Genomic DNA, 57,671 nt, shown 5'->3' with positions numbered 1-57,671 from the left:
CCTAGCCCTTGGATTTCAACATGCTCAGGCACAAGCCGATGTGCGGGGCGTGGTGCAAAGCGCAACCAACAGCCCCATTGAATTTGCCACCGTGACGCTGCACCAGGCCGCCGATTCTTCGGTGGTGAAAACGGAATTCAGCGACGTGAAGGGGCTGTTTGTGTTTGAGCGGGCGGCTACGGGGCGTTACCTCGTTTCAGCCGCGCAAGTGGGTTTTGTGCGGCAGTGGTCGCGGCCGTTTGAAGTGGCGGGGCAAAGCGTGGAGCTGCCGGCAATGGCATTGGCTACCAGCGCGGCCACGGCCCTCAAGGAAGTAACGGTGGTGGGCCAAAAACCGCTTTATGAGCGGGAAGCCGACCGCATTGTGGTAAACGTGGAAGGCTCGACGCTGGCGGCGGGCAATACGTCGCTGGATGTGTTGCGCCGCTCGCCGGGCGTGACCGTGGACGGCAGCGACAACCTGGCGCTGCGCGGCCGGCAGGGCGTGCTGGTCCTCATCGACGGCAAGCGCCAGCCAATGACCGGCACCGAACTGGCCGAGTACCTGCGGGCCCTGCCTGCGGAGCAACTCAAAAGCATTGAACTTATCACCAACCCGCCGGCCAAATACGACGCCCAGGGCGGCGCGGGTATCATCGCCATCAATCTCAAAAAGGACCAGCGCCTGGGCACCAACGGCTCGGTGAACCTGGGATACGGCCGCAGCCAGTACAACAAGTACACGGGCGGGCTGAGCCTGAACCACCGCCGGAAGGACTTGAACCTGTTCGGCACCTACAACCACGCCGACCGGTCGGGCTTGGCCCAGCTGACCATTCACCGCGACTTTTACACGCTGGGCAACGCCGATGGGCGGCAGCTGAGCGGTACCTCGGACCAGGACAACCGGCTGCCGAACCAGCAACGCTCGCACAGCTGGCGGGCGGGCGCCGACTACAACCTGTCGGAGCGCACCACACTGGGCGCGGTGGTGAGCGGCGTGGACAACCGCAACATGGCCGATGGCACCAACCAGACCATTCTGCGCGACCTGGTGGGGGGCGTGCAGACCTACAATTCGACCAACTACCGCAACGGACACTCGGCGAATGGCGCGGGCAATGTGAACTTCCGGCACACGTACGAAAACCCGTTGGGGACGCACGAATTGACGGCCGATGCTGACTACGCCCAATACCGCACCGACCGCAACCAGCTGCTGCAAACCTTCAGCGCGGATGAGCCCACCCAGGCCAACAGCAGCGACCAGCAGGCCCGGCTAACTATCCAGTCGGCCAAGGTGGACTACGTGCAGGCACTCAGCAAGCAGCTGCGCCTGGAGCTGGGGGCCAAAGCCAGCTTGGTAACGGCCGATAATGACCTGAAATTTTATACCGACGAGCAGCTGGACCTGAACCGCTCCAACCGCTTCCGCTACGATGAGAACATCAACGCAGGGTACTTCAACCTGAACTACAGCCAGCCCAAGCTGACGTTGCAATTTGGCCTGCGCGGCGAGCAGACGCGGGCTGTGGGCAAGCAGGACCGCGAAGTGGAATTTCAGGACTTCACGCGCAACTACTTCCAGTTGTTTCCGAGCGCGGCCATCAAGCGCACGCTGAGTGAAAACCACGAGTTGGCCATGTCCTTGAGCCGGCGCATCGACCGACCCTCGTATGGGCAGCTGAACCCGTTCCGTGAAATCATTGACAAAACCACGTTTGGCAGCGGCAACCCCGAGCTGCTGCCCCAAACCAGCTACAACCTGGAGCTGACCCACACCTTCCGGCAGAAGTACAGCGCGGGCCTCACCTACAGCCTCACCAGCGACCCACTGATTGGGGTGGTGCAGCCGGCGGCGAATAACACGGTGCTCTCGACCACGCGCAACCTCGACCAACAGCATTATTACGCCCTCACCCTCACGGCCCCGGTGGAGGTGAACAAATGGTGGAAGACCTTCAACAACGTGGTGCTGTATTACAACCGCTTCACGGGCGAGCTGGCCGGCACCAACCTCAACCGGGGCGGGGTGACGATGAGCCTGAGCTCGAACCACACGTTTACGTTCGGCAAGGGCTGGAGCACGGAGCTGAACGGTACGTATGAGTCGCGCCAGGTGTACGGCTTTTTGGTGCAGCGGCCGAACGGGGAAGTGACCGCCGGTATTCAGAAAAGCCTATGGGACCGCAAGGGCAACCTGAAACTCAACGTTTCTGACATCTTTTACACGCTGCCGGCCCGGGTGGTGTCGAGCTACGACAACTACGTGGAGCGCTTCTATCAGCGCCGCGACTCGCGGGTGGTGACGCTAGCTTTTAGCTACCGCTTTGGCAACGACAAGCTGGCGCCCACACGCCGCCGCAGTGGCGGAGCCGAGGAAGAAAAGCGCCGGGCTGGCTAACATTGGCCTGGGCGGAGTAGGCGCCGGCAGAGAAATTTTGCCGGCGCCTACTTTTCCAATCGCACGAAAAGCACAGGGCCGGCCGGCGTACCTTTGCCCTCGCTTATGCTGAAAAACGACCTTTTCCTCCGTGCCGCTCGCGGCGAAGCCACCGAACGCACACCCGTGTGGCTGATGCGCCAGGCCGGCCGCATCCTTCCCGAATACCGCGCCCTGCGCGCTCGCCTCTCCGGTTTCAAAGAGCTGGTGGAAACGCCCGCCCTGGCGGCTGAAGTGACCATTCAGCCCGTTGATGCGCTGGATGTGGACGCGGCCATTATCTTCTCCGACATTCTGGTGGTGCCCGACGCCATGGGCCTGCCCTACGAAATGGTGGAAGCCCGCGGCCCGTTGTTCCCCAACGTCATCAAATCGGCCGCCGACGTGGAGAAGCTTCGCATTGCCGACCCGGAAGAGGGACTGGGCTACGTGCTCGAAGCGCTGCGCATTACCAAGCGCGCCCTGAATGGCCGCGTGCCGCTTATCGGCTTTGCCGGCGCGCCCTGGACTATTCTGGCCTATATGGTGGAAGGCCACGGCTCCAAAACCTTCTCGAAAGCCCGCGGCATGCTCTACCGCGAGCCCGCGCTGGCCCACCAGCTGCTGGCCAAAATCACGGCCACCACCATTGCCTACCTCAAGGCGCAGGTGGCCGCGGGCGCGCAGGTGGTGCAGGTGTTTGACTCTTGGGCCGGCATCTTGCCGCCCGACCATTACCGCGAGTTTTCGACCCGCTATATCAAAGAAATCACCGAAGCACTGGCGCCGCTGGTGCCCGTCACGGTGTTTGCCAAAGGTGCTTGGTGGGCCGTGGAGGACTTCGCCGCCACTTCCTGCCGCACGATAGGACTTGACTGGAACCAGGACCCCGCCCAGGTACGCCTGCAAGCCGGCGACAAAACCCTGCAAGGCAACCTCGACCCCTGCGCTCTCTACGGCACCCGCGAGCAGGTGAAAACTGCTACCGAGGCCATGCTCCGGCGTTTCGGCACGGGCCGTCACATCGCCAACCTCGGCCACGGCGTGTACCCGGATACTGACCCCGACAATGTGCGCGTATTTGTGAACACGGTGAAGGCGTGGCGCGGGTAACTCCAATAATCGTTGAGTATGATTTCCCAATTCGGCCCCGTCTTTTACCTCACCTTGGCCTTACTACTGGGCCTGTTGCTTTTCATGTGGCGCTGGTTTCTGAAGAAACCGGAACGCACGGGCGTGGAAACTTTCATGGTGGTTTTGATTTCAATTGGCAGCTTGTCGCCGGTATTTTTTCTGGCGTATTTGATACTCACGCGCCGCTAAGCTGGAAACGTACTGTTTCCCGAATTATCAAATTCCCCTCCCCTGCTCATGGATGTTAAAGACAGCAACGGCACGCTGCTCGCCGAAGGCGACTCGGTTACCCTCATCAAAGACCTCAAGGTGAAGGGCTCGTCGCTGACGCTCAAGCGCGGCACGGTGGTCAAAAACATTCGCCTCACCAACAGCCCTGCCGAAATTGAAGGACGAGCCGGCGGCAGCACCATGGTGCTCAAAACCGAGTTTTTGAAGAAGGCCTAATTGTTACTCAAAATGGGCTCAGGCAAGCGCTCCACTTCTTCCTCGCAAATATGGCAGTGGCTGGGCGCGCTGCTCCTTATAGTGCCGCTCTTGGTGATTGGCCTATTTGCTCCAGAAGGACTTGACTTGCTGGGCGCCTCGTCCAATTCTTCTGAACGCCGAAAGCCTTGGTCCGCTGAAGCAAAATTCTTTCTGGTTGTTTTCCTTTTGCTGCTTGCTATCGGCACAATAAGTTGGCTCGTTTGGCACTAGGTGCTAACCCAATGTTGCGCTAGATTTTCCCAATCCATAATGATTGAGAAGACATGCTTGCGGCTACTTCAGCCCCGCTTCTTGCGCTTCCTGCAGCAGCAGCAGCTTCTCCACTGGTACCACGCCCACTTGCTCGCACACCAGCCCGCCGCCCAGGTTGGCCAGCGCTGCGGTGAAAGCGGCCGACTGGCCCAACGCCACGCACAGCGCAGCAATGCTAATGACGGTATCGCCGGCGCCCGACACGTCGGAAATGGTGCGCAGGTGGGCAGGCAAGTATGTTTTCGTGCCGTTTTGCTGGGCAAATACGCCATATTCCGAGAGGGTGACAAGTACCGTTTCGGGTTCCAGTACCTCGTGTAGTCGCGTCACGGCCGCTTCAAAACCAGGTCGGTCGGAGTTTGGGTCGCCGAATTCTAATTTCAGTCCCTCGCGCAACTCTTTTAGGTTGGGCTTGAAGAGCGTGCAATAGCGGTAGGCTAGAAAGTTCTTCTTTTTGGGGTCGACCACGGTCGGAATGCCGCGCTGCCGGGCCCGCGCAATGCACTCGGCAATAATGGCCTCGTTCAGCACGCCTTTGTCGTAATCCTCGAAAATCACCACATCGGCCCGGGTGAGCAGGTCGTCGTAAGCGGCTAGCAATTGGGTGCGCTCTTCGGCGTTTATATCCGTTTCAATCTCCGAATCGATGCGCAGCAGCTGCTGGCCGTGGGCCAGAATGCGCTGCTTGACCGTGGTGGGCCGGTGTGCGCTGCGGATAATACCCGCCGACGACAACTGCCGCTCCTGCAGCAACTGCAGCAACTGGTCGCCCCCGGCGTCGGTGCCAATCACGGCGCAGAGCAGCGGCGTAGCGCCGAGGGCCTGCACGTTCAGGGCCACGTTGGCGGCCCCGCCGAGGCGCTGCTCGGTGCGGGCCACGTGCACGATGGGCACCGGGGCTTCGGGCGAGAGCCGCGTCGAGCGGCCCCACACGTAGGCATCCACCATTACATCCCCAATGATGAGGACGCGCAGGTTATTAAAGTTTTCGAACAGCGTTTGCAGGGAATCGACAGGCATTGGGCAGCGTAAAGAGGCCGCAAAGGTAAAACGGTGCAGCTTGTAGCGTGGACTATTCGAATCCGCGCGTGGCGAGAGTGGTTCAGGCGCGGGCTCGCAGCGTTTACGCTACAGCTTGGCCAGACTGACTTTCACGCGCCGGAAAGCTTCTACCAGCTTGTCATCGGCCGCGGCGGTGCTGAAGCGCATGCAGTCCGGCGCGCCAAAAGCCTCGCCGGACACGGCCGACACCAGCGCGTCGTTGAGCAGGTACATGGCCAGGTCCATGGAAGTATTGATGGTGCTGCCATCAGGGGTCGTACGGCCAAAATAGGCCGATACTTCCGGAAAAATGTAGAACGCGCCGCTCGGCGTAGGCGTCTTAAAGCCCGGGATATCGCGCACAATCTCCAGCACCAAGTCGCGGCGGCGGCGGTAAGCCTCTACCATTTCATCGGCCGAACTGCGCCCCCCGCGCAGCGCTGCCAGGCCCGCCCGCTGGGTAATGGAGCAAGTGCCCGACGTAATCTGGCTCTGCATTTTCTCACAGGCCGAGGCAATATCCTGGCGGGCAGCTAGGTAGCCCAGGCGCCAGCCCGTCATGGCGTAGCCTTTCGAGAAGCCGTTCACGGTAATCACCCGGTCCTTCACTTCCGGAAATTGGGCCAGGCTCACGTGCTCCCCCACAAAATTGATATACTCGTAAATCTCATCGGCCAGTGCGTACACCTGCGGGTGCCTCGCCAGCACGGCGGCAATGGCACCTAGCTCCTCGCGGGTGAAAACCGAGCCCGTGGGGTTGCAGGGCGAAGAATACATGATGAGCTTAGTGCGCTCCGTAATGGCGGCTTCTAGTTGCGCGGCCGTCACTTTGTAGTCGTTTTCGAGGCTGCCGGCCAGCGTCACGGTGGTGCCCTCGGCCAGCTTCACCATCTCTTCGTAGCTCACCCAATACGGCGAAAACACGATGACTTCATCGCCGGGATTCACTAGGCTCATCACGGCATTGGCCAGGGCCTGCTTGGCGCCGGTGCTCACCACAATCTGGTTGGGCAAGTACTCCAGTTGGTTATCGCGCTTGAACTTGTCGCAGATGGCCTGCCGCAGCTCCGGAATACCGGGTACGGGCGTGTAGAACGTGTAGCCGTCGTCGAGCGCCTGCTTGGCAGCGTCCTTGATGTACTGCGGGGTTTGAAAGTCGGGCTCGCCAAAGCTCAGGTTGATGACGTCGAAGCCCTTGGCCATGAGCTCCCGGCTCTTTTTGGCCATGGCAATGGTGGCCGACTCGTTCATGGCCAGCAAGCGGTTGGAGAGCGGCGAAACGGGGGCGATGGTGCCGGAATCAGGCATAAGTTGCAGAGGTGGGAATGGGGTGCAAAGCTACGGGAGTCGTGCGAACAGGCGCGTGGGCTTGCGCTATTCCCCCAGCCGCCGCCAGCAGCGCCAAAGTACGTTCAAATCCATGCCGGGCTCGTAGTCTTTGGCATAAAGGAGTTCCAAGCGGCGCCGGGTCACTTCGTTCAGGGGGGCGGCCGTTTGGGCGGCATCGGCTGGCGACAGCACGGCGGGCACGGCCCGGGCGGTATCGGCCGTGTGCCGCAACCCGACCCAGGTACGGTTTCCGACCAGCACCGCCAAACAATTGCTCAGAAAGCCGGCTTTTCGGGTTTGAAACCAGCCGATGAAAGGCGAAAGCAGCAGCAGCGCAACACTGCTCAGCACGTCCAACAGCCGCTTGGCCCGGGCCTGCCGGGGCTGGTAGAGGTTCAGGGCGATGTCGAGGGTATAATAGTCGCCGGGCGTGTCCTTGCTGCTGCTGCCGATGATGTACTGGCTGTCTTCGGGCAGGATTTTATACGCCACCGGTGGGGCCGCGGGCAAGCTGAGCATGAGGGCGATGATTTGGCTGGCGGGCAGGTCTTTGCCGCAAAAAATCAGCTCGTCCAGCGCATACAGGCGGATGATGTCGGCTAGTTGATGCAGCTCGCCGAGTGGTTCCATTTGTGAATCCGTTACGGCCTGGCTGAGGGAGGCAGAAGCCGAAACCTCCGCTGGGGCGGAAAGTTCGGTGTCCGTCGCCGTTTCTACGTAGCCAATTACCCGCGCCTTCACGCCCGCGGCTTCCAGCAGGCGGTGCACCCGGCGGCTTTCGGTGCCGGAACCCACGATGGCAATGTTTTTCTGGCGGTGCTCGCTCAGGCGAAAGTCGCGGTACTTGATGAAGTGCGCCAGCAACTGCCGCCCCACCACGGCGGCCACGGCCCAGGCGCCGCCCAGAATAATCAGGGCTTTGGAAAAGCGCCAGGCGTCCAGAAAATTGGAAGCTGCCGAAATCAGCAGCGTGCCCACGAAGATGCCGCGCACCACCCGCGAGGTTTTCACGGGCGGGTCGTAGGCTCCGCTTAGGTAAGCGGAAGTGAGCCAGACGAGGATATAGGCCGGCACCGCCACCATCATGTACTGCGGCGGGTAAGCGCCCGGCACAAACTTGTGGTTGTTCTCCCAATACGATTTCAGGAAATACATGCCCACCCAAATCAAGCCGGCATCGAGCAGCAGCGGCGCGGCCCGCACGGCCAGCCGCTCTAGCACCGCCGCGCCGGCCCGCAGCCAGATGGCGGCATTTATGAGCAACGAAAACAGGCCCGCCCGGCCCGGCGCAAAATGCTTCCGGGCAAAAATCACCATGGCCCGGTAGAACACGAACACGAAGTTCACGCTCGTGCGCTTGGTGCTCTCGCCCTTGTAGTGAATGATGCGGGTGCCGGGGAAATAGTAGTTTTTCCAGCCGCCTTGCGTGAGGCGATACGAGAGGTCAATGTCCTCGCCGTACATGAAGTAGTCTTCGTCAAGCAAGCCCACTTTGTCGAGCGCGGCCTTGCGCAGCAGCATAAAAGCGCCGCTGAGCACTTCAATTTCGTGGGTTTCGTCGGGGCTCAGAAAGCCAAGGTGGTAGCGGCCGAACGTGCGCGACCTGGGCATAAGCTTTGCCAGGCCGAACATTTTGTAGAAAGCCACCGCCGGCGTGGGCAGCCCCCGCTTGCTTTCGGGCAGAAACTGGCCCTGGCCGTCGAGCATTTTCACGCCCAGGCCGCCGCAGTCGGGGTGCGCGTCCATGAACTCGCAGCAGGCCCGGAAGGTGTCCTCTTCCACCACGGTGTCGGGGTTCAGCAGGAGCTGATACTGGCCGGTGGCGCGCCGCAGGGCCTGGTTGTTGGCTTTGGAGAAGCCGGGGTTGTCGCGGTTGGCAATCAGTACCGCCTCGGGGAAACGGGCTTTTACCATGGCCACGGAGCCATCAACCGAATTGTTGTCGACCACAAACACTTCCACCGGCTGCCCCAGTTTCTCTACCGCCCGCCGAACGGAAAGCAGCGTCTGCTCTAGAAAATAGCAGACGTTGTAATTGACAATAACGACGGAGAGCTTCACCACAGCGGGCGAAATTACGGGCTTCGCCGCCATTGCGAGCGCTAAGCCGCCATCTTTTCCGGCAACCCCCGTTGGCTAGCAGGAAGACCATCCGGTTGAACGCAAAAAAGCCCCGGCGCTATCGGCACCGAGGCTTTTATCGTATCAGAAAAAATATATGCAAGCAGCTAACGGGCTACTACCGGGCCTGCCGCAAGCGGTCTACAATGCTGCGGCCCAGGGTAATTTCATCGGCGTATTCCAATTCGCCGCCCATCGGAATGCCGCGGGCGATGGTGCTGATGTGCACGTTGGGCAAGTCGCGCAGCCGGCGCGAGAGGTAGAAAGCGGTGGTATCGCCTTCCATGGTGGGGCTGATGGCCAGGATGACTTCGCGGATTTCCGAGTCCTCGGTGCCCGTGCGGGACACCAACGAATCGATGTGCAAATCGGAAGGACCAACGCCTTCGATGGGCGAAATAACGCCGCCAAGGACGTGGTACACGCCTTTGTACTGGCCGGTGTTTTCGATGGCAATGACGTCGCGCACGTCCGACACGACGCAAACCAGGCTGTGGTCGCGGAGCTTGTTGGCGCAGATGTCGCACTCCTCGGCATCGGAAATGCTGTGGCAGGTGCGGCAATAGGTGATTTCGAAACGCATCTTAGCCAAGGCTTCGGCGAGCGACGCGGTGGTGTCCATTTCGGCTTTGAGCAGGTGCAAGGCCAGGCGCAGCGCCGTTTTCCGACCAATGCCGGGCAGCCGGGCCAGTTCGCCCACGGCGTTTTCAATTAGTTTAGAAGGAAACTCCATTCGGGCTAATGTCATGCTGAGCGCAGCCGAAGCATCTCGCTAGCATCGGTGAACGATTTAGTTACAATTGCACGCGAGATGCTTCGGCTGCGCTCAGCATGACGTTCTTTTTATGAACGTTTTATTTAAACGACATCGGCCGAAATGCCGCGGTCGTGGATGGCGGTACAAAGCGGCTCCAATTCCTCGTAAGTCCCGATTTTAACGGCGCACTTGCCTTTGTAATGAATGAGCAGCGTGCATTGCTCGGCCTGTTCGGGCTGGTGGCCGCACACGTCAATCAGGGTTTTGATGACGTGGTCGAAGGTGTTGACCTCGTCGTTATACACGACGAGGTTGCGTAGCTCGACTTCCTCTTCGAGCAGCAGTACCTCCTCGTCATAATCAATTTGCGGGCGGGTGTTCATAAGGCAAATTTACGCAGAAATGGCCGCTTGGGTCAGCTTGTATTAACCCCTGGTCGCGCCAATTCGTTTCGCGAAAAACCGAGGTTTTGCAAATGCAGTGCTCCGCCTTCCCTCACAGGAAAGCGGAGCACTACAGAAATCCCGCCGTCACTCCAGCCCGTGGGCCAGCGTGCCGGTGGCAAGGCATTCGCGTCACTCCCGCAGCAGCCGACGGGATATCTGCCGGCCGCCTTGCACGGTACGCAGGGTGTAGCTGCCAGAGGCCAGCGCCCGCACATCGACCTGGTAGCGGCTGCTGCCCATCGGCGCGGTCACTTTCTGGCTGATGACCAAGCGGCCCGTCATGTCGAAAAGTTCGATTTGCAAGGGGCCGGCCGCGGGCATCACAACGTCCAAAGTCAGGAAGGCCTGCATGGGCACCGGGAAGGCTTCGACCGCAAAAACCAGGTTTTTGCGGAACTCAACGTGCTGCACGCCGCTGTAATTGGCGGTACCATCCCTATCGAGCTGCCGCAACCGATAATAAAAAGCCGGGGCTTGGCGGCCCGCGCCGGGGTCGGTGGCGCTGTAAGAAAGTGCGGCGCTGCTATTGCCGGCCGCGGCTTGCCGGCCCACCTCCACCCAGCTCCGGCCGTCGGGCGAGCGTTCTATTACAAACCAGGCGCTGTTGCTTTCCGAGGCGGTACTCCATTTCAGCACGGCATCCAATGCGCGGGCCGTGGCCGAAAACGAGGTGAGTACCACCGGCAGCGGCACGGCCGTGGTGCTCACCGTGTACAGTGCATCCGAAACCAGCGTGGTACTGACCGTAATGGAGCGTTCGTTTATGAGTTGAGACGAGCCCTGCCGGACCCAGCTAGCCCCTCCGTTGACGCTGCGCCAAACCTGGGCACGGGTAGTGCCATTGAAATTCAACCCGTGGTCGTTGTCGGGCAGCCACGCCAAGGTCAGCGTCACCGGGCCGGATGGGGCGTCGTCCGTGGTCAACTTCCAGATGCGGTCGATGCCGTGGTTTGAGGACAGTTGCGGGTCGGTGTTTTGGCCGTACGAAAAGTTTGGCATCAGCAGGCCCGTGCGGCGCTCCACCTCCAGGGTAAAGCTTTGGTTTTGGGGGTTAACGAGAAAGCCCATGTTGCCAAAATCAATTGCGGCACTGCCACCTGGCAATGTTTTTTTCTGCACCAGGCACCCTCTTACATAAGATTCATCTTTTTCGCCAAAAACCCGGGCGGTAGCTGAGAGGCGAAGGTGAAGCAAACCGGTCGTATACAGGTGGCCATTTGCAAAATGCACAACCCCGTCTACGCTGCCGTTAGAGCCCAGCACTACTCCGCCGGGGTCGTTGCCGACGGCGGGGTTGTCGATGCGCAGTTTGTGCAGGGTCGCAGTGCCAAGGGTCAGGTTGCGGGTCGTGCCGCTGGCGCCGTTGAAAACGACGGTGCCCATGCCTTGCACCCACGTGCCGGTATTGAGCAGGTCGCCTTCGTCAAGAAAGAGCCGGGGGCGGGCCGCTGCCGACGCCGTCTGGTCGAACTCGCCCGCATTTTCAAACGCTACGCCCGGGCCGGTGGCGCTGGGTCCGCGCACGTACAGTACCGAGTCGGTAACGGCTAGCACAGCGCCGACCCCGTTGTAAAGTGTTTGAGCCTGAACGGCCGAAGCCCATCCCAGCCCTCCTAGCCACAAGCTTGCCGCCAGGCGACCAAGTCGCAAAACATCAAAATTGACCATCTTGATAAGCGCTAAAGGGTGAGAGTTTTAACGCTGTCCTTGCACTGTGGCCTGCGCCGAATTGCCGGCTTCCAGCGCCCGCAGGCGCGCCTCGAACGACTGCACGGCGGCTTCGGCTTTCTCGGCCCGGCCGCGCATGGTGTCTAGTTGGGCTTGCTGCTCCTGCAGGGCTTTCACCAGCACCGGCACCAGTTCGGCGTAGTTAACGCCTAGGGTCTGGTTAGCATCCTTGCCCACCGCTACCACTTCGGGTACTAGCTGCTGCACCTCCTGGGCAATGAAGCCGATTTTGTTGGTTTGCGAGGGGGTTTTCTTCCAGGCGTAGCGCACCGGGCGCAGAGCCATCACCGTGTGCATGCCGTAGCCCAGGCCCGAAACGTTGGTCTTCAGGCGAGCATCGGACGTTTGCACAGTGCCGTCGGAAGTGAATACAGTGTTAGCATATACGTTATTGGCATACACGCTATTCCAACGCGCTAAATCGGTACCCAAGCCATGGGTGATGTTGGCAGAGGGCACGATGTTACCTCCGACCGTCAGCTGCTCAGCGCCCGCTGCGGTGCCGATGCCAACGTTGTCAGTTAGTGTGCTGGTGCCTGCAACGGCCAAGTTGGAATTGATGGCAGCGCTCCCAGTCACCGCTAAAGTCCCCATTTTGCCTTCGCCGTTGATGTCGAAAGCTGGGCTTGAAGACGTGCCCGAATTGCCAATGAACTCGCCATTGCTGCCCGGCAGGGCCGATGTGGCCGAGAGTGTACCATCCTGCGAGGCGACCACCACCCGGCTGCCCCCGCCCATTTCACCCAAGTTCGTCACTTTGGCCGAGGCCAGCGTGGTGGCTCCCGCCGTGAGGGCGTTGGTGACCGTGGCCGAGTTCAGCGTGGCCAGGCCCGAGGTGTTCAGCGTACTCAGCACCGAGTTACCGGCCACCGTCAACACACCGCCCACCCGGCCTGACCCACCAATATTAAAGGTAGCCACCTGCTCGGTTGCATTCTGGTTCCGAATGACAGTGTTCAGGCCCGAAATGTTCTCCGTGCTGAGGTTGCCGTCGTTGTCCGTGACCACTAATTGAGGGCCGGAGCCGCCCAAATTCGTTACCCTCGCACTACTCAGGGTAGCCAAACTAGTAGTGTTTACGGCAGCCAGATTGGTGGTGCCCGTTACAACAAGCTGATTATTGAGCGTGGTCGCCCCAGTAACGGCTAAGGTGCTTCCCAGGGTAGTAGCCCCCGCGCTAAGCGCGCCGAGGGTGGTAGTGCCGGCCGAGAGACCAGCCAGTGTGGTTTGCCCGGTCACTCCCAGCGTGCCCGACACGGTGGCCGAATTCAGCGTGGCTAGGCCTGAGGTGCTCAGCGTGCTCAGGGCCGCGTTGCCACCTACCGTCAGTGTACCGCCTACTTGGCCTGTCCCGCCCACATTGAAGTTGGCCCCCGTTTGCAGACTTGAAGAATTGCTGATGTAGTTGGCCGCGGTGGGGATAATAGGCGGGGTTATGGCATCTAGCTGCCCGGCCCCATTTACAGTCACGTACCGAGTACTTGCTCCAGTTAAACCAGAAAGGGTCGTTAAACCGGATAGGGTTGCCGGACCGGCCACTAAGGTTCCCAGCGTGGTTGCTCCGGTTACGTTCAGGGTGCCTCCTAACGTACTATTTCCAGTTATGGCTGCATCGTTATTTACAGTGAGCTTCCCGCCCACCCGGCCCGTTCCGCTCACATTAAAATTGGCGGCTTGTATGCCCGCACCGGTCTGATTCAGGATGAATTCATTGTTACTGCCCGGCAGCGCCGCCGTAGCCGAGAGCGTGCCATCGGGCGCCGCCACTACCACCCGGCTGCCTACACCACCCATGTTGGTAACTTTTGCCGAGGCCAGTGTGGTTTGCCCATTCACTCCCAGCGCACCGGTCACGGTTGTCAGGCCGGCGCCGGCAGGGCCGCCCAGCGTCGTGGTTAGGGCGGTGAGGTTGCCCGTCACGCTGGCCGAGTTCAGCGTGGCCAGGCCCGAGGTACCCAGCGTGCTCAAGGACGAGTTGCCGACGACGGTCAGGGTGCCGCCCACCCGGCCCGTGCCGCCCACGTTGAAATTGGCCCCGGTTTGCAGCCCCGTCGAATTGCTGATGAAGTCGGCAGTGGTGGGAATAACAGGCGGCGTAATAGCCCCAAGCTGGTTGGTGCCATTCACCGTCACGTACCGGATACCGGTGCCTGGTAGGCCAGGCAGCGTGGTAGTGCCCGACAATGTGGCGGGACCAGCCACCAGCGTTGCCAGCGTTGTGGTGCCCTGGGTTGCGTTCAGCGCGCCACCTACCGTCAGCGCGCCGCCCACCCGGCCCGTGCCGCTGACATTGAAATTGGCGGTTTGAATCCCGGTCTGGTTGAGAATGAATTCGTTGTTGCTGCCCGGCATCGCCGCCGTGGCCGAGAGCGTGCCATCAGACGCGGCCACTACCACTCGGTTGCCCCCGTTCGTGAGCCCCAGGCTTGTCACCTTCGCCGAAGCCAGCGTCGCGAGGCCAGTTACTCCCAAAACACCATTTAGAGTTGTGGCACCAGTAACGGTGAGGCTGCCAGGCTTAGTAACATTCCCTGTTTTTGTACCCGTTACTGTAGCATCTCCAAAAATTTGCAATAATGCGTGTGCACTTGAAAGCCCAACATCCGTATCGCGCAAGGTCGTATGGGCTTGGGCCGTCACTTTTACGTCGCCGGCCAAGGTAGTTTTCCCAGTGACTTCAAAATCAGACGTTAAGTGAGAAGTGCCATTGGGGCGTATTATAAAACGCTCAAGACTGTTGACTTTAAAAACCAAATCCGCATTATTATTAGTCCCCAGATAATTGTCGGCAGTAACTGAATTGCCCGTGGTGCCCCAAAACTCCAGGCCCACTGCAGCGGAGGTGCTCACAAACCGCACCCAGTTCGGACTGGTACCGGAACCGGAATTATAGTAAATACCCGGTGCAGGAATCAATGGGTTGGCCGGATTTGGGGAATTCGTGTTGTAAACCAGCAAGGAATTCGCCGGATTGGGAATCGTGATGGCATCACTGGTAGATTTCAGGGCCACCCGGGGAAGCAGCATGCCCTTGTTTGTACTTGTAATGTCAAGTACCGCCGAGGCATGAGGACTACGTGTCCCAATTCCGGTTTGGGCCTTCAGCGCGGGCGCAGCGGCCAATGACAAGAAAAAGGCTGCCCCAAGGGGGTGCATTAGATAGGAGATGAGCTTCATAAATATATGGCTGGAGAGTGGGAAGAAGGGGATACAAATGGCCGAGCTTTTTTAATTAAACAAATAAATTTTATCACTAAATAATATTTTATCTACCATTTTAACTAATAATGTTGATGTTTTTTTATCCACAAATCATGTATAACTCGTGTATAGCAAATCTGAAATTGATGCTTTCCAGCCACATAAATATTTAATGATATTTCTTCACTAATCACCACTAATGCCTGTTCCCTCCTCTGATTTTAAAAAAGTTCTCAAGCGCCTTCCCGAAAGCGAGAAGGAAGCTTTGCTGCTGCGGGCCGTCAGGCGTGACGCTGAATTGTATGAAACCTTTCGGTATGAGCTGCTTGCGGACGTTACGCTGGCGCAGATTCAAGAAGAAGCGGCCGACCGTATTCACGAAACGTTTAACCTGGCCGTGTCCGGCCGCTTGCTCAACCGCAGCCTTGTGAAGGCCCTGCGGGCCAGTGTGCAGGAAGCCGCGCGTGCCCGGCGCATCACTAAAAGCAAGCAGTTGGAAATCGACTTGCTTCTATACATTCTGCGGCTGTGCCTCGATAACTACTCGGGTCAATTTGACAGTGTGTACGACGGCTTTTTCAACGCCACGGCCCGGCTGGCTGCCCGGCTTCCTGCCCTGATTCTAAAAAGCCTGCACGAAGACCTGTGGGTGGAATACAAGCCGGCGCTGGACGAGGTGCTGGCCGAGCTGCACAACCGCAGCAAAAGCCGCCACCTCAAGTTCGAGCTTCCCAGAAGCTTCGCCGTGCCGGAATAAAAAAAGCCCGCCAATACTGGCGGGCTTTTTTGTTTGCATAACGCAGTGATTCACCTAGCAATAATTAGCCAGGCCGACCGGTAGCGTCATTACGACTTCTTGGCAATCACGTTGAAAGTCAGGTCGAAGTTGTCGTAGATGGCTTTGTCGCCGATGCTCTCGAAGAACGACTTCGAGCCGTACTTCAGGCCAAACTTGGTGCGGTCGATGGTCATTTTGCCGGTAGCGGCGGCCACCCCATCCTTCACACCTACTTTAGCGGGGAAGGAAAGGCGCTGCGTAACGCCTTTAATGGTCATGTCGCCGGTGATGGTGGCGTTGTTGGCATCCTTGGCGGCGCCTTTGATGGGGGCTACGCTCACGATTTTGAAGGTCGAAGTGGGGTTTTTCTCCACGCCGAAGAAGTCGTCGCTGCTCATGTGGCCGACAAACTTGCCCTGGCTCTCCGCATCGGCGATGTCAGTGGCTTTCATCGACTTCATGTCCACGGTCACGGTGCCGCCCACAATGGCGTTGCCTTTCACCAGCAGCTCGCCGTTGGAGAAGTTCATCGTGCCGTTGTGGCCGTGGGTTACGGCTTTGCCCTCCCAGCCCAGGGTGCTCAGCTGCGGCTGCAACTTGAAGGCGGGCGCGTTGGTCGCCATCTTGGTGCTATTCATTTTTTGTGCCGAAGCAGCAGGAGCAGTGCCCAATACGGCAACGGCAAACAGGGCGGGCAACAGGAATTTTTTCATCTGAAAAAGGAATTTGAAAAAAGGTAATCGGTTAATTTAAAAAAGGCGGACGGCGGGAATCGCACAGCGGCGCCCCCGGGCCACAGGAAAAATGCGGTTAGTCTTCGTCTCGAATCTTGTCGAGCAGGGTATTCAATTGGTGGGCTTCCTCCGCACTGAGGAGGCTCATGCCGTGGCACCTTGCAATGCCGGCTTCTTCAATGCGGTTTAGCAAATCCATGCCGGCTTGGGTGATGCGGATATCGACGGCACGGCGGTTGGCCGGGCACACGGTGCGCGTCACCAGCGCTTTCTCTTCCAGCCGGTCCACAATGCGCGAGGCGTTGCTGGTCTTGTCCAGCATGCGGTCGATGAGCAAGGCCACCGTGGCGGGCAGCGGGTGTTGGCCGCGCAGAATCCGCAAGATGTTAAACTGGGGCAAAGTCAGACCAAACGGCTTGAAAGCAATGGCTTGGCGCAACTGCAACCACCCGGCCGTGTACACCAGATTGATATGCGCTTTCTGGTGCTCGTCCTGAAACAGCGGCTGTTTGATTTCGTCTTCGATACGCATGGCTGATAGTGGAATCGGATGCAAATTTATGTAGGTACATTTAATGTTGCAACATTGTTCCCGGATTTTTAAATAATAATTTTGTCAGGAGACCGCAATGTTTACCTAATCAGCAAAAAGACGTATCCTCACAAACTCAACAACCATTCCATTCCCATGCCTCGTTTTCTTTTCATTCTGCTTGCCGCTGGCTGCCTAGCTTCGGCCCCTCGCTTCGCGGCTGCCCAAGACGGCGGCTTCCCCGTGCAAACCACCGCCCGCACCCAATTCGTGTTTAAAGATGGGGAGGTGGTGCGCCGCGACGGCACCAAGATTACGCCCTTGACGAAAAACGTCAAACTCGCCAGCGGCGTGAAAATCAACTACAAAAACGGCATCGTGGAGATGCCGGCTGATAAGATTAACCCGACTGGCAAAAAGCTCACCCTGCGCGAAGGCGACTACGTGCGCGCCGACGGCGGCGTCGTGTTTGCCACGCCCGGCAGCGCGGCGGCCGCTCAGGGCAAAAGGCCCATCGGTACCGACGGCAAGTTTGATACCTACATCCAACGCGGCCAAGGGTTTTCCGACCCGGCCATGCAAGTATCGCTGCTCAATCAAAAAATTGACCTTCTCACCCAGAAAGTCAACCTGCTGAGCCAGGGCCGCACCGACACGCCCGATACCAAAGCCATCGACGACCAACTGGAGCAGGTGAACATCAAACTAAACGCCCCGAAGTAAGACGGCTAGCCGTTACGCAGCGACACCTGCCCCGCTTCCTCCCCCACCAGCCCAAACGGTTCGTCTTTCACAATAAGGAAGCCGTCGAGGTCGTGCACGTCGGCCAGCGCGCTGACGTGCATGGCGGCCGCGATGCCCACGCTCGACTCCACCATGCAGCCCAGCATCGGGATGAGCCCGTGGGCCCGGGTTTGCCACAGCAGCGCAATGCCGCGGCGGAAGCCGCCGGCCTTCATCAGCTTCACGTTCACGCCGTGGAACTGCTGGGCGATGTCCGCAAAATCGGCCGCGTCCGTCACCGATTCATCGGCCAGCAACGGCACCGCGCTGCGGGGACGCAGGTAGCGGTAGTCATCGGCGTGGGCCGCGGGCAAGGGCTGCTCCAATAGTTTCAGGTGCAGGCCGGGCACGGTGGCGGCCTGTTCCAGAAACCGCAACACACTGTCCGCATCGGGCCACGCCTCGTTGCCATCCACCAGCAACGCATGGCCGGGCAGGGCCTGGGCCACGGCTTTCAGCAAGTCGAGGCCTTCGGCTTGGTTGACTTTGATTTTGAGCAATTGAAACCGTGCGGCCCGCTGCTGGCGCAGAAAGTCCGCAACTTCTCCCGGTGCCATGATGGGCAGGGTAAAGGCCGTGGGCACGCTGCGGGCGGGCGGTGGCAAGCCCAGCCACTGCCAAGCCGGCTGGTGAGCACAGGCGGCCAGCCACTGTACTAGCGCCGCCTCCAAGGCAAAGCTCAAGGCGTGCGCCACGGGCTGCGCGGCCAGCAAAGCATCCAGCTCGGGCAGGGAAACAATGGCCGACAACCCGTGGGCTTGCAAGGTGTCGAACTGGACCTGGAGCAGTTCCGGCGATTCTGCGTAGCGCACATTGGGCGCGGCCTCGCCGGTGCCGCTGTGGCCATTGCCGCTCACGCGCAGCAGCAGGTTGGTTTTGGTAGCAGACGAATTGCGGGATATTTTCCAGACGTAATTCAGGTGCAGCGTGTGCGAAGTCAGGGTCCAGCTGGGCATGGGCACGAGGGGTGAGACCGTAAAAGGCGGTATTGAAGATGCGGCCAAATGTTGAACCGCCTACGTCAGAGCCTGGGGAATGGCCGAGCAAGTCGGCCGTACTGGCCGATTTTTCAAACATCAACAGCTAACAACAAAGCCGGACAACCGCATAGCCCGCCAGGTCAGGCATTCCCAATTTCTTGTAAGAATGCCCCGTGCCGGTCGGTTTCGGGGCATTTTTTATAGTCTCTGCCGGGCAAGCCCAGCCGAGTACCGGGTTGCTGGCCGGATAATGCCGTTCTTTATGGCCTCATTCCATACCACGGCCTTTTTAGTTGCATGACGAAATCTCGTTTATTCCTCGTTGCAGTTGTCTTCGTACTGATTGCCCTCGTTCTCACCGTATTGAACGCTAAGGGTTTAGTAGCACTACCCGAATACGTTCCCGTTGCGGCCCGGTGGCTGGCCTTGGCGGTGCTGGCCGCGGTAGTGGCCCCGCGGCGCTCCCTCACGCTCTGGATTGTGTACAGCATGCTCGTGGGCATCGAGCTGGGGCACGACGCCCCCGACGTCGCCATGAACTTCAAAGTACTGAGTGATGCCTTTCTACGGTTGGTAAAAACCATCATTGCGCCCTTGGTTTTTGCCACGCTGGTGGTTGGCATTGCCGGCCATGCCAACCTGAAACAGGTCGGCCGCATGGGCCTCAAGGCCCTTATTTACTTCGAAATCGTTACCACGTTTGCGCTGTTTATTGGCCTGGCGGCCATCAATCTCACCAAAGCGGGCGTGGGCATCAGCCAAGCCGGTGTGAAGGAGGAAAAACTCGCCTCGGTGGCTCCGCAAACGGCAGCTGATATCATCCTGCACATTTTCCCCGAAAACATCGCCAAATCCGTGGCCGAAGGCCAGGTGTTGCAGGTGGTAATATTTGCTATTTTGTTTGCCATTGGCTTGGCCCTCACGCCCGAACGCCCCCGCCGCGTGATGCTGGAGTTCTGCGAAAGCCTGTCGGAGGTTATGTTCAAGTTCACCAACGTGGTGATGTTTTTTGCGCCTTTAGGAGTTGGCGGGGCCTTGGCCTATACCGTGGGTAAAATGGGCTTTGCGCCCTTGTTTAATGCCTTGCAACTGCTCCTCACACTCTACGGGGCCCTCATTGCTTTTGCCATCATCGTCCTGTTGCCCGTGGCGTTGCTTGCCCGCATTCCCCTGCGCCGCTTCCTGGCCGCCGTAGCCGAGCCGGTGAGCATTGCGTTTGCGACGACGTCCTCGGAAGCCGCCCTGCCGCGGGCCATGGAAGCTATGGAATCCATTGGCGTGCCGCGCCGCATTGTGGCCTTCGTAATGCCTACAGGCTACTCGTTCAACCTAGATGGCACCACGCTTTACCTGTCCTTGGCCGCTGTGTTTGTGGCCCAGGCGGCCGGCGTGCCCTTCACGTTTGGGCAGCAGTTGCTCATGGTTTTCACCCTGATGCTGACCAGCAAAGGAGTGGCGGGCGTGCCGCGGGCCTCGCTGGTAATCCTGCTGGCCACCGTTGCTTCGTTCAACCTCCCCTCTTGGCCGGTGTTCATTATTCTGGGCATTGATGCCCTGATGGACATGGCCCGGACGGCGGTGAATGTGCTGGGCAACTGCCTGGCTTCGGCGGTGGTGGCCCGCTGGGAAGGCGAATTTATCGACGACTACCAAGGCCCCGACCCCACGGAAGTGGAAACCGAACAGTTGGCCAGTAGCGCGCATTAAATAGCGCCTCCCCATCATTTGGTAAGCCAGTCGAAGTACCTAGACTGCTGATTCCGGGCACGGGTAATTTCATGCACTTTGCCGAAAAATAGGCTGTGTGCCAACTTGCCGGGCTAACTTAGCCCCTGCTTCTACAGAAGAATAAAGATTTTGGCATCTTTTGGACATTTTATTTTCTTTTTCCCTCATTACTATTAACTTACATCTATGAAACTTACTCGTTTACTCGCCTTTTTGGCTTTTGCCCCGGCCTTGCTGATGGCACCAGCCTGCGTGTCAGTAAAGTCCATGATGAAAGGTCCCCCTTCGGCAGCCATCTCCACTAGGTTACCGGCACTGGAAATTCTGGCCGACCAGGGCCCGTTGGCCATGAATGATGGCGCCCTGCCCGAAGACCCCCTCAAACTGTTTCAACAGGAATGCCGCGTGAACCTCACCGAGCCCACCGATACGGCGACGTTTGGCTACGCCAAACTGGTGGTGAAGAAGGTACGCACCATCCGCACGGGCCGTGGCTTGCAGGGCCTGCAGGTTTTGACGTTTCTGGTACCGGCCGTCATCGGCATCCCACTAGAATGGTATAAAACCACCCTCCAGGCTGAAGTGCAGGTGAGCGACGCCGCCGGCAACTTATTGGGTTCGTACGTGGGCAACGGCACCTCGGCAGTGAAAGTGGCCATGTACCACGGGTACTCGCAAACCACTGCCCCCCGCCTGGCCGACGTTATTGCCCTACGCGGCGCCATGGCCCAGATTCGGCCGCAGCTCGACACGGCCACGGCCCGCTTGCGGCCGTTGCTGCTCTCGGGTGGCACGGTAGAAAACCCCACGCTGCCTTCGTCCACGGTCACCGGCAGCCGGTAGGCCCAACCCGCGTTCCCAGCATCGCTTCTCCATTAAACTATTGAGGCCCGTAGCACCCTCCCCCACTCCGGTGAGGTGGGCGCTACGGGCCTTACCTTTATCCCCGTCATGACCTATCCTCTGCCTAATCGGTTCGCTACCGCCTGCTGCCTGAGCTTACTGCTGCTCAGCGGCTGCTGCGCCAATGACGTGTGCGACTGCCAGGACGAGCAAGCCGACGCCGTGCAGCTGAGTTTCTCTCCGGCTTTCGGCACGGCCGACCTCGATACCATTATTATCCTGCGTTCGCCGCTGCCTTACCTGCCCACCAACAAAGTGGAAACGGTAACGCTAATTCGAACGGCGGCCCAGCTCCGTGACAGCATTCGGCTGAACAACACAACCCCGTTTACGCAGGTGGGTTCGACCAAGCTCAACGGGTATCGGTATGCAATCCAATACCTTGTGCAAAAACCCGGCGCCAAGCCTGTTCCGATTACCGCTTTGGTAATTGACAGCGTCCGGTTGAGCGGCAGCCTGGCGGGCGACGGGTGCTGCACCTGCTACACCAACGCCGAAAAAACGGTTTACGCCACGCGCCCCAAACGAACCGGCACCGGCTCCGACAGCACGTTTGTGGTCGATTTGAAGCAAGTGCCCGCTATCCCGGTTACCAAATAGCCGGGCCGGAAGCGACTCACGTATAGTATTAGCCGTGCTGCAACTGGTCGGCCGGAAATTGTGTTTTTCTTCCCTATGCCTGCTGAACCTCTTCCTCCAATGGCGCCTGCGGTACCTGCATCGCCCAAGGCACCAACTTCTTATTTCCCGTTTCGCTCAACGCTCAGCCTGGAGCCGTTGATATCGTACTGGCACGAGCGCGAGCAAGCCAGCAATACCGGGGTGGCCTTGCTGGCCCGCGCCATTGGCGAGCAGGTGGCCGCGGAACCGTGGTGCCGCGGGCTGCTCACCGACCACAGCGTGCTGGATTCCAACTGCGACCTGATTGAGACCCTGATGCTGGCCGTGTTTCCGCCCGCCGCGTTTGCCACCGATATCAGCGGGGCGGTGGGCCCATTTCAGCGGCGCAGCTTCTACTCCACGCCGCATTTCCAAGAGGTGATGCTCAACAAGGACCGCACCATCAAGCAGCCCTTGAACATCGACATGGTGGCCATGGAAAAGCAAATGGGGCTGATGGCCTATCATTTGGTGCTCCACCGCGTGTACGGGGCCGAGCTCCCGTCGTTGGGTACCATCATTTTCACGGTTCCCGACTACCAGATTGGCCTGTATCGGCACTACGGCATCGATTTTAACTCCGACTTCGTGACGGTGCGGGTGGTGGGCGAACCGCCGGTTCTCTCGCCAGAGGCCATGGATACCCTTATTCACAACCGGCACCGTGTTGAGTTGTGGGAGGAATTGCTGCCGCCGCATCACTTTGAGTTGGAAGGCTTCAACATTATTCACTTGGTTGATGTGACGGACCAGGAGATTATGTCGGAATTGAAATACGACCTGCTGGAGCGGGACGTGTTGCAAACCCCGGCGCGTTTCGAGCAGATTCAGGAGAAGCTGCGGGTGCTATTTGCGCAGCCTTCGCTGCAGCTTGGCATTGCGGCCTACGACGAAAAAAAGCGAGCCTTTGTGGATTTTGGCCGCAAAATCAACCACAGCTTTCTTACCAAGCAGGTGCAGCACCAATCGGCCGACAGCAGCTTCCGGCTGATTTACGACCGCCTCCTGCGCGAGCGGGAGCCGCTGGTGCTGAAAAACGTGTCCACCTCCGATATCCCGGCCGACCTGCGCAATCAAATCATGGATTTGGGCATCAACTCTGCCATTCTGGCCTTGCTGCCCTATGGCAACGACACGGTGGGCTTGCTGGAGCTTGGCACGCCGCAAGTAGGCGGGCTCGACGAGTTCGAGCTCGACAAGGTGGCGCAGTTTCTGCCCCTGTTTGCCGTGGCCGTGAAACGCAACGCGGAGGACTTGCAAACCCGCGTGCACGCCATTATCCGGGAGAAATTCACGGCCATCCACCCCACCATGGAGTGGCGCTTCATGGACGCGGCCCGCAACCTGCTGGTGCAACTGGACGCGGGCAACCGCACGGCCGAAATGGAAGCCATTGTGTTCGAGGACGTGTACCCGCTGCACGGCTCCTGCGACATTCGGGGCAGCAGCACGGTGCGCAACGAAGCCATTCAGGGCGACTTGGTGGAGCACCTTACACTGGCCAACAAGGTCTTGAAGAAGGCATCTGAATACCAACAGCTGCCCATTCTTGACGAGCTAAAGTTCTACGTAACCAAAAATTTGAAGCGGTTGCGCGAAGGCCTACTCTCTGGCGACGAGGCGAATATCTACGACTCGTTGAGCCGCGAGGTGGAACCCCTGTTTGAATACCTTGCCACCCACACGCCGGAATTGCGCCCAATTACCGCCAAGTATTGGGACAGCATTGACCCCAAACTCGGCATTCTGTACAAGCGCCGGAAAGATTTCGAAACCAGCGTCACCATGCTCAATGACGCAGTTAGTGACTTTTTGGATGAGGAAGAAGACAAGGCGCAGCACATGTTTCCGCACTACTTCGAGCGCTACAAAACCGATGGCGTGGAGTACAATATTTTCGTGGGCGGCGCACTGGTCGAGGACAAGCCATTTGACTTGGTTTTCCTGAAAAACCTGCGCCTGTGGCAATTACTGACCATGGTGGAAATCACCCGCCGCACCGCCGCGCTCAAGGAACAGCTTCCCGTTAAGCTCGACACGACGCAGCTCATACTGATTCACGGCCAGTCGCTCAGCATCCGTTTTCGGCAGGATGAGCGGCAGTTCGACGTCGACGGCACCTACAACATTCGCTATGAAATCATTAAAAAGCGAATCGACAAAGCCACTGTCATCGGCACGGGCGAACGACTGACGCAGCCCGGCACCATTGCCTTGGTTTATGCCCAAAGCCGCGAGGCGGTGGAGTACTACGAATACATCGATTACCTTCAAGACCGGGGCTTGCTCGAAGCCGGGGTTGAGGAGCTGGAGCTGGAAGAATTGCAGGGCGTGAAAGGTCTATTAGCCCTGCGGGTGCGGGTGCAGCTTTAGGCAGAAACCCTGCTAACAGGCAGATTTACAGAATATAATAATGCCCCAGCCTCGTTGCACTAATTGTGCAACGCAGCTGGGGCATCGTGCTGCTGCGGAGTACTGACGACGTTTGGAGGAGAAGTGGCTGCTTTATTCCTCGCTCAGAATTTCTTTTTCCTCTTTCCAGAAAAGCTTGATTCCCAGCCGACAGGCTACAAGCCAAGCAGCCCCGCCAGCAAACCCGGCCAAGACGTCGGTGGCGTAATGGGCATGCAGGTACACCCGGGTCAGGCCAATCATGCCCACCCAAATGAGCAAGGGAATTGCCCAACCGGGCCGCCCGAAATGCCGAGCCAAGAGCCAGGCCAGGCAGCCGTAGAAGGTCATGCCCAACATAGCGTGCCCGCTCGGGAAGCTTAGGCCCAGCGTTTGCAGCAAGGCATTGCTGGGACGGGGCCGGTTGAAGTACATTTTCAGCAGCTGGTTCAGCAAAATGCCGCCAAACATGGCCACAACCAACTCGAACGCTTCGCGGCGGTAGCCGGCCCGCCGCAGAAGCCACGGCCCAATCAGGCTGGCGGGCAGCAAAAAAGGCAGGGCCGCGAAAAAAGTCACGAACCGCACCGGCCCGGTCAGGCCCGGTATGTCCCGCCGGAAGCCGTCCATTAGGTTCGAAGCCCAGTTGTCGAGCGCCAACGAATTATTCACGAACACCACCCGGGTCATGTAGAAAAACACAGCGAATGCCGCGATAAACAGCACTACGCCAAACACGATTTCGGCAGTCAGCAGCCCAACTAGGGTTAGCAAACGGGATGTAAAACGGTTCATAGGCATTGCTGCCGAATGGTCAGGTGAAATGCGGAGGGGAACAGCTAGGTCAATTACGCAAAACAAAAAAAGCCAGCCCACAGGGGCTGGCTTTTTTCAAAAACGTGCGCTCGGGGAGACTCGAACTCCCACACCTTGCGGAACTGCCGCCTGAAGACAGCGCGTCTACCAATTTCGCCACAAGCGCATGCAGTGGACAAAAGGCCGCTCTTCCCGTTAGAAAGTGCGGCCTTTTGATGGTGCAAAGATACAGTTCCAATTTGCAGTGGAACAACACATGGCCCATTTTTTTCGCATTGAAAGCAACACTGATGGCACCGCTGATTGTTTTTCAGTTACTTGCCGATGCATTTTTTTTCTCCTTCCCGCTCGTTTCTGCATGTTCAACCCGTCTGTGGGCCCCAATGCCCCATCGGCGAGCCCCCAAACCACCGGTTTCGACCGGGTAGCGTGGTGCTACGATGCTTTGGCCGGATTGGTATTTGGGTCCGCCCTCAAACGTGCGCAACGGGCCGCACTGCTTGGCTTGCCCAGTGGGGCGCCGCGGATTCTAATCTTGGGCGGGGGCACCGGTTGGGTGCTGACGGAGGTGCTAAGCCACCGCCCCCATGCCACGGTGCTTTACCTGGAAGCTTCGCCCAAGATGCTGGCCCGTGCCCGCGCCCGGCTGGAGCGCGAACGGCCGCAAGCCACGGCGCAAGTCGAGTTTCGCCACGGCACACAGGCGGATTTGAAGCCCGCCGAAACGTTTGACGCAATCATCACCTTTTTTGTCCTGGACTGTATTGCCGGCGATGAACTTGAAACAGCACTCGCCCAGCTGCGCTCGGCCCAACGGCCAGGTGCGCCGTGGCTTCTGGCCGATTTTAGACCCGCCCAAGGTGGCTGGCGGCGGTTACTTCTACAGCTGATGTATGCTTTTTTCAGGCTCACGACGGGGCTGCGGGCGCGGGCATTACCGGAACTGCACATTGCGTTGGGCAATTTGGGCCTGGTGCCGCTTCGCAGCCGCACGTTCTTTGGCGGCGCCCTAGAAGCAGTGGTTTTTTCAGAAGAAACCCGGCCACTTCGACGTTGATTCGGAATTTCCAGGCTCAACGTATTGAAACATATTTTTTTCGCTACCAAAGCCTTATCCTGCTTTTAGAAGTCTGCTGGTATTGCATATTTTCCGCAACTTTGCGAGCTCGTAATCTCAGTGGTTACGGCTTCGTTTCTCGTCTTCAACTATTTCCAGCTATGACACTTTTTGTTCGCGCCACCATCTTGTGGGCTTTTACTCTTGGCACGGCCCAGGCCCAGTCCCCGGCTAAAGCCCCTGTAGGTCCAGCGGTGCAGTACGCGGTGTCGTTTCCCTACGCCATCCACCACGAGGCCCGCATCACGGCCACGTTTGCGGGGTTGCCAAAGGGCCCACTCCACGTTCGAATGGCCCGTAGCTCGCCCGGCCGCTACGCCCTGCACGAATTTGCTAAAAACGTGTACTACGTGGTGGCTACCGATGGTGCCAACCGCCCCCTGGCCCTCAACCGGCCCGACCCGTACGGCTGGGATGTGACGCCTGGCGCCGACGGTACCGTAAACTTCAGCTACACCCTGTACGGCGACCGCACCGATGGCACCTACGCGGGCATCGACCAGCAATATGCCCACCTCAATATTCCGGCGACGCTGTGCTACGCCACGGGCCTGGAAAGCCGGCCGGCCGAGGTGAAGTTTGACCTGCCCGCTACTTGGAAAGTAGCGACCCAACTGCGCCCCGGCAGCGAGAAAAACGCCTTCACAGCGCCCAATATGCAGTACCTGATGGACAGCCCGGTGTCGTTGGGCGAACAGCAGGTGCGCACCTGGCCCGAAGGAGACCAGACCATTGAACTGGCGGTGGTATACCAAGGCCCGGCCGCCGATGTGGACGCTTTTGCGCAAAAAGTGCAGAAGGTAGTGAAAGAGCAAAAAGCTATTTTCGGGGAGCTGCCCACGTTTGACTACGCCCGCTATACGTTCATCGCCAACTACCTGCCCCAGGCCACCAGCGACGGCATGGAGCACCGCAACTCCACTTCGCTCACCAGCCCGCGCCCCTTGAGCGAAGAAGCAGGCACGCGCAACTTGGGCACCGCATCGCACGAATTTTTCCATGCCTGGAACGTGGAACGCCTGCGGCCGCGCGACCTGGAGCCTTTTGACTTCCAGCGCGCCAACATGAGCGACGCGCTATGGTTTGCCGAAGGCTTCACGCAATACTACGGCCGCCTGGCCCTGCGCCGGGCCAACCTAATTTCGGAGCAGGAGTTTTGGGACGACATCAGCCGCTGGGTGAACTTGCGCCAGAACAGCCCGGGCGCCCGCTTCGCCTCCCCCATCGACATGAGCCGCCAGGCCGCGTTTATAGATGCCGCGACGAGCCTGTCGCCGCTCAATTCGGTGAACACCTACTTGTCCTATTACGACCAAGGCGCGGGCATTGCCTTGGCGCTCGACTTGCAGCTGCGCCAAAACCACCGCACCACCCTCGATGCCTACATGCAGGCGCTGTGGCAGCAGTTTGGGAAGAAGCAGCAGGGCAACGCCCCCACGGCCCCTTACACCGTGCCGGACCTGCAGCGCGTGCTGGGCGAAGTGAGCAAAGACACGGCTTTTGCCAATGGCTTCTTCCGGCAGTACGTGTACGGCCGCGAGCAGCCCCGCTTCAGCGAAAGCCTATTGGCAGCCGGCTTGGCGACGGTACCCAATAAAGCCTCGGGCTTAGCATTGTCCCGACAGGTTGAGTTCGACAGCGAGGGCCGGTGCCTTGTGGCCAGCAACACCCAAATCGGCTCGGGGTTGTACAAATCCGGCATCGACCGCGGCGACCAGTTGGTGATGCTCGATGGCAAGGCGCTTAAAAACCCCAGCGACCTGGAAAGCGTGCTGCGCAAGCACTCGCCCAGCGACGTCGTATTTGTGAAAGTGAAAACCCGAAACGGTGCGGAAAAGACCACGCAGCTCATCTTGTCCGAAGACGCTAATGTGCAGATAAAGCCCGTCGAAACCGTCGAAAAACTGGAATATTCGCCCAATCAAAAAGCCTTGCGGGCAGCATGGCTTGCCAGCAAAGCAGCAAACTAACGGCTTAACCGTCGGTTCTATTTCCTCGAAACGAATTGCCCGATTACAACGTGAAGTCGGGCAATTTGGTCTTTTCCCTTATGGCTTCCATCTCTTACCTGCGCAACGAGGCACTGCCTACCGTGCGGGCCGGCTACCCCGGCAACAAGCTTTTCGGCAACGAATTCGCCAACGGCGAGGCGTTGTTCGAGCCCAGCTTTGCCACAGCACTGAAGTGGCAGCTCTCCACCAATCCGCAAAAGGAAGAAAAGAAGCTGGATACCTGGGCGCCAGCTGTGATAGAGTGCAACGCCGCTTTTTCGGCTACCGAAGACATGCTGGTGTGGCTGGGGCATGCCAGTTTTCTGCTGCGCGTGGCGGGCGTCACGCTGCTGTTTGACCCCGTTTTATTCAGTTCGTTGGGGCTGCGCCATCGCCACGCCCTGCCCTGCCAGCCCGAAGCCATTCGCGGCATCGATTACCTGCTGCTTTCGCACGGGCACCGCGACCACCTCGACGAGAAGAGCATCCGACTGCTGGCCCAGCAAAATCCAGACATGCAGGTGCTGTCCTCGCTCCGGATGGGGCCGTTGCTGCGCGGCATGGCGCCCAGCCTGCCGGTACAAGAAGCCGGCTGGTGGCAGCAATACGACCTGGGCCCGGATGCGCCGCTGGAAATTACCTACCTGCCCGCCTCCCACTGGCACCGCCGCGGCCTAGCCGATATGAACCGCGTGCTCTGGGGCAGCTTCCTCATTCGGGTGGCCGATAAGCTGATTTACTTCGCCGGCGATACGTCCTACGCTGAGCATTTTGAAGCCATCGAAAAGCAATTTGGCCCCATCGATATTGTGCTGATGCCGATTGGCGCGTACAAACCCGCCTACCTGATGGCCCAAAGCCATGTAAACCCGCACGAAGCCGCCAAGGCGGCCAATGTGCTGCGAGCCGGGCACGTGGTGCCCATGCACTACGGTACGTTCAGCCTGTCGGACGAGCCCGCGTCGGAGCCCCTGCGGCAGCTAAACGACGTGGCCGCCGAGGGCCTGCTGCGCGGCGACCTACACACGCCAGCCGTGGGCGAGGTGATGCGCTGGCAGGATTGGGAGTAGTCCGCCCTATTTCTTGATTTCTGCCAGAAACTGTTGGGCTTCATCCTGATTCTCGCCCGCTTTGGCAGCAGTGGCGCTTGCCTCAGTGGCCAGAGCAGCAGCTTCCGTGTTGTTGCCGAGCTTGTGCTGCAGTTTGGCGCGGGCCATCAGATAGAAATGGCTACTGTCGGTCGCAATGGCTTGCCGGATTATCTGGTCCGCTTTGGTTAGCAGGGCTTTGTCGTTGACGAAAGCGGTTAGAAAGGAGGTGGCTTCGTACAGGGTGTAGCTGTCCTGCGCCGCAAACTGCTGGCCATAGGCTAGGGTAGCAGCAACGTAGGCCGGCCAGTTACGCTGCGGCTGGCTGAGGAGGTAGTGAATTTTGGCCAGCTGCTGCCACTGCGTAGCTTGGGCGGGCAGCAGACGAGCAATGGATTGCTGCAGCTGGCCAAGACCCGCCAAGTCGTTTTGCATACCAAAAGGACGAGCCGCCTGGCTAATGATGCGCACGGCTTTCCGGCTGACGGCTTGCTGCCCAAACTGCGGCACAAAGGCAGGCTGATGCTTCAGAAAATACTGCGACGCCGGCGACTCATACGCCATGTATTGATTGAAAACGTATTCCAGATTTTTCTGAGCAGCCATTTCCTGCATGCTCTGGGTTTTCAGGTACTCGCCCGTCACTTGGCTGTGGAGACTTTCATCTTCCTGGATGCCCGCTCCATTACTCAAGGCATACAAAAGCGCCGCGGTGCGGTCGCCAGAAAGGTAACGTGCTTTCAGCGTGAAATACGCTTTACTGGGATTGAGGGCGTCTTTGCCATCCTCGATAAATTCCGTTGCAGGTTTTCCGCCGCCGCTGCGGTGCAACGGCTGGCCTTCAGGCGTAAAGTACAGGTAGGCGGGCAGCGACCTGATGCCGTAGCGACTGGCCAGCACTTTGCCCTCGCCTTCGTCGATATTAGCCTTGTAGCTTATGAAGTTTGTATTGTAGTACTTACTCACGGCGCTATCGGGAAAGACATCGCGGGCCATGCCCACGCATGGCCCGCAGCTGGGCGACCACGCGTAGAATAAAATGGGCTTTTGGCTCTTTTTAGCCGTCGCCAGCACTTCAGCCCATGCTCCGCTTCGGAAAGCAACCCCGACCGCCTGGCCGTGCGCCACAACATGACTGAGCAGGAAAATCCAGACAAAGAAGAGGTGGCGCATAAAGTGGTAGAATTAGGCGGGAGAATTTATGGGCTACGTGTGGCCCGGGCATTGGAGGCTCGAATATAGACCGAAAGGCAGCCTAACGGCACCGCTCTGCCGCCGTCACGCAACCCGCCCAGCGGCAATGGTGCACGGCGGCGCTTACCGGCGCTACCTTTGCCGCCTATGTCGCCAACTCTCGTTTTAAGCCTCGTTGCGGGTTACTTCGCCGTTCTCATCGTCATTGCCATCCTCACCTCGCGGGGGGCTACGAGTGAAAGTTTCTTCGTTGCCAACCGCAACGCGCCGTGGTACATGGTGGCCTTCGCCATGATTGGCACCTCGCTGTCGGGCGTCACGTTTATTTCGGTGCCGGGCAACGTGTACGGCAAAAGCTGGAGCTACCTGGCCGTGGCCATGGGCTTTGTGGCCGGCTACGTCGTGATTGGCACCGTGCTGCTGCCCTTGTACTACCGGCTGCGGCTGGTGTCCATCTATACCTATCTGGAGCAGCGCTTTGGCTACTGGAGCTACAAAACGGGGGCGCTGTTCTTTTTGATTTCCCGCTCTTTGGGCTCGGCATTGCGTCTGTATCTGGTGGCGGGCGTGCTGCAGCTGGCCGTGTTCGACTCGATGGGCGTGCCCTTTGCCGTGACGGTGGTGGTCAGCATCATGTTCATCTACCTCTACACCTTCAAAGGGGGCCTGAAGACCATTCTGTGGACCGATACCTTTCAGACGCTGGCCATGCTGAGCTGCGTGGGCCTGAGCATTTATTTCATGTCGGATGCCCTGAACTACTCCTTCAAGCAGTTGGTCTCGGCCGTTGCGGACAGCCCCATGTCGCAGGTGTATTTCTCCGATTTTCGGGACGACAAATTCTTCTGGAAGCAGTTTGCCTCCGGCATGTTCATCACCATCGTAATGACCGGCCTCGACCAGGATTTGATGCAGAAAAACCTGAGCTGCCGCAGCTTGGGCGAAGCCCAGAAGAACCTATTCTGGTTTACGCCCGTCATCGTGTGCGTCAACATTTTGTTTCTGACGCTGGGCGTGCTCATGTACCAGTACGCGTCGGCCCGCGGCCTGCAGCTCGACCAGATGCCGCAGCTGCTGAACCTGCGGGGCACCCTCGACACCGACAAAGTATTCCCTTTCCTGGCCACCACGCAGTTCTCGCTGGTAGCGGGCATCATCTTCATTCTGGGCATCATTGCCGTCACCTACGCCTCGGCCGACTCCGCCCTGACGGCCCTCACCACCTCGTTTTGCGTCGATTTTCTGGGCATTAGCAAATACCCCGAAGCGCGGCAGGCGAAGCTGCGGCAGCTCACCCACCTGGGCTGGTCGGTGGTACTGATTGTTATCATCCTCATCTTTCGCGTCATCAACGAGCAAAGCCTGATTGATGCCGTTTACAAAGCCGCTGGCTTTACTTACGGGCCGCTGTTGGGCCTGTTTGCGTTTGGCATCCTCACCAAGCGGGGGCTGCGCGACGGGCTGGTGCTGCCCACCTGCATCACGGCCGTGCTGCTGACCTGGCTTATCGTGTCACACTCGGTGGAGTGGCTCAACGGCTATAAGTTCGGCTTTGAAATCCTCCTCCTCAACGGCGCCTTGGTGTTCCTGGGCTTGCTGGCCATTTCCCGCCCCGCCCGCTTGAACCCGTTGCCCCAACCCGGGGTTTAGCAAGTTGCCGTAGGGCAGAGAAAAGAAATATTTTCCCGGCTGGTGCGTCTGCGTAGACGTAGCAGTTTATCAGCTTCCTATCCATTTATTATGACCAAGATTACGCTCTCGTTATTGCTGATGCTGGCTGCTGCTCCGGTAGCCATGGCCCAGCAGCCCGCCCCCGCCCCGGCCGACCAGAAGACCATTGTGCTGAAGCCGGGCCACATGCAGGTGCAGGCCAACCCCGCCGCCAACCGCCCCGACCGCGCCCCGGTGTATCCCGGCGGCGAGCAAGCCCTGGGCCTGTTCTTCCTCCAAAACATCAATTACCCCGAGGCGGCCCGCGCCAAGCAGCTCGGCGGCATTGTGTTGGTTACGGCTACGGTGAATGCCGACGGCTCGGTGACCAACCCGGTGGTGGCGAAGTCGCTCTCGCCCGAGTGCGATGCGGAGGCCCTGCGGGTGGTGCCGCTGCTCACGGGCTGGCAGCCGGCCATGCGCCGCGGCCGGCCGCTGGCGGTGCTCATTCAGTTGCCCGTGCCCTTTGGCGGGGCCGGCGAAATGCGGGTGGAGCAATCCCGCCGCCAACCGCTGAACAAGCAGAAAAACTAGCTTGCTGAAAGGGGGGCCGTGCCAGCGCACGGCCCCGATTATTATTTGGCCCAGAATTTAGTTGTGGAATGGCCCGTAGTGGATTGAATACCAGTGGCGACGTCGCGCTCGACGCCCCCAAACCCAAGCTTACCAAAGAAGCCTTCCGGCGCAGCCTGCGGGTGTTCCGCTACGTGCTGCCCTACAAGGGCAATTTTATTGTGGGCATGGTGCTGTTGCTGCTCAGCAGCACGACCACCATGATGTTTCCGTGGATAATCGGCAAGCTCGTGGACGTAGCCAACGGCAAGCCTGTGGCCCTGCCCGGTGGCATGGTGGTGGGCATCAACCGCATTGCCATTGGCCTGTTTGCCGTGATTGTGTGCCAGGGCTTGTTCTCATTCGGGCGCATCTGGTTTTTTACGCGGGTGAGCGAGTTCACCGTACGCGACATCCGACAGGCTCTTTATGCCAAGTTTGTATCGCTGCCCATTCCGTTTTTCGAGAAAAACCGAGTCGGGGCCATTACCTCGCGCATTACTTCGGACGTAGCCCAGATTCAGGACACGTTTTCGCTGACGCTGGCCGAGCTGTTCCGGCAGGTAACCACGCTGCTGGCGGGCATTGTGTTCATCATGGTGGTATCGGTGAAGCTGTCGCTGTTTATGCTGGCCACGTTTCCGCCCATTGTTGTGCTGGCCATGGTATTCGGCCGCAAAATCCGGGTGCTGGCCAAAACCACGCAGGACGAGCTGGCCAAGGCCAACGTGGTGGTGGAAGAAACACTGCAAGGCATCAATACGGTGAAAGCCTTCACCAACGAGCAATTCGAAACGCGGCGCTACACGGCTTCGCTCACCAAGACGGTGCAAGCGGCGCTCAAGAGCAATTTGTACCGCGGGGCCTTTGTCTCCTTCGTCATTATTGGCTTGTTTGGGGGCATTATTCTGGTGTTGTGGCGGGCCGCCACGCTCACCCAATCGGGCCAGATGACCATTGGCGATTTGACGTCTTTTGCCCTGTACACCATGTTTATAGGCGCCTCGGTTGCGGGGCTGGGCGAGCTGTATGGTAAGGTGCAAAGCACGCTGGGCGCTTCGGAGCGCATCCTGGAAATTCTGGATGAAAAAAGCGAGCCCACCCACTTGCCGCTCCCGGCAGGCCAGGCACCGCTCCGGCTGCACGGCAACATTGAGTACCGCCACGTGGCGTTCACCTATCCTACCCGGCCCGATTTGCCGGTGTTGCAGGACATCAGCTTCGACATTGCAGCGGGCGAGAAAATTGCCCTCGTCGGCCCCAGCGGCGCCGGCAAAAGCACCATTGTGTCGCTGCTAATGCAGTTCTACGAGCTGAGCGGGGGCGAAATCCTGATTGACGGCCGGCCCATCACCAGCTACGACCTCACGGAACTGCGCCGCCACATCGGCATAGTGCCCCAGGAAACGCTGCTTTTCGGCGGCAGCATCCGCGAGAACATTGCCTACGGCAATACGGCGGCTACTGACGAGGAAATCATCGCGGCGGCCCGCAAGGCCAATGCCTGGCAGTTCATCGCCTCTTTCCCCGAAGCCCTCGATACAGTGGTAGGCGAGCGGGGAATAAAGCTATCGGGCGGGCAGCGCCAGCGCGTGGCCATTGCCCGCGCCATCCTGAAAAACCCCGCCATTCTGCTGCTCGACGAAGCCACCTCCGCACTCGATTCCGAGTCGGAAAAGCTGGTGCAAGGCGCCATGGACGAGCTGATGAAAGACCGCACCTCCATCATCATCGCCCACCGCCTGAGCACGATTCGCAAAGTCGATAAAATCCTGGTGATTGATGGCGGCCGCATTGTGGAGCAAGGTTCGCACGAGGAACTGGCCGACAACGACAACGGGCTGTATGCGAACCTGCTGAAACTGCAGTTTGAACTGAGTTAGAAATTGATACTATTAGAAGAGTGCGGCCGTTGATTCGCTAGCTTTAGTGAATCAACGGCCGCCCTTATTTATTATCATGAATTCCACAAGGCAGAGACTGGCGTCAGGACGTAATGGAAAAAGAGGTATCTCGTTGCCAGACATGGCTCCGTTTGCCTTTGTGGTGCTCCTCGTTGCATTTTTCTATATGTCCTCGAGTCGTTTCAGACAGAAAGAAATCGGTATTGTGACGCTTGAGCAACTTGTCGCGCACACTCCGATAACATGCACGAAAGGATTAGACAGTGATAATGTGGCAATTATCAGCTTAAACACTAAAAAACAATATTCATTTGCTGCACCAGCATTTGACAATAAAATTCAAGCGGAGATTTTCAGACGCGTAGCTTCCTTGCATCAAGTTGACTTTACAAAATCCCAAATTGGTGTCTTAGAAACACTTCCGTTTTTGGCCGTCGATGTTAAGGAGCTTCCTGCTTTCTTAAATTTATCGCTATTTAAACGTCAGGAATTGCTTCGAAATGGGATATACCAGTCACTTGACTCCTTGCAATTGTCAGAATGTATAAGAACGAGTAGAGAAGTGGCACGAGAAAACCACAGGAATGGTCCTTATGTCAATCTCATGATTGAATCAGCAGTCAAGATGCCATATGTAGACCAATTGATAGCCTTAGTGAATGCACAAGGAACAAATCGGTTTGTTCTTCTTACACAGTCCAATCATATTGATTACCCACTGGGTTTACCAGCAATTCAAGCACAATAATTTCTGAAACCCGCGCCCCTAGCGCGGGTTTCGTACTTTTGAGCCCACAACAAACCACCAATTTCCTCCCCTTCTGATGAGCAAGCATTTGCTGAATTTCTCTGCTACTTTGGCTACGGCTGTTACGCTGCTGGCGGCCCCTGCGGCCCAAGCCCAAATCCGGACGCCTGCGGCCAGCCCCGCCAGCACCATCACGCAGCGCGTGGGCCTCACCGATGTAACCATTGTGTACTCGCGCCCCAGCCTGAAAGGCCGCACGGCGTTCGGCGACAAAACCCCGCTGGCGCCGCTAGGCCAACGCTGGCGCACGGGCGCCAACGCCACCACCAGCATCAAGTTCTCCGATGATGTGACCATCGACGGCAAAAAAGTACCGGCCGGCGAGTACGGCATCTACACCATTCCCCGTGCCAACGAGTGGACAGTGGTGCTGAACAAGAGCCTGAAGCAGGGCGCCGACGTGGAAGGCTTTAAGGAAGACCAGGACGTGGCCCGCCTCACCGTGAAGCCTTACAAAGCGGGCAGCAAAGTGGAGTCCTTCACCATCAACTTCACCGACCTGACACCCGGCACCGCCAACGTGGCCATGGAGTGGGGCAACGTGGGCGCTAAATTCAAAATCACCGCCGACGTCGACAGCAAAGTGCTGGCGCAGATTGACGAGAAAATCACCAAAAACGCCACTCCTTCGGCCGGCGACCTCGCCGCTGCCGCCGTGTACTACGCCGACAACAACAAGGACATGAAGCAGGCCGTGGCCTGGATGGAAAAAGCCAATGCCACGGACGCCAAGTTCTGGAACCTGCACTCCGAAGCCAAAATGCGCCTGAAAATGAAAGACTACGCCGGCGCCATCAAAGCCGCCGAGGCTTCCAAGAAAGGTGCTCTGGCCGCCACGCCGCCCAACGGTGAGTACGTGAAAATGAACGAGGAACTGATGGCGGCAGCGAAGAAAGCCGGGAAGTAAGTTCCCGCGTCAAATTCCAGCTTGAGGATTTCATCCTCTGCCATTAACTAAAAAGGCCGCAGCACTCATGCTGCGGCCTTTTTTTGTGGCCGGTTAGGTCCCGGCAGTGGGAAGGCTTTGACGGATTTACCGATGGGCCGGATGCAGCTGATTGTTCATGATGGTGGCCAGCATGGAATCGGGCAGCAGCAGGCTGGTGAAGAAGTTGACTTTGGCGCCCATGGTGGGCAGGCTGCGTGCGCCACCTTCCATCAGGGTATCGTAGCCTTCTTCGGCCACTTCCCGGGCCGAAGCCGGGTGCTGGGCGGCGCGGGTATTTTCGGCGTGGGCGGTGCGGAAGAAGTTAGTATCGGTGGGGGGCGGGCAGAGCACGGTCATGGTCACGGCCGAATGCTGCTGCTTTAGCTCGTGCTGCACGGCTTCGGTGAAGCTGAGCACAAAGGCTTTGGTGGCGGCGTACACGGCTTGGCACGGGCTGGGCGTGAAGGAGGCGATTGACCCCACTTGCAGAATACGACCGGCGTTGCGGGCCACCATATCGCGCAAATAGAGCTTGGTGAGGTGCACCACCGCGGCCACGTTCACCTGAATGATGGCCATTTCGGTGTCCACGTCGGTGTCGGAGAAGTAGCCGGTTTCGCCGAAGCCGGCGTCGTTGACGAGGGCGTCAATCTGCAGGCCGCGGGCGGTGGTTTCGGCGTACAGCTTGTCCGGGGTGTCGGGCAGGCTCAGGTCGAAGGGCAGGAGCACAATGTCAATGCCTTCGAATTCCTGATGCAGCAGGCGGGCAGCTTCTTTGAGCTCGTCGAGGTGGCGGGCCACCAGCACCACCCGGTAATCGTCGCGGGCAAAGCACCGGGCCAGTTCGAACCCGATGCCACTTGAGGCGCCAGTAATTAATGCGGTTTGGTCGTTCATGGCTTCTGGGGGTTTAAGTGAGAGGTTTCATACCAAAAAAGCAAGCAGATAATCGATTTGCCAGCCAAGGGAATGAGTCACTCGGGGCCCTTGGATGCCCGGAAGCTGCAGGCGCCTGGTTTCCGGCACCTGCGGCAGCTTGTATAATTTACCTATTTTTCAACTATTCTCATCCCTGCACTCTCCTTCTGAAACGCGTCATCTGGAATGCTGACTGGCTTCTTTTTCAACTACATTCCAAAGACCCAAACCACCCCAAACAGGCTGCATAGTTGCTCTCCGTTTAGGTGTATGAAAAAAGCCCAGCCACGACCTTGCGGCCGTCTCCGGGCTTTGCCCTTGTGCGAATACTGCTTGGTTAGTCAGCTTTCAACGCCTCTTCATCATCGACTTTGAAGCGGGGCTGCCCCAGCAAGCCAAACAAATAAGTAAACCCGGCCACCAGCCAGAGCGAAAACCAAACGTCGGACAGGTAGTGCGCGCCCAGCACCAAACGCCCTACCCCAATCAGGACGGGCAGCGCCAGCAGCGGCACCCGCCAGCGCGGAAATGCCACCGCCAGCGGCCAGAACAAGCTGAAGTAAACGGCCGTGTGCGTCGAGGGAAATGAGTCGTTGTGCGGGCCGGGTTGCCACAGGCCCAGCCCCGGATAGCCCGTCCCGAACAGTACCTCGGGCCGCAGGCGGTGCACCACACCTTTTAGCACTCGGGCCAGCACCATGCTGAACTCGTGCGTGAGCAGCAGCACTAGAAAAAGCGTGGCCCCGCGCTGCCGGAGCACGTAGCGACCCACCACAAACGCCACTCCCAAGGCCAGGAAGATGACGGGAATGCCCACCACGTGCATTTTCAGGGCGCCATGCGTGGCATCGGCCGCGGCCGTGAGCGCGCCGAAAAAAGGCATGGCCCACCCGAAATACTGATAGAAAAATAGCGCCAGCGGCTGGTCCAGGAAGAAGATAAGCAGCACACATGCCGGCAGCGTGAGGGCCGTGAAGCTGAGAAACTGGCGGAGGCTCATGCAATGGGGTTAGTTTTGTCCTATACCGGCTTTGCTCTTTCCGGTATCATCAGTGCTGCAGTATTAGTCGCTCGACGCCGACCAAGCAGACCAAACAAATAAGTAAACCCGGCCACCAGCCAGAGCGAAAACCAAACGTCGGACAGGTAGTGCTCACCCAACACCAAGCGCCCCAGCAAAATCAGGGTGGGCAGCACCAGGAGCGGCACCTGCCACCGCGGAAACGCCACGGCTAGCGGCATAAACAAGCTGAAATATCCTGCCACATGCCCCGAAGGAAACGAGTCATTATGCCCCGTCGCTGCCCCGAATCCCAGACCCTGGTAGCCGGCAGCTAACAGGACTTCGGGTCGCAGTCGGTGCACAGTGCCCTTCAACAAGCTGGCACTGGCTTGGCTGGCAAGGTGGGTGAGCAGCACGATGAGAAACACGGTTCCCCAGCGCTGCCGCAGCACCCAACGAAACACCACAAAACCCGCAATCAGCAAAACCCACAAGGCGGGCAGGTGCAGAATCTGAAGCCCTATTGTTTTACTGTAGCCAGCGTCAACCAGCGCGGTGTACGCAGCAAAAAAGGGCACCCCACCCGACAAGTACTGATTAACAAATAGCGCCAAGGGCTGGTCAAGTAGCAGGACGAGTAGAATGCAACTCGGGAGCGTAATGGCAGTAAAAATGAGAAACTGACGGAGCGTCATAACTAACTGGGGCGCAAGTGCAACACGCTACGATTAGTGCCCCAGGGCCGCATTCAGCGCCACAATGGCCGGCTGGTACTCTTCGCGGCCCACGATAAACTGAATGTTCACCTTGCGCAGGGCGAATCCGGCGCTGCGGATATTGATGCCTGCCTCGGCCAGGGCGCCGGCGGCGCGGGCCAGCAGGCCAGGCTCGTCGATGTTGGAGCCAATGAGGCAGACCAGGGCGGCGTCTTCGATGGTGACCTGCTCGTATTTGGTTTCCAGGGCCGCCACCAGCTCGGGCAGCAGGTCTTTTTCCCAGATGAGCAGCGTGATGCTGTTGGCGCTGGTGGCCTTGAAAATGTAGCTCACGCCGAGGTCGAAAAACACCTGCATCAGGTGCAGGTCGAAGCCGGCCGTGCCCACCATCAAGGGGTCGTGGATGTCGATGAGGACGACTTTGTCGGTGCCCGTGATGACTTCGATGTGCTTGCGGTTCGACACGAAATCGCGGGTGATGAGCGTGCCGGGGTGCTCGGGCTCGAAGGTGTTTTTGATGCGCAGGTTGATGGCGTTTATCTCCAGCGGCTTCGAGGCTTTGGGGTGAATGGCCTCCATGCCCACGTCGGCAAGCTGGTCGGCCACGTCGTAGTTGGTGAAGCCCACGGGGCGGCAATGCTCCAGGCCCACGAGATTGGGGTCGGCGGAGCAGAGGTGGTATTCTTTGTGAATGATGGCCTCCCCCGGCTGCACGGCCACGGCAATCTTGCTGAAGGTCACTTCCGAATACCCGCGGTCGAACTCCCGCATAATACCCTCAGTGCCTTTGGTATAGCCGGTGGCAATGCAGATGGTGTTGGCAAAATCAATACCGGCGAAGGCCTGCTTGATGCGTTCGTCAATGGTCAGGGCCCGCGCGTCCTCAAAACCGCTCAGGTCGACCAACGTGGCGTTTACGCCCCGGTTTTGCAGGATATTCACGGAGTTGAACGCCGAATGCGCCTCCCCTATCGAGGCCAGAATTTCGCGGGCGGCTTGCAGAATATTGGTGCTGTTGACGTAGCCGGAGGCCAGCACATTGGTGAGGCTTTCGAGGTAGGTCTGGGCCTGGTCGATGCGCTGCTGAATGAAGGCATCGGCCACGGCCAGGTTCAAGCCCAGCGGCTCGTAGTTCTTGTTCAGTTCCTGAAGCTTGGTGGCCACTTCCTGCAGCGCCTGCCGAAACTCCTGCTGCTGGGTGATGCGGTGGTAGACGCCGGGGGCGCCGGTTTTCTTGTTTTCGAGCAGCCAATTGGTGACGTTGGCGTAGGCCGAGACGACGAAAATGCGGTTGTATAAGTCCTGGCCGCTGCGGCTGTGGAAGATGATGTTGTCGAGCACATCGGCGAAGGCGGTCATGGAAGTGCCGCCGATTTTTTCTACTGTAAGCACGGGGGTAAGCAAAAGGCTCAGGAGCCTATGATAATGAAATAGCTAGTTAACTGCAAAAGAACGTCATGCTGAGCGCAGTCGAAGCATCTCGCTCGCATCGTTCTCACGATTGGATTACTGCCCCGAGCGAGATGCTTCGACTGCGCTCAGCATGACGTTTTGTTTGGCCGTTCAACGACAAGATGCAAAATATTGCGTCTCTACTGCGCGGGCTCTTTGCCGTAGGAAATCATGTTCGTAATCAAGCGGAACGCCCCAGGCACGCCGGCGGGCAGCTCGCGAAACAGTGACAGGCCTGTGTAGATGTAGTGGCCCTTGCCGTAGTCCGCGACCAGGATGGCGCTTTCCTTGGCCTTCTCACCGGGGTCGGCGCTGCTGATGACGGTTTGGTACTTGGGGTCCCAGGAGCTGGGGTAGTAGAGGCCCTGCTCCTGCACCCAACCCTTGAAATCCTGCTCGGTGATTTTGTTTGGGTAGTTGAGCAGCGCGTGCTTGGGCTTGAGGAAGGTGACCGGGGCGTCTTCCACGGTCACCCGGTCGTTGCTCAGCTTCATGGGATACGGGCCGATTTCGGGCATCACGGTGCCGCGGGCCACGGCGTACTGCACGATGACGTTGCCGCCGCCTTCGATGTACTTGAGGATTTCGGGCTGCTGGGTTTTGAGGCGGTCCACGGTGTTGTAGGCGCGGATGCCGACCACCAGGGCGTCGAACGTTTTGAGGCGGGCGGCGGTGAGGTCCTGCGGTTCAATCAGGGTCACGGTGTAGCCGATTTGGCGGAGGGCGTCGGGCACTTCGTCGCCGGCGCCCATGAGGTAGGCCACGTTCTGGCCGCGCCGCTTCAGGTCGAGCTTCACCAGCGGGGCCACGGCTTCGGGGAAGAGGTACTGCGTGGGAATGTGCGGGTACACAATGGGCTGGATGCCGCGCGAGTACTTCTGGCCCTCTACCGTGGCGGTGGCGCGCAGCTCGGAGTGGCCGGAGGCGGCCCCAGCGCTGGGCTGCACCTGAAAGTTCACGGTCAGCTCCTGGTCTTTGTTGGCAAGGATGAAGGGCACGGTGGCAGGTTCCGATTTCCAGCCGGTGGGCAGGGCCAAGGCGAGGTTGCCGCTCACGCCAGCGCGCCCGGCGCGGAGGGTGACGGGCACGGTCTTGGGCTGGTTGTCGGCAAAGACGTAGGAACGGGCGGGCGGCAGGTTCACCATCACGGGCGGCACCACGGCCAGCGGCTGGTAGAGCTCGCCGAGTACGGGGTCGGTGTGCTTGTATTGGACGGGCACTTCCATGTACAGGTCAAATGGACGCGCTTGACCAGGACTTTCAACCTCCATCCGCACGCGGCAGTAGGGATACGACGGGTTTTCGGGCTGGCCCATTAGCTCGGGCTGATTAAACAATATCTTGTATCCGCGTTCGCCATCCCGACCGCCCAGTACCTCCTTAGGAAGTTTGTACATGCCAGGGCTGCCAGGCTCGCGAAGCCAATAGGGCTGGCTGATACTGGCTTCACCAATATCAAGCGTGGCAGTCGTGCTCACGATTTTGTCGGCCGTGAGCGGCTGAGCCGGAGCAGCTTTGGCTGATTCTACTCCGGGCTTAAATTCAAAGCCCATATAGGAAACACCTTGCAGGGCAACTTTGTGCTGCGACCGATTCAGCGCTGAAATTGTGATGGCCACGGGCTGTCCCGCAGCTATTAACGGAGCGTCGGCGGTGGCTTCGACGTACAGACCCAGGCACGCCTGCAGCAGTTTATCTGCCTGCTTTAGCTTGAGCTGAGCCAGGGGGTCTTTGCCATCCGACGCGCGCTCCCACAAGTCTTCACGGATGGCCATCAGGGCAGGTATGCTAGCGGAGGGTTTGTTGGGGTCATACTTTCGAATCACCTCCTGAATCAGCTTGCTCAACGCAGCACCTTCCTTCGTCCGGTTCCAGGTTATATCAATACCGTCGAACGGGTCTTTGGCCGCCTTCTCCCCTTTCAGCTGCTGGAAGTACTCCAGCGCCTCGCCCCGCTGGGCGGCCGAGCCGAAGCCCTGGCTGCGGTGGTTGCTGCGGCTGCGGGCCGCGATTTCGCCGTAGCTCTGGCCCAGCAGGGGGTTGTAGCCGCCGGCGTCGAGCTTGAGGTAGCCAGCCATGTCTTCGCCGGGCTTCACGAAGAAGCTGCCGGTGTTCCAGAACAGGCGTTTGGGCTGCCAGGCTTGCACGTACTTGAGCTGCTCGGGGAAGCGCTTGGGGTCGCCGGCGGCGACAAAGGCTTCGGCGGCGAGGATGGCGCTGGCGGTGTGGTGGCCGTGGCCGCCGCGGCCGTCGGTGGGGAAGCGGGTGATGAGCACATCGGGCCGGCGCTGGCGGATGACCCACACCATGTCGGCAAGCACCTGCTCCTTGTCCCAGATGCGGAAGGTTTCCTCCGGGGTTTTGGAGAAGCCGAAGTCGTTGGCGCGGGTGAAGAACTGCTGGCCGCCGTCGGTGCGCCGGGCCGCGAGCAGCTCCTGCGTGCGAATCACGCCGAGGCCCTCGCGCAGCTCGGGGCCGATGAGGTTCTGGCCGCCGTCGCCGCGGGTGCAGCTCAGGTAGCCGGTTTCGAGCAGGCGCTCGTTGGCCATATAGGCGATGAGGCGGGTATTTTCGTCGTCGGGGTGGGCGGCGATGTAGAGCACCGAGCCGAGGACGTTGAGCTTCTTCAGGCCCAGCAGGATGTCCGAAGAAGAGTAGGTTTTGGGCGTTTGGGCCAGGGCCGCGAGGGGCAAGAGTAGCGCCGCCAGCAGCGGGCGTAGGGAACGAATCATGCGGGAGAAACCGGAATTGAAGCCGTGAAGTTACCTTACAGTTGCCAGGCAGCTGAACCGTTAACGGCGGCGATTAGCTTGGTCAAAAACGATGGGGGCCGTCCAGTCCCATTGCTGCCAGCGGCCAAACCGATAGCAGGCGCCCCATTCGGTTGCCGCTGCCACCGCTCTGGCTGCTGTCATGGCCAACGAGTCGTAAGGCATTCCGGTGCCTTTCACCAGCACCACGCGGCAGTTGCGCCCCGTGCTATCGGGTTGGAATTGAATGAATACGCGCCTGGGAACTTGTGCTCCCTGTTTGGGTACCTTGCGCCAATTAATGGCTTGGTACAACTGTTTTTGAAACTCTTTGCCTGCCGACGATGGAAATACTTGGCATCCCCGGTTGTCGAAGGTTTGCTGGCCAACCAGCTTTCCTTGCCCAAAGCGCAGTAACCAATCCTTTTCATAGATGGATGCGTAGCCCATGGGCTCATAGTGCAATAGCTTTCCCAGCACCACATCCAATTGGCCCGTCACCCAACTCGCGACAATGCGGTGAGGAGCATCGAATGGAAACCACTGGTGGAGTACAGCAGGCGAAATCGCCTTGCCGCCGCAGGGCTGCACAGCCACCAAGTACAGTTGGTCGTTTTCCAACTGCCACATTGCTTCATACCCCCGCCAACAATTGGTACCTACCCCCTTCAATTCGGGCGGCCGCTGGGGCAATTCATCAAGCCACTGCTCCAACGGATTAGAGTGCAGTAGAAGGGTGTCGCCGCGGTAAATCAGTCGGTCTGGTGTTTGCGCAGTGCCCAAAGCCATATGGGGCAGCAGCACAACTAAAAGCGCAGCGAGCGACCATTGCAAGGAGCAAATCATGCGGGAAAAAAATAGACTTGAAGACGTGAAGTTACCAGCCCATTGGCTCCCTCCCACTTATCCCAACAACTTCCGTTTGCCATTTGGATGAGGTTGTGCCGAACTCATCACGTTCCAGAGTTGAACGGTCACGCTTGCCTTACGCCGACCCTCAGCGCGAACCCAAGACGCGAAGAATTATGGTTCTACCTCGTTTCATAAAAATACATATAAGTCATTCTTATTAATTAATAAGCCGATTAGTCCGGTTTGTTATAGCAAATTTCTCTATTGAACCAACTTTTCATTATATAAATATACAATGAAATATAATTATTCAAAACACAAGGTTAGTTGGCCCAAATCGGCCTGTGTTTTGGTCAACATGGGATGGGATGGCATTACAACTTTTTTCAATCTTACAAGTTCCCTGCCGAAGATTTAGCCACTCAATTTGCTCGCCGCATTACTGAGCGAGACAATCTGCCGCCTCTGAGCCAGGAACTCCCCGCCGTGCAGGCTCGCGTGGCGGCAAATGGTGCTGCTGGCCGTGGTGGTAGGGCCGGTTTCGGCACCGGACCGGGTCTGAAATTGCAACCGTGCGGAGCCAATGGCCGGGCGCCGGCGCAACATCGCGCCGGTTGGACACGTCTTTGGCGTGGCTGAACTTCATTTGTGGTGAATTCGGTTTACCTCCTACCTCGGCCGTCGCTTGGCGGCTTTTTCCTGCTATATGACGCTACATCTTTCTCGCGTGTCGCTGCCAGTGCTGTTGGCCGCCACGCTCCTTTCTTCTTGTGCCCGCCGGCCCCAGGCCAGCATGGCCACTGCCTCTACTGCTGCCATCAGCGCGCCCGTGCCGGCCGTTGTTACGGAGCCCGAAGCCAAGCCCACCCCTGCGCCGGCGCCTGCCCCGGTGGGCGACCTGAGCTCGTCGCAATGGTATCTGAAAGATTCGCGGCTCGACAAGGTGCCCGGCGTGGGCGCCACCCGGACATACGAGGAAATTCTGAAAAACCGGACAGCCACCCCCGTCATCGTCGCTGTTATTGACTCGGGCATCGACACGGCCCACGTGGACCTGAAGGCCATGCTGTGGACCAACACCAAGGAAATTGCCGGCAACGGCCTCGACGACGACAAGAACGGCTACGTGGACGACGTGCACGGCTGGAACTTCCTGGGCGGTACCGACGGCCGCAACGTGAACGCCGAAACCCTGGAAATGACCCGCATTGTGGCCGCCGGCCGCAAGCGTTTCAAAGGCAAAACCGCCGCCACGGTGAAGCCCACTGAAAAGGCCGATTACGCCTTGTATGTGAAAGCCGAAAAAACATACAAAGCCCGTTTGGCCGAAGAGACCGAGCGCGCCCAGCAAGTGGAAAGCATGGCCGGCCCCCTCACCCTGATGGTGGGCAACATGAAGCAGGCCCTGGGCGTGACCACGCTGGACACTACCGCCCTGCGCAACGCCAAAACCGACGACCCCAACCTGCAGCGCGCCATTGCAGGCATGCTAGACATGATGAACCAAACCAGTTCGGCCGATGCCGACGACCTACTGAAACAGCTGAACGATGGCGTGAAGCAGGAGCGTAGCATGCTGGAAAACTCGCTGAATCTGACTTTCGACCCGCGCACCGACATCGTGAAGGACAACCCCAGCGACCTCACCGAGCGCCACTACGGCAACAACGACATTCACGGCCCCGACCCCATGCACGGCACCCACGTATCGGGTATCATCGCGGCCGTGCGCGACAACAACCTCGGCGTGCTGGGCCTGGCGCCCATGCCCGTGCGCATCATGACGGTGCGGGCCGTGCCCGACGGCGATGAGCGCGACAAGGACGTAGCCAACGCCATTCGCTACGCCGTGGACAACGGCGCCCAGATTATCAACATGAGCTTCGGCAAGGAATTCTCGCCCCAGCGCCAGGCCGTGGAGGCCGCCTTCAAGTACGCAGCCAGCAAAAATGTGCTGCTCGTGCACGCGGCCGGCAACGAAAACGCCAACCTCGACGTGACCAACAACTACCCGGCCTCGTTTTACATCAACAACACGGCCGTGCCGAACCTGCTCACGGTGGGCGCTTCCGGCCCGCGCGACAACGCCCAGCTCACCGCTAGCTTCTCAAACTACAGCAAGAAGGCAGTGGACGTATTCGCGCCCGGCGTGGCCATTTTCAGCACGTTGCCCGGCAGCAAATTCGGCAACGAAAGCGGCACCAGCATGGCCTCGCCCGTAACGGCGGGCGTGGCGGCAGTGCTCAAGTCCTACTTCCCCAAGCTCACGGCGGCGGAGCTGAAGCGCATCATCATGCAGTCGGCCCAGGTGCACCGCACCAAAGTCAACCTGCCCGGCTCCGATAAAATGGTTGATTTCTCGACCCTTTCGGTCACTGGTGGCGTGGTGGATATGTACGAAGCCGTGAAGCTAGCCGAGAAGTCGGCGTTGTAAAGCGCGGGCTCCACCCGTGGCGGGCACCTCCCCCCGGCCCCGCTCCAACAGAGAGGTGAGCCACGGCAGCTCCAATACACAAAAAAGGCCCGGCTCGATTGAGCCGGGCCTTTTTTATTGATTAACGTCAGGCTTCCCTCGCTGTTGGAGTGGGGCCGGAGGTGAGGTTGCCGGCCTACAAAACCCCCTTTTCTTCTTTCCGGAAGTGGTTTAGCACCAGCTTATCCATCAGTCCCGGCAGCAGCTTGTTCATGAACACCGTGAACTTGCCTTGGCCAGTGAGCACCAGGGAACGCCGGCGCTGCTGCACGGCCTTCAGGATTTCATCGGCCACGGCTTCGCTGCTCATCATGGCGCCTTCGTCGCGCGGCGACTCGCCCTGCGACGAGCCATCGGCGGCCAGGGCTACCTGGCGGATGTTGGACGAAGTGAAGCCCGGCGCGGCCGTGAGTACGTTCACGCCCTGGTCGAGCAATTCGGTGCGCAGGGCTTCGAGGAAGCCGTTCATGGCAAACTTGGAGGCCGAGTAGCCGGTGCGTCCCGGCAGGCCCCGGTAGCCGGCAATGCTGCTGATGCCCACAATGCTGCCCTTGCTGGCCAGCAGGTGCGGCAACGCAAATTTGGTGGTGAAAACCGTGCCGAAGAAGTTGGTTTGCATGAGCCGCTTAATGACCTCCAGGTCAGCGTCCTGAAAACGGGCCCGCATGGAAATGCCGGCGTTGTTGAGAAGCACATTGAGCCCGCCAAACCGGGCCACGGTTGCCTGCACGGCGCGCTCGGCGGCAGCTTCGTCGCCTACGTCGGCCCGCACGGGCAGGTTGGCAATGCCCGCGGCGGTCAGCGCCTGGGTGGTTTCGGCCAGCTTGGCCTCGTCGCGACCGGTGAAGGCGACCTGGTAGCCGGCGCGGCCGAAAGCCAGCGCGCACGCCCGACCAATGCCCGACGTGCCGCCCGTGATAAGTACTGTTTGCGTTGGCATAAACTAAAAAAACATTGCCCGGCGCCCCGGCCCGGGTGCCAGCGGAGAGAATGGGGCAAACTTACGGCCGGCCCGCACCATTTTGCCCGGGCCGCTACTGGTGCCAGCGAGCAGCCACTACCTGGCACCCCATTGCCGAGCTGCAAAAACGGAAAAACCGCACGGCGGAATTGATTGAGAATTGGGCAATTAAACGCGGTCAAATGGCAGTTTGCAGGGCGCTGAACTCATTTCATGCTTACATTTATCCACTGAATTCTACCCGTTTCAATTTGATTCCTGTATGGCCACACTCTTACGTTCTTGGTTTTGCGTTGCGCCAAGCATTGTGGCCGTTTTGCTCTTATTAGGTTCGTCTTCAGCATGGGGCCAAACCACTTGCCCAATAGCCGCCACCTGCACGCCGGGCCGGGCTAGCAGCGCCCAGGCCGCGGCTTTCAACATGGGCATCCTGAACGTGACGCTGGGCACCACGCTCATCAACAACACCACCGCCGGCCAGAGCGACGGCTACCAAGACTACAGCTGCACCCTGAACGCCGCCCTGCTCCTCGGCCAGAGCTACCCCATCAGCATCCGCACCAATGCCGGCACGCCGGAAAACGTGCGCGTCTGGATAGATTACAACAACGACGGCGCCTTTACTGGCAACAACGAGCTGGTGTTTAGCTCCAACAACCGGCTGCTGCACACCGGCACCATCACGCCGCCCGCCGCAGCCACCGTGGGCAGCCGCCTGCGCCTGCGCGTGGCCGCCGACTTTGCCAACGGCGTGGTGCCCACGGCCTGCTCCACCCCGCAGTACTCGCAAACCGAGGACTACAGCTTGACGCTGGCCAGCAATGTGAGCGCGCCCACGGCGGCCTTCACCACCGACGGCCTCCTTACTTGCTCGGGCTGCGTGCAGTTCACCGATGCCAGCCAGAACCTGCCCACGGCCTGGCGCTGGGACTTTGGCGACGGCACCACCAGCACCGACCAAAACCCCAGCCACTGCTACACCACGGCCGGCACCTACCGCGTAACCCTGGAAGCCACGAACGCGGCCGGAAGCAACACCAGCGCCACCACCAGCATCGTGTACGACAGCCTGGTGCCGGTGGCGGCCAGCTGCGCGCCCCAAACCGTGAACTACTTCGCCAACTACGGCATCACCCGGTTCGAGCTCAACACCATCGAGCACACTTCTGCCAATGGCAGCGCCGGCTACCAGGATTTTACCTGCCCCCAGCGCACGGAGCTCACCATGGACGTGACGTATCCCATGACCATCACCACGGGCGGGGTCAACCCGCACGACATCCGGGTGTACCTCGATGGCAACAATGACGGCGTATTTGCCCCCGCCGAACTCCTATTTGAAAGGCTGAATACGCCCAGCCCCGGCGCCAGCACCACCGTGAGCCTGCCCGCGGGCACCGTGCTCAACCAAGGCCTGCGCCTGCGGGTGATAGCCGATGCCGTGGGCAACAACCCCGGCCCCTGCAACCGCCCGGTGAGCGGCCAGATTGAAGACTACACCGTGGTGGCCCGGCCCAATCTGCTGCCGCCGTTCATCAACTTTTCGAGCAGCTACGTGGCCGGGGGCTGCGTGAACCCCGTGCAGTTCACCGACCTCACCACCAACCAGCCCACTTCCTGGCTGTGGGATTTTGGCGACGGCACCACCAGCACCGAGCAAAATCCCTCGCACCAGTACACCGCGCAAGGCAGCTACAACGTGACCCTGTCGGCCACCAATATTTACGGCACGGCCAGCATCACGCGCCTAAACGCCGTGCGAATACTCATCCCCTGCATCAGCTACTGCGCGGCCAATGGCACGGGCAGCTATGGCCCCGGCGGCACCCAGTTGCCCAGCCCCTTCTACATCACGGCCGTGCGCGTGAGCACGGCCCAGCCGGCTTATGCCAATGTCACGGGCAATGCCCCCGGCGGCTACGGCAACTACACCAACCAGGCCATAACCGTATCGCCCGGCAGCCAAATCAACATCGCCGTGACCACCAACCTGGCCATCATGCACCGCACCTACGTGTGGGTGGACTGGAACATGGACGGCGTTTTCGGTCCTGCAGAGCTGATGGTGGACGGCGTGTCGAACAGCGGCCCCACCTCGGCCACGTACGAGGCCAGCTTCGCGCCCCCTGCCAATAGCGGCGTCCTCAATACCCGCATGCGCGTGCTGAGCGTGGTAAACACCAATACCATTCCTCCGTGCTCCGGCGCCATCCTCAACGCCGAAGTGGAGGACTACCAGCTGCGCGTGGTGCCCCTGGCCACCCGCCCCCTACTGGCCCTTCCGGGCCTCCACCTCTTCCCCAACCCGACGCTGGACGGACGGGTGCGCCTGCGTTTGTCCGAGCCCATAGCCACGGGAACCTACGCCGCCGAAGTCCAAACCCTGCTCGGCGCCACCGTGCTGCGCACTACCCTGTGCCTGGCCCCCACCGCCGACGCGGAACTGGACCTGAGCGCCCTTGCGCCGGGCATTTACGTGCTGCACCTGCGCGATGCTCAGGGCCAGACCGCTGTGCGCCGCGTGGTACGCGAGTAAGGCGCGCCGTTTGCCGCCCTTCCCATTTTTCTACCTCCACTCCCTTTCCCGCGATGGCCGCTAGGCCATCCGCCCCTCCTACCCTTTACTGTTTATATGCCTACACTCCTACTCCGGCGTTTTCTTGGGTCGATTGCACTGCTGGCGCTGTTTCTGCTTGCCGGCCGGCCGGCGCAGGCCACCCACCTGCTGGGCGGCGAGATGAGCTACCGCTACCTCGATGCCAATGGCCCCGTGGGCAATCCGTTTCGCTACGAAATAACCGTTTCCATCTACAGCAACGGCCTCTACACCACTTCCAACCCAAACAGCGGCATTGCCCCGTACCCCGAGTTTGCCGAGGTAGAGATTTACAACAGCGACACCACTGCCAACTACATTGGCCGCTTTACGGCCCTGCGCCAAGGGCCGGCCAACCCGCAGCCGGTGCTGCCTCCGGTGCCGCTCGGCTGTGCGGTGGCCGGCCCCTACCAGCCGTTTTACCTGTTGAAATACGTGCAGACGGTGAACCTGCCCGCCTCCTCTACCGGCTACTACGCGGTGTATTCGGTGCAGGCGCGCAATACCACCATCACCAACATCTTCGACCCCGGCCAGCAGCCGCTCACCTTGTTTGTGAGCATGGCCGCGCCGCTGACGCCGAACCGCTCCCCCGTATTTTCTGATACGGCGGTGGCCATTATCTGCCAGAACGATACCACGCTGTCGCTCAACAACGCTTTCGACCCCGACGGCGACCGGCTGGTGTACTCATTTGGCAGCCCCTATGGACAACGCAGCAACCCCGGAGCCTTCCCACCCCTGCCGCCCCCCGTTCCCTACAATACGGGCTACAGCGTAACCAATCCCTTCGGAACAGGGGCCGGCAACTTTGCCCTCATCAACGCCAGCACCGGCGTGGCCAAATACGGCGGCATGAACAATGGCCAGTACGTGGTGGCCGTGGACGTGTCGGAGTACCGCACCATCAACGGACGGGAGGTACTCATTGGCACCACCCGCCGCGATTTGCAGCTCGTGGTATCGACCTGCCCGCCCACCCGGCCGCCCATTCTACCGCCCGTCAGTACCACGCCCCGCAGCTACGTAATCGAGGAGGGGCAGACGCTGCGGATTCCCATCACGGCCACTCAGCCCGATGGCAACCACCCGTTGGTGATGACCGTGAACAGCGCCCTGCTCGACGGCAGCGGGCCGTTTGATGCCAGCTTCAATGGCAACGCCGGCACCGTCGTGCCCGGCAACCTGACGGGCACGGCCACGGCCACCGGCACGGGCTCGGTGAGTGGCACCATCGTGTTCAATTCAGTTTGCGGCGATGCCCGCGCCACGGCGTACGACTTGGCCGTGACCGTGAAAGACAACGGCTGCGGCGGCCGCCAAGTATCCGATGTTTTCCGGGTGACGGTGAACCGCGCGGCCGGTCCCACGGCCATCAACGGGCCCGTCACCGTCTGCGACCCCACCACCGTGCGGACGTACACCGCCACGGGTCCCGCAGCCGCGTCCTACAACTGGCGCGTGCTGGGCGGCACGCTTATCAGCGGCCAGGGCACGGGCACCGTGCGCGTGACCTGGGCCGGTACCAACACGACCGGCACGCTGGTGCTCAAGGGAATTTCAGCGCGCGGCTGCCCCACCGACTCGCTGGTGAAAACCGTGGATATCCGGCCGCTGCCGGCCCTAACGGTGACGGCCACCGCTCCCACGATTTGCCAGGGCGGGACTTCTATCCTGGCCGTGACCGGCATTCCCGGCCTAGCCTACTCCTGGAGTGGCGGCGGGCTCAGCTCAACCCGGGCCACGCTTACCGTTTCGCCCACAGCCACCACGACTTATACCGTGGTGGGAACCGACGGCACCTGCACCACCTCGGCCAGCGTGACGGTGACCGTGACGCCGCCGCCCGCCGCGCAGGCCGGCGCCGACCGTAGTATTTGCCCCGGCACGCCTTCGGTCCCGCTGGGCGCGCCCGCCGTAGCGGGCTACACCTATACTTGGAGCCCGGCCACCGGCCTGAGCAACCCCAACATTGCCCAGCCCACCGTGACGCTGCCCAATACCACGGGCGCCCCGCTCGAAACAGTTTATACCCTCACGGTGGCAACTGGCACCAACTGCACCAGCACCAGCACGGTGCGCGTGGCGGTGAGCCCCGCCGCCGTGGCCGATGCCGGCCCGGCTCTTACCACGTGCCCGGCCACCGCCTCGGCCCCGCTCGGCACCGCCGCACTGCCGGGCTACACCTACACTTGGAGCCCGGCCACCGGCCTGAGCAACCCCAACTTTGCGCAGCCCACCGTGACCCTGCCCAATGCCACCGGCGCTCCCATCACGGTCACATATACGGTGACGGCCACCAGTCCCACAGGTTGCACGGCAACTTCGGTGGTATTGGTAACGGTGAGCCCGGCGGCCGTAGCCAACCCCGGTTTGGCGGTCAGTTTCTGCTCGGGTACGGTTTCGGCGGCGCTGGGTGGCACGGCCGTGGCCGGCACTGCGTACAGTTGGAGCCCGACCACCGGCCTGAGCAACCCGAACATTCTGAACCCGACAGTGACCGGCACCAATACTACCGGCGCCCCCATCGTGCGGACGTACACTCTCACGGCGACCACGGCCAACGGCTGCGCGGCCACAAGTTCCGTGAACGTGACCATCAACCCCGCCGCCGTGGCCGATGCGGGACTGCCAAAGCAAACCTGCTCGAATGTGGGCGTGGTCATTGGCGGCGCGGCCGTGGTCGGCACCGCGTATAGCTGGAGCCCGGCCACCGGCCTGAGCAGCGCTTCGGTGCTGAACCCGACGGTGACGCTGCCCAACTTTGGCGCGGCACCCATTACGCAGGTGTACACGCTCACAGCCACCACGGCCAACGGCTGCGTGGCCACCGCCACGTTAAACGTGACCATCAACCCCGCCGCCGTGGCCGATGCGGGACTGCCGAAGCAAACCTGCTCGAACGTGGGCGTAGTCATTGGCGGCGCGGCCGTGGTCGGCACCGCGTATAGCTGGAGCCCCGCCACCGGCCTGAGCAGCGCTTCGGTGCTGAACCCAACGGTGACGCTGCCCAACCTGACCGGCGCACCACTCACCCAACAGTACATTTTGCTAGCAACCACAGCCAATGGCTGTGTGCAGCGCGACACAGTGCTGGTGACTATCAACCCGGCCGCTGTGGCCGTGACCGGGGCCAACCAGGCCGTGTGCTCGGGCTCGGCCATTATGCTGGGCGCCGCCCCGGTTGCAGGCTACACCTACAGCTGGAGTCCCGCCACCGGCCTAAGCAGCGCCAACGTGGCTAACCCCACGTTCACGCTGACCAACACCACCGGCACACCAAATTCCCTCGTCTTTACCCTGACGGCTACCACTGCCAACGGCTGCGTGGCCACCCGCACCGTGACTGTGGCCGTGAACCCGGCTGCCGTAGCCGAGGCTGGCCCCGATGCCGCCGTCTGCGATGGGCAGCGCCTGACGTTGGGCACTACCGCGCGGCCGGGCTACACCTACAGCTGGAGCCCCGCCACCGGCTTAAGCAGCGCCACGACTGCCCGCCCGGTGTACATGGGAGTAAATGCCACTGCCACCCCACTCACCCGCACCTTCACCGTGACGGCGACATCGGCCATGGGCTGCGTGAGCACCGATGCCGTGACCGTGACCGTGAACCCACGCCCGGCCGCAGAAGCCGTTGCCGGGCCGGTTTCGGTGTGCCCGACGGTGACGGGCGTTGCCTACAATGTACCCACGCCAGCGGCATCGGCCTACACCTGGCTGATTCGGGGGGGCACCATTGCCAGCGGCCAAGGCACGGCGGCCATCACCGTGGATTGGGGCACGGCCACCACCGGAGCTTACCTCAAAGTATTCCGCCTGAATGCCGAAGGCTGTGCTTCCGACACCTTCACCCTGCCCATTATCATCAACCAGCGCCTACAAACAGTACGGCCCACCGGCCCTGGCGACATTGTGGCCGCGGCCCCACTGCCGCGCGCCGTGTGCCAGGCCGATGGGCCATTTACCTACCGCAGCGGGGCATTTGCCAACGGCTCCAGCTATTCCTGGGAGATTATCGGTGGCACGCAGGTGAGCACGGCGCAGAATACCGTGACCGTGCGCTGGGCGCCCGTCGCCGTGCCGACCCTTGGCAAAATCGTGGTGACGGAAACCAGCAACCCGGCCGGCGGCATCTGCCGCGGCGTGTCCGACACCTTGAAGGTGCTGATTAACCCCTCGCCCCAAGCGCTGGCCCTGGTGGGTCTAGCGCTGGTGTGCCAGACCAGCGGGCCGGTGGCATTTTCGCTGCCCGGCGGCCTGCCCGGCTCTACCTATGCGTTTGCCCTCGATGGCACGCCCCTGGCTGGCACCGGCAATGCGCGCACAATGGCCGCCCTGCCCGCCCCCGGCACCTACGTCCTCACGGCGCAGGAAACCACGGCCGGTGGGTGCGTGGGGCCGGTTGTCACCTCCTCCTTCACGGTGAGCCCCACGCCGGTGATACCTACGGTTACGGGCGCGGGCTTTGTGTGCGATTTGGCTACGCCGCAGCCCTTCGCGGTGGCCAACCCGGCGGCCGGCGCCATCTTCCAGTGGACGGTAACGGGCGGCACTGTTGCCGCAGGCCAGGGCAGCAGCCAGATATCCGTTCTGTTCGGCGCCACGGGGCCGTATAGCGTGAGCGCAGCCGAAACCAGCGCCAGCCCGGCCTTGTGCGCCGGCCCGGCTGCTACCCGCACCATTGTGTTCGATAGCCCCGGCCTGGCCCTCGTCAACGCCTCGGTGGACGCGGCGGCCCCCAACAACCAGATTATTCTTAGCCTGAATGCGCCCAATAGCGCCAACACGCCGGGGCCGGTGCGCATTTTGCGGCGGGTGGCGGGCACGGGCACCTTTGCGCCCGTGGGCACGGTGGCGGCTTCGGCCACTACCTACACCGATAACAACGCCGTGGACGCAGCCGCCAACTCCTACGAATACCAGCTGGACCTCACCGACGGCTGCGGCACCGCCGTGCCCAGCACCGTAGCCCATACCATTCGGCTGGTGGCCAGCAACACCGCCACGTCCGGCGGCCGCGAGCAAGGCAGCACGGCCCTCGCCTGGAATGCATTCGTGGGCTTTCCGGTGGCCGAATACCGCATTTACCGCCGCACCGATGCCGGCCCGGCCGTGCTCCTGAGCACCGTGGCCGGCAGCACCTTGCAATCCATAGTGCCCAATGCCGAGCCGGGTTCAGGGATTAGCGCAGGCTTCCTCCAGAGCTTCCGGGTGGTGGCCGTGGGCGCGGGGACTACGCCCTTGCTATCCAATTCCAACGAGGCCAGCGTGAACTTTGAGAATGCGTTGCGGACCTACAACATCATCACCCCTAACCGCGACGGCCAGAACGACGTGCTGGAGATTGACAACATCCAACTCTACCCCGGCAACACGTTTACGGTGTTCAACCGCTGGGGCCGCGAGGTGTACCGTACCACCAACTACCAGAACAACTGGGGCGGCGATGCCAGCATTTCGGCCGGCACCTACTTCTATCTGCTTAAACTGCCCAACGGCACCAGCCTCAAAAACTGGTTTGAAGTGGTGAAATAGCCCGCACTAACGCCCGCATCAGGCAGAAAGGCCTCCCCCACGGGAGGCCTTTTCTATGAAGTACTCGTGATAATTTGGACGTTCGGCAATCCAGCCCATCGCCCAACTTATCACGTCATGCAGAGCGCAGCGAAGCATCTTGCGTGCATTAGTAATTCAATCAACTGAGTCACTGCTGCACGCGAGATGCTTCGCTGCGCTCTGCATGACGAACTAATTTATTCGGCGTTTATCAGGCATGAACCGTTTCCGAAATTCCCGAGATGGTTCCTACCATGCGTGAGATGACTCCCACCGCTACGGAATCGGGCCCCACGATGAGACAGATGGCTCCCGCCAACCCACAGCAGTTCCGGGTTGCTTTTCTGGCAGGGGCTGGAGGCTGAGGCGTTCCCCCGCACTACCTTTGCCTCACCTATGAGCAGAGCTAAAAATATCCCCGCCGAGTTACTTCGCAACGTTAAAATTCAGGACATGGTGGCCGAGGGCAAGTGCCTCGTCCGCGTCGAAAACCTTGTCATCTTCGTGTCGCAGGTGGCCCCCGGCGACGTTGTCGACCTCCGCGTCACTAAGGCCAAGAAGAGTTTTCTGGAAGCCGTTCCCGTCAAGTTTCATTCGTATTCCGAAGAGCGGACGACGCCGTTTTGCCAGCACTTTGGCACTTGCGGCGGCTGCAAGTGGCAGCACCTCACCTACGATGCGCAGTTGCACTACAAGCAACAGCAGGTGATTGACCAGCTCACCCGCATTGGCAAAGTGGCCCTGCCCGAAATTCCCTTTATCCTCTCCTCGCCCCAGCGCACCTACTACCGCAACAAGCTCGAGTACACGTTCAGCGACAACGGCTGGCTGACCACCGAGCAGATAAACGACGATACCACGCAGTACAACCGCGAGGTGCTGGGCTTCCACACCCCCGCCCGCTTCGATAAGATTATCGACGTGCAGCACTGCCACTTGCAGCCCGAGCCGAGCAACGAAATCCGCTTGTTTGTGCGCGACTATGCCCACGAGCAAAAAATCCCTTTCAACAACCTGGTGCGCCAGACGGGTCTGTTGCGCAACCTGATTATCCGCACGGCCCAGAGCACCGGCGAAATCATGGTCATTCTGCAGTGTTACCACGCCGACGAGGCCATCGAGCCGCTGCTCGACGCCTTGCTGGCCAAGTTTCCCGGTATCACCTCCCTCAACTACGTGCTCAACAACAAGGGCAACGAAACCTTCCACGACCTCGACGTGGTGACCTACCACGGCAAGCCCTACATCGAAGAAGAGATGGAAGGCCTGCGCTTCCGCATTGGTCCCAAATCCTTCTACCAAACCAACTCGGAAGGCGCCCACCAGCTCTACAAAGTAGCCCGCGACTTCGCCCAGCTAACCGGCGATGAACTGGTGTACGACCTCTACACCGGCGCCGGCACCATCGCCAGCTTCGTATCGGCCCAGGCCCGCAAAGTCATCGGCGTGGAGTATGTGGAACAGGCCGTAGCCGACGCCCACGTCAACGCCGAAATCAACAACATCACCAACACCGAGTTCTACGCCGGCGACATGAAGGACATCCTCACCGCCGAGTTCACCGCCCGCCACGGCCGCCCCGACGTCCTCATTACCGACCCGCCCCGCGCCGGCATGCACCCCGATGTAGTGGCACGTCTGCTGGAGCTGCGCGCCCCCCGCATAGTGTATATCAGTTGCAACCCCGCCACCCAGGCCCGCGACCTAGAGTTGCTCGACGCCGCCTATAAAGTCACCCGCGTGCAGCCGGTGGATATGTTCCCCCACACCCACCACGTGGAGAATGTGGTGGCACTGGAGTTGAAATAGGATGATATTCCTAGACCGTGAAAAAGCAATTAAACAAGGCTACCTAACTGCCAACGTTGATTGGTATGGCGGCTTTGTAGGCCTATTAC

The 57,671-nt window shown here is 59.9% G+C and carries 42 protein-coding genes and 1 tRNA gene (2 of these 43 running past the window's edge); 23 read left to right on the top strand and 20 right to left on the bottom strand.

Annotation, left to right across the window (positions count from 1 at the left end; all coding sequences use genetic code 11):
- From I2I05_RS10515 to I2I05_RS10500, 4 genes are all read left to right on the top strand, one after another.
- Positions 1-2,383, top strand: partial view of an outer membrane beta-barrel protein gene (locus tag I2I05_RS10515; protein WP_196282208.1) — the 3' portion only. It extends 53 nt beyond the left edge of the window; 2,383 of the gene's 2,436 nt are visible here — the last part of the coding sequence; its start codon lies off the left edge, out of view; its stop codon occupies positions 2,381-2,383.
- Between the two features lie 105 nt (positions 2,384-2,488).
- A complete protein-coding gene (gene hemE, locus I2I05_RS10510) occupies positions 2,489-3,514 on the top strand; it encodes a uroporphyrinogen decarboxylase (RefSeq protein ID WP_196282207.1) in 1,026 nt (341 codons plus the stop codon).
- 18 nt (positions 3,515-3,532) lie between these two features.
- Positions 3,533-3,724: a hypothetical protein gene (locus I2I05_RS10505; RefSeq protein WP_196282206.1), complete on the top strand. Its 192-nt coding sequence runs from the start codon at positions 3,533-3,535 to the stop codon at positions 3,722-3,724.
- Between the two features lie 48 nt (positions 3,725-3,772).
- Entirely contained in the window at positions 3,773-3,982 is a 210-nt protein-coding gene (locus I2I05_RS10500; protein ID WP_119657219.1) for a zinc ribbon domain-containing protein YjdM, read from the top strand.
- A 315-nt stretch (positions 3,983-4,297) separates the two neighbouring features.
- Here I2I05_RS10500 and I2I05_RS10495 read toward each other — a convergent pair whose 3' ends face one another.
- From I2I05_RS10495 to I2I05_RS10465, 7 genes are all read right to left on the bottom strand, one after another.
- Positions 4,298-5,296: a bifunctional heptose 7-phosphate kinase/heptose 1-phosphate adenyltransferase gene (locus tag I2I05_RS10495; RefSeq protein ID WP_196282205.1), complete on the bottom strand. Its 999-nt coding sequence runs from the start codon at positions 5,294-5,296 to the stop codon at positions 4,298-4,300.
- Between the two features lie 108 nt (positions 5,297-5,404).
- Positions 5,405-6,625: a pyridoxal phosphate-dependent aminotransferase gene (locus I2I05_RS10490; RefSeq protein WP_196282204.1), complete on the bottom strand. Its 1,221-nt coding sequence runs from the start codon at positions 6,623-6,625 to the stop codon at positions 5,405-5,407.
- Between the two features lie 66 nt (positions 6,626-6,691).
- Positions 6,692-8,740, bottom strand: coding sequence for a glycosyltransferase family 2 protein (locus tag I2I05_RS10485; protein WP_196282203.1), 2,049 nt, complete (start codon positions 8,738-8,740; stop codon positions 6,692-6,694).
- Between the two features lie 145 nt (positions 8,741-8,885).
- On the bottom strand, positions 8,886-9,500 hold the full coding sequence (gene recR, locus I2I05_RS10480) for a recombination mediator RecR (RefSeq protein WP_196282202.1): 615 nt from the start codon (positions 9,498-9,500) through the stop codon (positions 8,886-8,888).
- 125 nt (positions 9,501-9,625) lie between these two features.
- Positions 9,626-9,907: an ATP-dependent Clp protease adaptor ClpS gene (locus tag I2I05_RS10475; RefSeq protein ID WP_196282201.1), complete on the bottom strand. Its 282-nt coding sequence runs from the start codon at positions 9,905-9,907 to the stop codon at positions 9,626-9,628.
- A 192-nt stretch (positions 9,908-10,099) separates the two neighbouring features.
- Positions 10,100-11,524 carry a T9SS type A sorting domain-containing protein gene (locus tag I2I05_RS22340; RefSeq protein WP_196282200.1) on the bottom strand — a complete coding sequence of 475 codons (1,425 nt, stop codon included), beginning with the start codon at positions 11,522-11,524 and terminating at the stop codon, positions 10,100-10,102.
- Between the two features lie 141 nt (positions 11,525-11,665).
- Positions 11,666-14,170, bottom strand: coding sequence for a tail fiber domain-containing protein (locus I2I05_RS10465; RefSeq protein WP_196282199.1), 2,505 nt, complete (start codon positions 14,168-14,170; stop codon positions 11,666-11,668).
- Between the two features lie 928 nt (positions 14,171-15,098).
- On the opposite strand from I2I05_RS10465, the gene I2I05_RS10460 reads away from it, so the two are divergent.
- Positions 15,099-15,656, top strand: a complete 558-nt coding sequence (locus I2I05_RS10460; protein ID WP_196282198.1) for a hypothetical protein — start codon at positions 15,099-15,101, stop codon at positions 15,654-15,656.
- 89 nt (positions 15,657-15,745) lie between these two features.
- On the opposite strand, the gene I2I05_RS10455 is transcribed toward I2I05_RS10460, so the two are convergent.
- Together I2I05_RS10455 and I2I05_RS10450 are read right to left on the bottom strand one after the other, a co-directional pair.
- Entirely contained in the window at positions 15,746-16,390 is a 645-nt protein-coding gene (locus I2I05_RS10455) for a YceI family protein (protein ID WP_196282197.1), read from the bottom strand.
- Between the two features lie 97 nt (positions 16,391-16,487).
- Complete coding sequence (locus I2I05_RS10450) at positions 16,488-16,943, bottom strand: MarR family winged helix-turn-helix transcriptional regulator (RefSeq protein ID WP_196282196.1); 456 nt, start codon at positions 16,941-16,943, stop codon at positions 16,488-16,490.
- Positions 16,944-17,099: 156 nt separating this feature from the next.
- On the opposite strand from I2I05_RS10450, the gene I2I05_RS10445 reads away from it, so the two are divergent.
- On the top strand, positions 17,100-17,666 hold the full coding sequence (locus I2I05_RS10445) for a DUF6799 domain-containing protein (RefSeq protein ID WP_196282195.1): 567 nt from the start codon (positions 17,100-17,102) through the stop codon (positions 17,664-17,666).
- Positions 17,667-17,671: 5 nt separating this feature from the next.
- On the opposite strand, the gene I2I05_RS10440 is transcribed toward I2I05_RS10445, so the two are convergent.
- Entirely contained in the window at positions 17,672-18,682 is a 1,011-nt protein-coding gene (locus I2I05_RS10440) for an enolase C-terminal domain-like protein (RefSeq protein ID WP_196282194.1), read from the bottom strand.
- A 321-nt stretch (positions 18,683-19,003) separates the two neighbouring features.
- Between I2I05_RS10440 and I2I05_RS10435 the strand changes: the two genes are divergently transcribed.
- The 4 genes from I2I05_RS10435 (at position 19,004) to I2I05_RS10420 (ending at position 24,370) form a co-directional block, all read left to right on the top strand.
- Positions 19,004-20,413, top strand: coding sequence for a dicarboxylate/amino acid:cation symporter (locus I2I05_RS10435; RefSeq protein WP_196282193.1), 1,410 nt, complete (start codon positions 19,004-19,006; stop codon positions 20,411-20,413).
- A gap of 207 nt (positions 20,414-20,620) precedes the next feature.
- Positions 20,621-21,277, top strand: a complete 657-nt coding sequence (locus I2I05_RS10430) for a hypothetical protein (protein ID WP_196282192.1) — start codon at positions 20,621-20,623, stop codon at positions 21,275-21,277.
- Between the two features lie 108 nt (positions 21,278-21,385).
- Positions 21,386-21,937: a hypothetical protein gene (locus tag I2I05_RS10425; protein WP_196282191.1), complete on the top strand. Its 552-nt coding sequence runs from the start codon at positions 21,386-21,388 to the stop codon at positions 21,935-21,937.
- 75 nt (positions 21,938-22,012) lie between these two features.
- On the top strand, positions 22,013-24,370 hold the full coding sequence (locus I2I05_RS10420) for a GAF domain-containing protein (protein ID WP_196282190.1): 2,358 nt from the start codon (positions 22,013-22,015) through the stop codon (positions 24,368-24,370).
- 132 nt (positions 24,371-24,502) lie between these two features.
- On the opposite strand, the gene I2I05_RS10415 is transcribed toward I2I05_RS10420, so the two are convergent.
- Together I2I05_RS10415 and I2I05_RS10410 are read right to left on the bottom strand one after the other, a co-directional pair.
- On the bottom strand, positions 24,503-25,162 hold the full coding sequence (locus tag I2I05_RS10415) for a phosphatase PAP2 family protein (protein WP_196282189.1): 660 nt from the start codon (positions 25,160-25,162) through the stop codon (positions 24,503-24,505).
- 126 nt (positions 25,163-25,288) lie between these two features.
- A tRNA-Leu gene (locus tag I2I05_RS10410) sits at positions 25,289-25,370 on the bottom strand.
- A 192-nt stretch (positions 25,371-25,562) separates the two neighbouring features.
- Here I2I05_RS10410 and I2I05_RS10405 point away from each other — a divergent pair.
- The 3 genes from I2I05_RS10405 to I2I05_RS10395 all read left to right on the top strand — a co-directional run bounded on the left by I2I05_RS10405 (position 25,563) and on the right by I2I05_RS10395 (position 29,382).
- Positions 25,563-26,261, top strand: coding sequence for a class I SAM-dependent methyltransferase (locus I2I05_RS10405; protein ID WP_196282188.1), 699 nt, complete (start codon positions 25,563-25,565; stop codon positions 26,259-26,261).
- Positions 26,262-26,422: 161 nt separating this feature from the next.
- A complete protein-coding gene (locus tag I2I05_RS10400) occupies positions 26,423-28,291 on the top strand; it encodes a M61 family metallopeptidase (protein ID WP_196282187.1) in 1,869 nt (622 codons plus the stop codon).
- Positions 28,292-28,371: 80 nt separating this feature from the next.
- Entirely contained in the window at positions 28,372-29,382 is a 1,011-nt protein-coding gene (locus I2I05_RS10395; protein WP_196282186.1) for an MBL fold metallo-hydrolase, read from the top strand.
- Positions 29,383-29,388: 6 nt separating this feature from the next.
- On the opposite strand, the gene I2I05_RS10390 is transcribed toward I2I05_RS10395, so the two are convergent.
- On the bottom strand, positions 29,389-30,573 hold the full coding sequence (locus tag I2I05_RS10390) for a thioredoxin family protein (protein WP_196282185.1): 1,185 nt from the start codon (positions 30,571-30,573) through the stop codon (positions 29,389-29,391).
- Positions 30,574-30,741: 168 nt separating this feature from the next.
- On the opposite strand from I2I05_RS10390, the gene I2I05_RS10385 reads away from it, so the two are divergent.
- The 5 genes from I2I05_RS10385 to I2I05_RS10365 all read left to right on the top strand — a co-directional run bounded on the left by I2I05_RS10385 (position 30,742) and on the right by I2I05_RS10365 (position 36,475).
- Complete coding sequence (locus I2I05_RS10385; RefSeq protein ID WP_196282184.1) at positions 30,742-32,244, top strand: sodium:solute symporter; 1,503 nt, start codon at positions 30,742-30,744, stop codon at positions 32,242-32,244.
- A 90-nt stretch (positions 32,245-32,334) separates the two neighbouring features.
- The gene (locus I2I05_RS10380) at positions 32,335-32,838 is read left to right on the top strand and encodes an energy transducer TonB (protein WP_196282183.1); all 504 of its coding nucleotides are present in this window, start codon (positions 32,335-32,337) and stop codon (positions 32,836-32,838) included.
- Between the two features lie 68 nt (positions 32,839-32,906).
- Positions 32,907-34,739 (top strand): ABC transporter ATP-binding protein, encoded by a 1,833-nt coding sequence (locus tag I2I05_RS10375; protein WP_196282182.1) that lies wholly within the window; start codon positions 32,907-32,909, stop codon positions 34,737-34,739.
- A 76-nt stretch (positions 34,740-34,815) separates the two neighbouring features.
- Positions 34,816-35,508, top strand: coding sequence for a hypothetical protein (locus I2I05_RS10370; protein ID WP_196282181.1), 693 nt, complete (start codon positions 34,816-34,818; stop codon positions 35,506-35,508).
- A gap of 76 nt (positions 35,509-35,584) precedes the next feature.
- Positions 35,585-36,475 carry a DUF2911 domain-containing protein gene (locus I2I05_RS10365; RefSeq protein WP_196282180.1) on the top strand — a complete coding sequence of 297 codons (891 nt, stop codon included), beginning with the start codon at positions 35,585-35,587 and terminating at the stop codon, positions 36,473-36,475.
- Positions 36,476-36,601: 126 nt separating this feature from the next.
- Here I2I05_RS10365 and I2I05_RS10360 read toward each other — a convergent pair whose 3' ends face one another.
- From I2I05_RS10360 to I2I05_RS10335, 6 genes are all read right to left on the bottom strand, one after another.
- A complete protein-coding gene (locus tag I2I05_RS10360; RefSeq protein ID WP_196282179.1) occupies positions 36,602-37,393 on the bottom strand; it encodes an SDR family NAD(P)-dependent oxidoreductase in 792 nt (263 codons plus the stop codon).
- A 358-nt stretch (positions 37,394-37,751) separates the two neighbouring features.
- The gene (locus I2I05_RS10355; RefSeq protein ID WP_196282178.1) at positions 37,752-38,414 is read right to left on the bottom strand and encodes a phosphatase PAP2 family protein; all 663 of its coding nucleotides are present in this window, start codon (positions 38,412-38,414) and stop codon (positions 37,752-37,754) included.
- A gap of 20 nt (positions 38,415-38,434) precedes the next feature.
- Entirely contained in the window at positions 38,435-39,112 is a 678-nt protein-coding gene (locus tag I2I05_RS10350; RefSeq protein ID WP_196282177.1) for a phosphatase PAP2 family protein, read from the bottom strand.
- A gap of 33 nt (positions 39,113-39,145) precedes the next feature.
- Positions 39,146-40,525 carry an aspartate kinase gene (locus I2I05_RS10345; protein ID WP_196282176.1) on the bottom strand — a complete coding sequence of 460 codons (1,380 nt, stop codon included), beginning with the start codon at positions 40,523-40,525 and terminating at the stop codon, positions 39,146-39,148.
- A 200-nt stretch (positions 40,526-40,725) separates the two neighbouring features.
- Complete coding sequence (locus tag I2I05_RS10340; protein ID WP_196282175.1) at positions 40,726-43,317, bottom strand: PIG-L family deacetylase; 2,592 nt, start codon at positions 43,315-43,317, stop codon at positions 40,726-40,728.
- A 60-nt stretch (positions 43,318-43,377) separates the two neighbouring features.
- The gene (locus I2I05_RS10335) at positions 43,378-44,181 is read right to left on the bottom strand and encodes a hypothetical protein (RefSeq protein WP_196282174.1); all 804 of its coding nucleotides are present in this window, start codon (positions 44,179-44,181) and stop codon (positions 43,378-43,380) included.
- 712 nt (positions 44,182-44,893) lie between these two features.
- Here I2I05_RS10335 and I2I05_RS10330 point away from each other — a divergent pair.
- On the top strand, positions 44,894-46,621 hold the full coding sequence (locus I2I05_RS10330) for a S8 family peptidase (protein ID WP_230688271.1): 1,728 nt from the start codon (positions 44,894-44,896) through the stop codon (positions 46,619-46,621).
- A gap of 175 nt (positions 46,622-46,796) precedes the next feature.
- On the opposite strand, the gene I2I05_RS10325 is transcribed toward I2I05_RS10330, so the two are convergent.
- On the bottom strand, positions 46,797-47,600 hold the full coding sequence (locus I2I05_RS10325; protein ID WP_196282173.1) for an SDR family oxidoreductase: 804 nt from the start codon (positions 47,598-47,600) through the stop codon (positions 46,797-46,799).
- A gap of 283 nt (positions 47,601-47,883) precedes the next feature.
- Here I2I05_RS10325 and I2I05_RS22335 point away from each other — a divergent pair, with 283 nt between their 5' ends.
- The 4 genes from I2I05_RS22335 to I2I05_RS10305 form a co-directional block, all read left to right on the top strand.
- Positions 47,884-50,157, top strand: coding sequence for a GEVED domain-containing protein (locus I2I05_RS22335; protein WP_196282172.1), 2,274 nt, complete (start codon positions 47,884-47,886; stop codon positions 50,155-50,157).
- A 96-nt stretch (positions 50,158-50,253) separates the two neighbouring features.
- Positions 50,254-55,752, top strand: a complete 5,499-nt coding sequence (locus I2I05_RS10315; protein WP_196282171.1) for a T9SS type B sorting domain-containing protein — start codon at positions 50,254-50,256, stop codon at positions 55,750-55,752.
- A 417-nt stretch (positions 55,753-56,169) separates the two neighbouring features.
- Positions 56,170-57,582, top strand: coding sequence for a 23S rRNA (uracil(1939)-C(5))-methyltransferase RlmD (rlmD, locus tag I2I05_RS10310; protein WP_196282170.1), 1,413 nt, complete (start codon positions 56,170-56,172; stop codon positions 57,580-57,582).
- 1 nt (position 57,583) lies between these two features.
- Positions 57,584-57,671: the start of a hypothetical protein gene (locus I2I05_RS10305; protein WP_196282169.1), read on the top strand. 431 nt of this gene lie beyond the right edge of the window; 88 of the gene's 519 nt are visible here — the first part of the coding sequence; the start codon lies at positions 57,584-57,586; its stop codon lies beyond the right edge, outside the window.

The sequence above is a fragment of the Hymenobacter jeongseonensis genome, from assembly GCF_015694725.1.
In the GTDB taxonomy this organism is placed as follows: Bacteria; Bacteroidota; Bacteroidia; order Cytophagales; family Hymenobacteraceae; genus Hymenobacter; species Hymenobacter jeongseonensis.
The sequence above is the reverse complement of the archived record's forward strand: the minus strand, read 5'-3'. Positions and strand labels throughout refer to the sequence as shown.

What these genes read in the sequence shown, in the direction of transcription:
- hemE (WP_196282207.1), top strand. Translation starts at nt 2,489, where the DNA reads ATGCTGAAAAACGACCTTTTCCTCCGTGCCGCTCGCGGCGAAGCCACC.
- I2I05_RS10505 (WP_196282206.1), top strand. Translation starts at nt 3,533, where the DNA reads ATGATTTCCCAATTCGGCCCCGTCTTTTACCTCACCTTGGCCTTACTA.
- I2I05_RS10500 (WP_119657219.1), top strand. Translation starts at nt 3,773, where the DNA reads ATGGATGTTAAAGACAGCAACGGCACGCTGCTCGCCGAAGGCGACTCG.
- I2I05_RS10495 (WP_196282205.1), bottom strand. Translation starts at nt 5,296, where the DNA reads ATGCCTGTCGATTCCCTGCAAACGCTGTTCGAAAACTTTAATAACCTG.
- I2I05_RS10490 (WP_196282204.1), bottom strand. Translation starts at nt 6,625, where the DNA reads ATGCCTGATTCCGGCACCATCGCCCCCGTTTCGCCGCTCTCCAACCGC.
- I2I05_RS10485 (WP_196282203.1), bottom strand. Translation starts at nt 8,740, where the DNA reads ATGGCGGCGAAGCCCGTAATTTCGCCCGCTGTGGTGAAGCTCTCCGTC.
- recR (WP_196282202.1), bottom strand. Translation starts at nt 9,500, where the DNA reads ATGGAGTTTCCTTCTAAACTAATTGAAAACGCCGTGGGCGAACTGGCC.
- I2I05_RS10475 (WP_196282201.1), bottom strand. Translation starts at nt 9,907, where the DNA reads ATGAACACCCGCCCGCAAATTGATTATGACGAGGAGGTACTGCTGCTC.
- I2I05_RS10460 (WP_196282198.1), top strand. Translation starts at nt 15,099, where the DNA reads ATGCCTGTTCCCTCCTCTGATTTTAAAAAAGTTCTCAAGCGCCTTCCC.
- I2I05_RS10455 (WP_196282197.1), bottom strand. Translation starts at nt 16,390, where the DNA reads ATGAAAAAATTCCTGTTGCCCGCCCTGTTTGCCGTTGCCGTATTGGGC.
- I2I05_RS10450 (WP_196282196.1), bottom strand. Translation starts at nt 16,943, where the DNA reads ATGCGTATCGAAGACGAAATCAAACAGCCGCTGTTTCAGGACGAGCAC.
- I2I05_RS10445 (WP_196282195.1), top strand. Translation starts at nt 17,100, where the DNA reads ATGCCTCGTTTTCTTTTCATTCTGCTTGCCGCTGGCTGCCTAGCTTCG.
- I2I05_RS10440 (WP_196282194.1), bottom strand. Translation starts at nt 18,682, where the DNA reads ATGCCCAGCTGGACCCTGACTTCGCACACGCTGCACCTGAATTACGTC.
- I2I05_RS10435 (WP_196282193.1), top strand. Translation starts at nt 19,004, where the DNA reads ATGACGAAATCTCGTTTATTCCTCGTTGCAGTTGTCTTCGTACTGATT.
- I2I05_RS10430 (WP_196282192.1), top strand. Translation starts at nt 20,621, where the DNA reads ATGAAACTTACTCGTTTACTCGCCTTTTTGGCTTTTGCCCCGGCCTTG.
- I2I05_RS10425 (WP_196282191.1), top strand. Translation starts at nt 21,386, where the DNA reads ATGACCTATCCTCTGCCTAATCGGTTCGCTACCGCCTGCTGCCTGAGC.
- I2I05_RS10420 (WP_196282190.1), top strand. Translation starts at nt 22,013, where the DNA reads ATGCCTGCTGAACCTCTTCCTCCAATGGCGCCTGCGGTACCTGCATCG.
- I2I05_RS10405 (WP_196282188.1), top strand. Translation starts at nt 25,563, where the DNA reads ATGTTCAACCCGTCTGTGGGCCCCAATGCCCCATCGGCGAGCCCCCAA.
- I2I05_RS10400 (WP_196282187.1), top strand. Translation starts at nt 26,423, where the DNA reads ATGACACTTTTTGTTCGCGCCACCATCTTGTGGGCTTTTACTCTTGGC.
- I2I05_RS10395 (WP_196282186.1), top strand. Translation starts at nt 28,372, where the DNA reads ATGGCTTCCATCTCTTACCTGCGCAACGAGGCACTGCCTACCGTGCGG.
- I2I05_RS10390 (WP_196282185.1), bottom strand. Translation starts at nt 30,573, where the DNA reads ATGCGCCACCTCTTCTTTGTCTGGATTTTCCTGCTCAGTCATGTTGTG.
- I2I05_RS10385 (WP_196282184.1), top strand. Translation starts at nt 30,742, where the DNA reads ATGTCGCCAACTCTCGTTTTAAGCCTCGTTGCGGGTTACTTCGCCGTT.
- I2I05_RS10380 (WP_196282183.1), top strand. Translation starts at nt 32,335, where the DNA reads ATGACCAAGATTACGCTCTCGTTATTGCTGATGCTGGCTGCTGCTCCG.
- I2I05_RS10375 (WP_196282182.1), top strand. Translation starts at nt 32,907, where the DNA reads ATGGCCCGTAGTGGATTGAATACCAGTGGCGACGTCGCGCTCGACGCC.
- I2I05_RS10370 (WP_196282181.1), top strand. Translation starts at nt 34,816, where the DNA reads ATGAATTCCACAAGGCAGAGACTGGCGTCAGGACGTAATGGAAAAAGA.
- I2I05_RS10365 (WP_196282180.1), top strand. Translation starts at nt 35,585, where the DNA reads ATGAGCAAGCATTTGCTGAATTTCTCTGCTACTTTGGCTACGGCTGTT.
- I2I05_RS10360 (WP_196282179.1), bottom strand. Translation starts at nt 37,393, where the DNA reads ATGAACGACCAAACCGCATTAATTACTGGCGCCTCAAGTGGCATCGGG.
- I2I05_RS10355 (WP_196282178.1), bottom strand. Translation starts at nt 38,414, where the DNA reads ATGAGCCTCCGCCAGTTTCTCAGCTTCACGGCCCTCACGCTGCCGGCA.
- I2I05_RS10350 (WP_196282177.1), bottom strand. Translation starts at nt 39,112, where the DNA reads ATGACGCTCCGTCAGTTTCTCATTTTTACTGCCATTACGCTCCCGAGT.
- I2I05_RS10340 (WP_196282175.1), bottom strand. Translation starts at nt 43,317, where the DNA reads ATGATTCGTTCCCTACGCCCGCTGCTGGCGGCGCTACTCTTGCCCCTC.
- I2I05_RS10335 (WP_196282174.1), bottom strand. Translation starts at nt 44,181, where the DNA reads ATGATTTGCTCCTTGCAATGGTCGCTCGCTGCGCTTTTAGTTGTGCTG.
- I2I05_RS10330 (WP_230688271.1), top strand. Translation starts at nt 44,894, where the DNA reads ATGACGCTACATCTTTCTCGCGTGTCGCTGCCAGTGCTGTTGGCCGCC.
- I2I05_RS10325 (WP_196282173.1), bottom strand. Translation starts at nt 47,600, where the DNA reads ATGCCAACGCAAACAGTACTTATCACGGGCGGCACGTCGGGCATTGGT.
- I2I05_RS22335 (WP_196282172.1), top strand. Translation starts at nt 47,884, where the DNA reads ATGGCCACACTCTTACGTTCTTGGTTTTGCGTTGCGCCAAGCATTGTG.
- I2I05_RS10315 (WP_196282171.1), top strand. Translation starts at nt 50,254, where the DNA reads ATGCCTACACTCCTACTCCGGCGTTTTCTTGGGTCGATTGCACTGCTG.
- rlmD (WP_196282170.1), top strand. Translation starts at nt 56,170, where the DNA reads ATGAGCAGAGCTAAAAATATCCCCGCCGAGTTACTTCGCAACGTTAAA.